Annotated in this window: 43 protein-coding genes and 1 pseudogene; 25 read left to right on the top strand and 19 right to left on the bottom strand. The window is 58.8% G+C overall.

Annotated features, from left to right (window positions below):
* Positions 1-352: 352 nt before the first annotated feature.
* Positions 353-1654, bottom strand: a complete 1302-nt coding sequence (locus BI292_RS16785) for an ATP-binding protein (RefSeq protein ID WP_101208525.1) — start codon at positions 1652-1654, stop codon at positions 353-355.
* 4 nt (positions 1655-1658) lie between these two features.
* A complete protein-coding gene (locus BI292_RS16780; protein ID WP_101208524.1) occupies positions 1659-2360 on the bottom strand; it encodes a response regulator transcription factor in 702 nt (233 codons plus the stop codon).
* A gap of 269 nt (positions 2361-2629) precedes the next feature.
* Between BI292_RS16780 and BI292_RS16775 the strand changes: the two genes are divergently transcribed.
* The 6 genes from BI292_RS16775 (at position 2630) to BI292_RS16750 (ending at position 10017) form a co-directional block, all read left to right on the top strand.
* Positions 2630-3787, top strand: coding sequence for an efflux RND transporter periplasmic adaptor subunit (locus BI292_RS16775; protein ID WP_101208523.1), 1158 nt, complete (start codon positions 2630-2632; stop codon positions 3785-3787).
* 15 nt (positions 3788-3802) lie between these two features.
* Positions 3803-6901 (top strand): efflux RND transporter permease subunit, encoded by a 3099-nt coding sequence (locus BI292_RS16770; RefSeq protein ID WP_101208522.1) that lies wholly within the window; start codon positions 3803-3805, stop codon positions 6899-6901.
* 183 nt (positions 6902-7084) lie between these two features.
* On the top strand, positions 7085-7726 hold the full coding sequence (locus tag BI292_RS16765; RefSeq protein WP_101208521.1) for a DUF1345 domain-containing protein: 642 nt from the start codon (positions 7085-7087) through the stop codon (positions 7724-7726).
* Between the two features lie 77 nt (positions 7727-7803).
* Positions 7804-8643 (top strand): AraC family transcriptional regulator, encoded by an 840-nt coding sequence (locus BI292_RS16760; RefSeq protein ID WP_101208520.1) that lies wholly within the window; start codon positions 7804-7806, stop codon positions 8641-8643.
* 51 nt (positions 8644-8694) lie between these two features.
* On the top strand, positions 8695-9300 hold the full coding sequence (locus BI292_RS16755; RefSeq protein WP_101208519.1) for a LysE family translocator: 606 nt from the start codon (positions 8695-8697) through the stop codon (positions 9298-9300).
* A gap of 198 nt (positions 9301-9498) precedes the next feature.
* On the top strand, positions 9499-10017 hold the full coding sequence (locus BI292_RS16750) for a hypothetical protein (protein ID WP_092281332.1): 519 nt from the start codon (positions 9499-9501) through the stop codon (positions 10015-10017).
* A 97-nt stretch (positions 10018-10114) separates the two neighbouring features.
* Here the strand turns inward: BI292_RS16750 and BI292_RS16745 are convergent, their stop codons facing one another.
* The 3 genes from BI292_RS16745 to BI292_RS16735 form a co-directional block, all read right to left on the bottom strand.
* Positions 10115-12559: an autotransporter outer membrane beta-barrel domain-containing protein gene (locus BI292_RS16745; RefSeq protein ID WP_101208518.1), complete on the bottom strand. Its 2445-nt coding sequence runs from the start codon at positions 12557-12559 to the stop codon at positions 10115-10117.
* A 244-nt stretch (positions 12560-12803) separates the two neighbouring features.
* A complete protein-coding gene (locus tag BI292_RS16740; RefSeq protein ID WP_101208517.1) occupies positions 12804-14915 on the bottom strand; it encodes a hypothetical protein in 2112 nt (703 codons plus the stop codon).
* Between the two features lie 212 nt (positions 14916-15127).
* Complete coding sequence (locus BI292_RS16735) at positions 15128-15988, bottom strand: hypothetical protein (protein WP_101208516.1); 861 nt, start codon at positions 15986-15988, stop codon at positions 15128-15130.
* 251 nt (positions 15989-16239) lie between these two features.
* On the opposite strand from BI292_RS16735, the gene BI292_RS16730 reads away from it, so the two are divergent.
* The 5 genes from BI292_RS16730 to BI292_RS16710 all read left to right on the top strand — a co-directional run bounded on the left by BI292_RS16730 (position 16240) and on the right by BI292_RS16710 (position 21584).
* Positions 16240-17265, top strand: coding sequence for a LacI family DNA-binding transcriptional regulator (locus tag BI292_RS16730; protein WP_101208515.1), 1026 nt, complete (start codon positions 16240-16242; stop codon positions 17263-17265).
* Positions 17266-17411: 146 nt separating this feature from the next.
* Complete coding sequence (locus BI292_RS16725) at positions 17412-18194, top strand: sugar phosphate isomerase/epimerase (protein ID WP_092281342.1); 783 nt, start codon at positions 17412-17414, stop codon at positions 18192-18194.
* Positions 18187-19161: a sugar kinase gene (locus BI292_RS16720; RefSeq protein ID WP_101208514.1), complete on the top strand. Its 975-nt coding sequence runs from the start codon at positions 18187-18189 to the stop codon at positions 19159-19161. The genes BI292_RS16725 and BI292_RS16720 overlap by 8 nt, the downstream gene beginning before the upstream one ends.
* A gap of 107 nt (positions 19162-19268) precedes the next feature.
* The gene (locus BI292_RS16715; RefSeq protein ID WP_101208513.1) at positions 19269-20567 is read left to right on the top strand and encodes an MFS transporter; all 1299 of its coding nucleotides are present in this window, start codon (positions 19269-19271) and stop codon (positions 20565-20567) included.
* A gap of 39 nt (positions 20568-20606) precedes the next feature.
* Complete coding sequence (locus BI292_RS16710; RefSeq protein ID WP_101208526.1) at positions 20607-21584, top strand: D-glycerate dehydrogenase; 978 nt, start codon at positions 20607-20609, stop codon at positions 21582-21584.
* Positions 21585-21691: 107 nt separating this feature from the next.
* Here the strand turns inward: BI292_RS16710 and BI292_RS16705 are convergent, their stop codons facing one another.
* The 5 genes and pseudogenes from BI292_RS16705 to BI292_RS16690 all read right to left on the bottom strand — a co-directional run bounded on the left by BI292_RS16705 (position 21692) and on the right by BI292_RS16690 (position 27339).
* Complete coding sequence (locus tag BI292_RS16705) at positions 21692-22879, bottom strand: pyridoxal phosphate-dependent aminotransferase (RefSeq protein ID WP_101208512.1); 1188 nt, start codon at positions 22877-22879, stop codon at positions 21692-21694.
* 40 nt (positions 22880-22919) lie between these two features.
* Positions 22920-23783 (bottom strand): methyl-accepting chemotaxis protein, encoded by an 864-nt coding sequence (locus BI292_RS29500; protein ID WP_371918736.1) that lies wholly within the window; start codon positions 23781-23783, stop codon positions 22920-22922.
* Positions 23778-24545, bottom strand: a pseudogene (locus tag BI292_RS29495) (MCP four helix bundle domain-containing protein); the annotation flags it as partial. The gene BI292_RS29500 and the pseudogene BI292_RS29495, both read right to left, overlap by 6 nt.
* Positions 24546-24833: 288 nt before the next feature.
* Positions 24834-25973 carry a glycerate kinase gene (locus tag BI292_RS16695; RefSeq protein ID WP_092281352.1) on the bottom strand — a complete coding sequence of 380 codons (1140 nt, stop codon included), beginning with the start codon at positions 25971-25973 and terminating at the stop codon, positions 24834-24836.
* 253 nt (positions 25974-26226) lie between these two features.
* Positions 26227-27339, bottom strand: a complete 1113-nt coding sequence (locus BI292_RS16690; RefSeq protein WP_101208510.1) for a sugar diacid recognition domain-containing protein — start codon at positions 27337-27339, stop codon at positions 26227-26229.
* Between the two features lie 170 nt (positions 27340-27509).
* On the opposite strand from BI292_RS16690, the gene BI292_RS16685 reads away from it, so the two are divergent.
* The 3 genes from BI292_RS16685 (at position 27510) to rarD (ending at position 31063) form a co-directional block, all read left to right on the top strand.
* A complete protein-coding gene (locus BI292_RS16685; RefSeq protein ID WP_101208509.1) occupies positions 27510-28820 on the top strand; it encodes an MFS transporter in 1311 nt (436 codons plus the stop codon).
* A gap of 188 nt (positions 28821-29008) precedes the next feature.
* Complete coding sequence (locus BI292_RS16680; protein WP_101208508.1) at positions 29009-30022, top strand: aldo/keto reductase; 1014 nt, start codon at positions 29009-29011, stop codon at positions 30020-30022.
* Positions 30023-30175: 153 nt separating this feature from the next.
* Positions 30176-31063: an EamA family transporter RarD gene (gene rarD, locus BI292_RS16675; protein ID WP_092281360.1), complete on the top strand. Its 888-nt coding sequence runs from the start codon at positions 30176-30178 to the stop codon at positions 31061-31063.
* A gap of 151 nt (positions 31064-31214) precedes the next feature.
* Here rarD and hppD read toward each other — a convergent pair whose 3' ends face one another.
* Positions 31215-32291 (bottom strand): 4-hydroxyphenylpyruvate dioxygenase, encoded by a 1077-nt coding sequence (hppD, locus tag BI292_RS16670; protein WP_092281362.1) that lies wholly within the window; start codon positions 32289-32291, stop codon positions 31215-31217.
* 363 nt (positions 32292-32654) lie between these two features.
* Here hppD and BI292_RS16665 point away from each other — a divergent pair, with 363 nt between their 5' ends.
* Together BI292_RS16665 and BI292_RS16660 are read left to right on the top strand one after the other, a co-directional pair.
* Positions 32655-34190, top strand: coding sequence for an EAL domain-containing protein (locus BI292_RS16665; RefSeq protein WP_101208507.1), 1536 nt, complete (start codon positions 32655-32657; stop codon positions 34188-34190).
* A 223-nt stretch (positions 34191-34413) separates the two neighbouring features.
* Positions 34414-34779 (top strand): histone-like nucleoid-structuring protein, MvaT/MvaU family, encoded by a 366-nt coding sequence (locus BI292_RS16660; RefSeq protein WP_092281366.1) that lies wholly within the window; start codon positions 34414-34416, stop codon positions 34777-34779.
* Between the two features lie 204 nt (positions 34780-34983).
* On the opposite strand, the gene BI292_RS16655 is transcribed toward BI292_RS16660, so the two are convergent.
* Positions 34984-35508: a DUF4946 domain-containing protein gene (locus tag BI292_RS16655; protein ID WP_101208506.1), complete on the bottom strand. Its 525-nt coding sequence runs from the start codon at positions 35506-35508 to the stop codon at positions 34984-34986.
* Between the two features lie 145 nt (positions 35509-35653).
* Here BI292_RS16655 and gloA point away from each other — a divergent pair, with 145 nt between their 5' ends.
* Entirely contained in the window at positions 35654-36175 is a 522-nt protein-coding gene (gene gloA / locus BI292_RS16650; RefSeq protein WP_101208505.1) for a lactoylglutathione lyase, read from the top strand.
* Between the two features lie 103 nt (positions 36176-36278).
* On the opposite strand, the gene ahpF is transcribed toward gloA, so the two are convergent.
* The 3 genes from ahpF to BI292_RS16635 form a co-directional block, all read right to left on the bottom strand.
* The gene (gene ahpF, locus BI292_RS16645) at positions 36279-37844 is read right to left on the bottom strand and encodes an alkyl hydroperoxide reductase subunit F (protein ID WP_092281372.1); all 1566 of its coding nucleotides are present in this window, start codon (positions 37842-37844) and stop codon (positions 36279-36281) included.
* Positions 37845-37975: 131 nt separating this feature from the next.
* Positions 37976-38539: an alkyl hydroperoxide reductase subunit C gene (gene ahpC / locus BI292_RS16640; RefSeq protein WP_092281374.1), complete on the bottom strand. Its 564-nt coding sequence runs from the start codon at positions 38537-38539 to the stop codon at positions 37976-37978.
* 145 nt (positions 38540-38684) lie between these two features.
* A complete protein-coding gene (locus tag BI292_RS16635) occupies positions 38685-39629 on the bottom strand; it encodes a site-specific integrase (protein WP_101208504.1) in 945 nt (314 codons plus the stop codon).
* Between the two features lie 178 nt (positions 39630-39807).
* Between BI292_RS16635 and BI292_RS16630 the strand changes: the two genes are divergently transcribed.
* Entirely contained in the window at positions 39808-40824 is a 1017-nt protein-coding gene (locus tag BI292_RS16630) for a DNA-binding protein (RefSeq protein WP_101208503.1), read from the top strand.
* Here BI292_RS16630 and gorA read toward each other — a convergent pair.
* Together gorA and galU are read right to left on the bottom strand one after the other, a co-directional pair.
* Positions 40821-42179, bottom strand: coding sequence for a glutathione-disulfide reductase (gene gorA / locus BI292_RS16625; RefSeq protein WP_101208502.1), 1359 nt, complete (start codon positions 42177-42179; stop codon positions 40821-40823). The genes BI292_RS16630 and gorA overlap by 4 nt on opposite strands.
* Before the next feature lie 129 nt (positions 42180-42308).
* The gene (gene galU, locus BI292_RS16620) at positions 42309-43148 is read right to left on the bottom strand and encodes a UTP--glucose-1-phosphate uridylyltransferase GalU (protein ID WP_092281382.1); all 840 of its coding nucleotides are present in this window, start codon (positions 43146-43148) and stop codon (positions 42309-42311) included.
* A gap of 280 nt (positions 43149-43428) precedes the next feature.
* Here galU and BI292_RS16615 point away from each other — a divergent pair, with 280 nt between their 5' ends.
* Both BI292_RS16615 and BI292_RS16610 read left to right on the top strand, forming a co-directional pair.
* Positions 43429-43617: a hypothetical protein gene (locus BI292_RS16615; protein WP_054050563.1), complete on the top strand. Its 189-nt coding sequence runs from the start codon at positions 43429-43431 to the stop codon at positions 43615-43617.
* 140 nt (positions 43618-43757) lie between these two features.
* A complete protein-coding gene (locus BI292_RS16610; protein WP_092281384.1) occupies positions 43758-44039 on the top strand; it encodes a hypothetical protein in 282 nt (93 codons plus the stop codon).
* Positions 44040-44087: 48 nt separating this feature from the next.
* Here BI292_RS16610 and BI292_RS16605 read toward each other — a convergent pair whose 3' ends face one another.
* Together BI292_RS16605 and BI292_RS16600 are read right to left on the bottom strand one after the other, a co-directional pair.
* Positions 44088-44318, bottom strand: a complete 231-nt coding sequence (locus BI292_RS16605; protein ID WP_101208501.1) for a hypothetical protein — start codon at positions 44316-44318, stop codon at positions 44088-44090.
* 101 nt (positions 44319-44419) lie between these two features.
* Positions 44420-44776 carry a hypothetical protein gene (locus BI292_RS16600; RefSeq protein WP_092281388.1) on the bottom strand — a complete coding sequence of 119 codons (357 nt, stop codon included), beginning with the start codon at positions 44774-44776 and terminating at the stop codon, positions 44420-44422.
* A 211-nt stretch (positions 44777-44987) separates the two neighbouring features.
* Between BI292_RS16600 and BI292_RS16595 the strand changes: the two genes are divergently transcribed.
* The 5 genes from BI292_RS16595 to ada all read left to right on the top strand — a co-directional run bounded on the left by BI292_RS16595 (position 44988) and on the right by ada (position 48245).
* Positions 44988-45293: a DUF1883 domain-containing protein gene (locus BI292_RS16595; protein ID WP_101208500.1), complete on the top strand. Its 306-nt coding sequence runs from the start codon at positions 44988-44990 to the stop codon at positions 45291-45293.
* A 34-nt stretch (positions 45294-45327) separates the two neighbouring features.
* Complete coding sequence (locus BI292_RS28945; RefSeq protein ID WP_092269052.1) at positions 45328-45504, top strand: hypothetical protein; 177 nt, start codon at positions 45328-45330, stop codon at positions 45502-45504.
* Positions 45505-45773: 269 nt separating this feature from the next.
* Positions 45774-46475: a 2OG-Fe(II) oxygenase gene (locus tag BI292_RS16585; RefSeq protein ID WP_101208498.1), complete on the top strand. Its 702-nt coding sequence runs from the start codon at positions 45774-45776 to the stop codon at positions 46473-46475.
* Complete coding sequence (gene alkB / locus BI292_RS16580) at positions 46465-47145, top strand: DNA oxidative demethylase AlkB (protein ID WP_092269058.1); 681 nt, start codon at positions 46465-46467, stop codon at positions 47143-47145. The genes BI292_RS16585 and alkB overlap by 11 nt, the downstream gene beginning before the upstream one ends.
* A gap of 86 nt (positions 47146-47231) precedes the next feature.
* Positions 47232-48245 carry a bifunctional DNA-binding transcriptional regulator/O6-methylguanine-DNA methyltransferase Ada gene (gene ada / locus BI292_RS16575; protein WP_101208497.1) on the top strand — a complete coding sequence of 338 codons (1014 nt, stop codon included), beginning with the start codon at positions 47232-47234 and terminating at the stop codon, positions 48243-48245.
* The last annotated feature ends 44 nt before the right edge of the window (positions 48246-48289 follow it).

Genomic DNA, 48289 nt, shown 5'->3' with positions numbered 1-48289 from the left:
GCCGAACGGGGGCAAGCCCCCTCGCCACGGGACTGGTGTGAGGCTGGCGGGTGTTTTCGCACCGCATCGGAATGGCATGCATCGGTCCCACCAATTTCGCACCCAACACAAACCCCTTGTGGCGAGGGGGCTCGCCCCCGTTGGGCTGCGCAGCGGCCCCCAGCCTTCTTCAGCCACGCAGCATCAGCAGGTTTGACGACTGCTGCGCAGCCGAACGGGGGCAAGCCCCCTCGCCACGGGGTGTGAGGCTGGCGGGTGTTTTCGCACCGTATCGGAACGACATGCATCGGCCCCACCAATTTCGCGCCCAACACAAACCCCTCGCCACAGGGTTGGTGGGAGCTTTTGGTGATTAAGTCGGGGTTGGCAGCCACAAGCGGAATCGGGCGCCGCCCAGTGGGGAGTTTTCGACGGTGAGTGTGCCGCCCTGGGCTTCGAGGGCGCGGCGGCTGATGGCCAGGCCGAGGCCGAAGCCGCCGGTGGCGCGGTCGCGGCTGCGGTCGAGGCGGTAGAACGGTTCGAAGATGCGCTCGCGTTCATCGTCGGGAATGCCGATGCCGTCGTCATCAACCCAGATTTCACAGCCCTTCGGGCACACCTGAACGCCAATCTGAATGCGTTTTTCGCAGTAGCGCATCGCGTTGCGCAGCAGATTTTGCAGGGCCCGCGCGGTCAGACGTGGGTCAAGCGTGAAGCGCTCAAGCTGCCCATGCAGCAACACATCAATGACAATGTTCGGCGATTCCAGCTCCTCATCGACGCTGCCCAAAATGCTGTCGATAAACTCATCCAGCGACACTTCCACCCGTTCCGGCAACCGCGCCGGGTTCTGCAAACGGCTGTACGACAGCAATTCCAACACCAGCTCATCCAATTCACGAATATGCGCGACCAACCCTTGCAGACGTTCGCGACTGGCCGCCGGCAAGTCATCCGACAGTGCCAGCGCCAGGCCAAAATCCAGCCGAGTCAGCGGCGTGCGCAGCTCGTGGGACACCGCGTTGAGCAAGTCGCGTTGCTGATTCAACAAGTTCTCGATATCACCGGCCATGGTGTCGAACACATTGGCCAGACTGCCGATGTTCGAGCTCTGGGAGATTTGCGTGCGCTCGCTTAAATGGCCTTTGCCGAAACGCTCGGCGGTGCCTTTCAATCTCTCCAGATCGCGCCAGTGCGGGCGCAGCCACAGCAACAGACACGCAAGCATGGTCGCGCCGATCAGCACGTTCATGCTCCAGTACAACAAATTCACGTCCAAGGGATCGGGCGGCACCACCATTTGCACCACCGACTGCCCGTTCAACGGCGCCGCCGCCAAAGTGCGCCAACCCCAGTCGCCAATGCGCACGATGTAATCGCCGCGGCGCAGTTGCTCACGTTCCTGCGCGGTCAGGTCAGGGTCATCAAGAGGGCTGAGGACGATGTGCAGCGGTTGAAAATCCTTGTCCAGTTGCGTCGCCAGCGCCGGCCATTGCGCTTCGGGAACAGCGTGAAACTGACGGACGATCAGGCTTTGCAAACCGCGCGAATAATCGAGGTTGTAACTGACGAAGCGTTCATGGAACAGCTTGATCACCACGTCCGGCACCAGGTAGATCGCCGCGCTGTACGAAACGATGGTCACCAGATACAGACGAAAAAGGATTCTGAACATTAGCTCAGCATTCCCACTCGGAGCGGCTGAACAGGTAACCCTTGCCCCAAACCGTCTTGATCTTGCGCGCCTCGCCAGCGTGGTCGTCGAACTTGCGCCGCAGCTTGGAAATCGCCACGTCCACCGAGCGGTCAGTGCCGTTGAACTCGATGCCGCGCAGACGCTGCAGAATCTGGTCGCGGCTCAGCACTTCGCCAGCATGGCGGGCCAGCACCACCAGCAAGTTGTACTCGCCGCTGGACAGCTCGACCAGTTGTTCGCGCCAAGTCACCGTGCGCTCGGACAGGTCGATGCACAGGTTGCCCATGAGGATGCGGTCGTTGGCGGTTTGCGGTTCGCCGAGGCTGCTGCGGCGCAGCAACGTGCGCACGCGGGCGAGCAATACGCGTGGTTCGCAGGGTTTGGTGACGTAATCGTCGGCGCCCATTTCCAGGCCCAGCACCTGATCGTGGCTGTCGTCGCGGGCGGTCAGCATAAGGATCGGCAGCGTCGCCGAATCCGACCGCAGCAAACGGCAGACTTGCAGCCCGTCGAGCCCCGGCAGCATCAGATCGAGAATCACCAGATCCGGCGGACTGAGCCGCGCGCGTTCGCGCACATGATCGCCACGGCTGATCACGCTGACGCTGTAGCCGTTGCGTTCCAGGTAACTGGCGATCAGTTCCGAAAGCGCGGTGTCGTCTTCGACCAGGAGGATGTTGGGCATGGGGTGTTTCCAGAAAGTGCTGTGGCGACACAGCCGGCCTCTCGCGGGCAAGCCTCGCTCCTACAGATTTGTCGCATTCCCCTGTAGGAGCGAGGCTTGCCCGCGCAGGCTGCACAACCGTCGCAAAAAGTTTCAAGCGCCAAAGGATATACGCCCTCACACGTCTATGAGTAAAACCCTTACACAATTTCACACAGCACCTACAAAGCTTCACCGCTACTCTGCTCGGCTCCCCGTAGGATGCCGGGGGTCATTATTGGGGTACTCACATGTCAAAGAACCTGCTTGCCACGCTCAGCCTGATTGCATTGGCCTTGATGTTGAGCGCTTGTGACAAGTCCTCGACTGCCGCAGAAGCGCCACCGCTGGCCACTGTGCGCATCGAAACCATTACCTCCGGCCCGGTATCGATCAGCAGCGAACTCAGCGGGCGGATTGCCGCGCCGCGTATCGCCGAAGTGCGCGCACGGGTGGCTGGCGTGGTGTTGCAGCGGACTTTCCGCGAAGGCAGCGACGTCAAACAGGGCGACGTGCTGTTCCGCATCGATCCGGCGCCGTTCAAGGCTGACCTCGACAGCGCCGAGGCCGCGTTGCGCAAGGCTGAAGCCAATGCGTTCCAGGCCAAATTGCAGGAGCAGCGTTACGCGCAATTGATCGAAGGCAATGCAATCAGCGGCCAGGATTATGACAACGCCCGCGCCAGTGCCCGACAAACTGCCGCGGACGTCGCTGCCAACAAGGCGGCCGTGACCCGGGCCAGGCTGAACCTCGGTTACGCCACGGTCACCGCGCCGATTGCCGGCCGTGTCGGCCGCGCGTTGGTCACCGAAGGCGCGCTGGTCGGCCAGAACGAAACCACGCCGATGGCGCTGATTCAGCAGTTGAACCCGATCCACGCCGACCTCACCCAATCGACCCGCGAACTCAACGACCTGCGCCGCGCGTTCCGCTCCGGTCATTTGCAGCAAGTCGGTCAGGATCAAGCCAAAGCCACGCTGATTCAGGACGACGGCAGCCTGTATCCACTGCCGGGCAAACTGCTGTTTGCCGAGATCAGCGTCGATCCGGGCACCGGCCAGATCATCCTGCGCAGCGAGTTCCCCAACCCGGACCTCGATCTGCTGCCCGGCAGCTTCGTGCGTGTGCGCATCGAGCAAGCGGTCGACCAGCAAGGCATCAGCGTGCCGCAACGGGCGATTCAGCGCGACAGCGCCGGGATCGCGCAGGTAATGCTGCTCGACGCCGAGGAAAAAGTCGTGCTGCAACCGGTGCAACTGAGCGCGGTGCAGAACGATCGCTGGATCGTCACTGAAGGCCTCAAGGCCGGTGACCGGATTGTCACCGAAGGCCTGCAACACGCCAGACCCGGCGAAAAAGTCCAGATCGACAACACCCCTCTTCCACTTGCCCAGGCGACTGGTCAGTAAGCAGGACGCTTTTTTATGCCGCAGTTCTTTATCGACCGCCCGGTGTTTGCCTGGGTGGTCGCGCTGTTCATCCTGCTGGCCGGTGCGCTGGCCATTCCGCAATTGCCGGTGGCGCAATACCCCGACGTCGCGCCGCCGCAGATCGAGATTTATGCCGTTTACCCCGGCGCTTCGACGCAAACCATCGACGAAAGCGTTGTCAGCCTGATCGAGGAAGAACTCAACGGCGCCGACCATTTGCTGTATTTCGAATCGCAGAGCAGCCTCGGCAGCGCGACGATCAAAGCCACTTTTCAACCGGGCACCAACCCGGAAATGGCTCAGGTCGACGTGCAAAACCGCCTCAAGGTGATTGAGTCGCGCCTGCCGCAAGCGGTGAACCAGCAAGGTCTGCAAGTGGAAAAGGTCTCGTCGGGTTTCCTCCTGCTGATTACCCTCACGTCCAATGACGGCAAGCTCGACGACATCGCGCTCAGCGACTATCTGGCGCGCAACGTGATGAACGAGATCAAACGTCTCGACGGCGTCGGCAAGGCGCAACTGTACGGTGCCGAGCGCGCGATGCGCATCTGGATCGACCCGCAGAAGCTGATCGGTTTCAACCTGACCCCGGCCGACGTCAACGCCGCGATTGTGGCGCAAAACGCCCAGGTTTCGGCCGGCAGCATTGGCGACTTGCCGACCCGCAGCACTCAGGAAATCACCGCAACCATCGTCGTCAAAGGCCAATTGTCGACGCCGGAAGAATTCGCCGACATCGTGCTCAAGGCCAGTCCCGACGGGTCCACGGTACGCATTGGTGATGTGGCGCGGGTCGAGATCGGCAGTCAGGAATACCAGTTCGGCACGCGCCTGAACGGCAAACCGTCAACCGCCGTCGGCGTGCAACTGTCGCCGGGCGCCAACGCGCTGAACACCGCCACCGCAGTGCGGGCGAAAATGGATGAACTGGCGCGCTACTTCCCGGCCAACGTCGAATACAAAATCCCGTACGACACCTCCCCGTTCGTCAAAGTCTCGATCACCAAAGTGGTCTACACCCTGGGCGAAGCGATGTTGCTGGTGTTTGCGGTGATGTTCCTGTTCCTGCAGAACATCCGCTACACGCTGATCCCGACGCTGGTGGTGCCGGTGGCGTTGATGGGCACGTTTGCGACCATGCTCGCGCTGGGTTTCTCGATCAACGTGCTGACCATGTTCGGCATGGTCCTGGCCATCGGCATTCTGGTGGACGATGCCATCGTGGTCGTGGAAAACGTCGAGCGGATCATGGTCACCGAGGGCCTGTCGCCCAAGGACGCCACGCGCAAAGCGATGAAGCAGATCACTGGCGCGATCATCGGCATCACGCTGGTGCTGGTCGCAGTGTTTATTCCGATGGCGTTCATGCAGGGTTCGGTCGGGGTGATTTACCAGCAGTTCTCGCTGTCGATGGCGACCTCGATTCTGTTCTCGGCGTTCCTTGCACTGACCTTGACTCCAGCGCTGTGCGCGACGCTGCTCAAGCCGATCGCCAAAGGCGAGCATCACGAGAAGCGTGGATTTTTTGGCTGGTTCAACCGCCGTTTCGAACGACTGACCGAGCGTTATCAAGGTTGGGTCGCGTATGCGTTGAAACGCACCGGGCGCTACCTGCTGATCTACGGCGTGCTGCTGGTTGGTCTGGTGTTTTGTTTCAGTCGCCTGCCCTCCTCGTTCCTGCCAGTCGAGGACCAGGGTTACACCATTACCGACATTCAGTTGCCACCGGGCGCGAGCAAGAACCGCACGATCAAGGTGGTCGAGCAGATCGAAGCGCACAACGCCACCGAACCCGGCGTCGGCGACAGCACGGTGATTCTCGGTTTCAGCTTCTCCGGCAGCGGCCAGAACGCGGCGCTGGCGTTTACCACGTTGAAGGACTGGTCCGACCGCAGCAGCGATGACTCGGCCAGCGCGATTGCTGATCGGGCCAACGGCGCGTTGAGCCAGATCCGCGATGCCGTGGCGTTTGCGGTGTTGCCGCCACCGGTGGACGGCCTCGGCACCTCCAGCGGTTTCGAGTTCCGCTTGCAGGATCGCGGCGGTCTCGGGCATGCAACGTTGATGGAGGCGCGCACCCAGTTGCTGGAAGCCGCCGAGAAAAGTCCGATCCTGATGAACGTGCGTGAAAGCGCACTGGCCGAAGCGCCGCAGGTGCAGCTTGAAGTCGACCGCAAACAGGCGAATGCCTTGGGCGTGTCGTTTGCCGACGTCGGCAGCGTGCTGTCCACGGCGGTCGGTTCTTCGTACATCAACGACTTCCCCAATCAGGGACGCATGCAACGCGTGGTGGTCCAGGCCGAAGGTGATCAGCGCAGTCAGGTCGAGGACCTGCTGAAGATCAACGTGCGCAACAACAATGGAAAAATGGTCCCGCTGTCGGCGTTTGTCGAAGCCAAATGGACCCAAGGCCCGACGCAATTGACTCGCTATAACGGCTACCCGGCGATCAGCATTTCCGGCGAACCGGCGGCGGGCCACAGCACCGGTGAGGCCATGGCGGAAATCGAACGTCTGGTCGCCCAAGGCCCGGCAGGTCTGGGGCAGGAATGGACCGGGTTGTCGTTGCAGGAACGCTTGTCCGGCAGTCAGGCGCCGATTCTGCTCGGGTTGTCGCTGCTGATCGTGTTCCTGTGTCTGGCGGCGCTGTATGAAAGTTGGTCGATTCCGACCTCGGTGCTGCTGGTGGTGCCGCTCGGCGTGCTCGGTGCGGTGCTTGCGGTAACGTTGCGCGGAATGCCGAATGACGTGTTCTTCAAGGTTGGCCTGATTACCATCATCGGTCTGTCGGCGAAGAACGCGATCCTGATCATCGAATTCGCCAAGAGCCTCTACGACGAGGGCCACGATTTGATCGACGCCACGCTGCAAGCCGCGCGCTTGCGGTTGCGGCCAATCGTGATGACCTCGCTGGCGTTCATTCTCGGTGTGGTGCCGCTGGCGATTGCCACGGGCGCCAGTTCGGCGAGCCAGCAAGCGATCGGCACCGGCGTTATCGGCGGGATGATCACCGCAACCTTGGCGGTGCTGTTCGTTCCGGTGTTCTTTGTGGTGGTGATGAAACTGGTGCGCAAACGCCACAAAGACAAGTAACTCACCGAAGACCCTGTAGGAGCGAGGCTTGCCCGCGAAGGCAATGTGTCAGCCACATCAACGTCGACTGACACGACGCCTTCGCGGGCAAGCCTCGCTCCTGCAATTCCTCAGGTCAGTGTTGTAGTCACAATGCGTTTCACTGGGCTAATGTGTTGCAACATCCCGACACATCGAGCCTCCATGCCCCTCCTCGCCCGCACTCATCCGCGCTTGTCCGCCGCCGCCACACTCGGCATCGCGGCCGGCATTCTGGCGCCCGCCGACTCGATCATCAGCAAAATCCTCATCGGCTGGAACGCCGGGGTCTGGACCTACCTGATCCTGATGATTTGGCTGGCCAAGCGCGCCAAGGCGCCGGACGTCAAGCGAATTGCCGAGATCGAGGACGAAAACGCCGGGCTGGTGCTGCTGGTGGTGTGCATCGCTGCGATTGCCAGTCTGGCGACCATTACCTTCGAACTGGCCGGCAGCAAGGATTTGCAAGCCTCCAGCAAGCTGCTGCATTACGGCTTCACTGCCGCGACGGTGATTGGTTCATGGTTGTTGATCGGGGTGATCTTCAGCGTGCATTACGCGCGGCTGTTTTATACCTGGGACGGCAAAGAGCCCGCGCTGCGCTTCGCCGAAGGCCTGACCACCCCCAATTACTGGGACTTCCTGTACTTTTCCTTCACCATCGGCGTCGCCGTACAGACGGCCGATGTCGGGGTGGCCACGCGCGGCATTCGCAAGATCGTCCTGGCGCAATCGCTGATCGGCTTTGTGTTCAACACGGCGATTCTCGGTTTTTCGATCAACATTGCCGCCGGGCTGTTCAACTGAGCGCTGCACAAACGTTCTAGGCATCAGCCGCGTCGCCGGTGTTCACTCAGCCGGCCATCCGTCTCACAGGTGCAGCCATGACCTCGCATAACTGGATCGACCTGGCGCAGGACGCCGACACCGGCATCGAAACCCTGCGCGCGCATTTCCAGGGCCACGCCTACGACCCGCACTGGCATGACAGTTATCTGGTGGGCGTGACCGAGCAAGGCGTGCAGCAATTCAATTGTCGGCGGGCGCGGCATCAAAGCACGCCGGGCAAGGTGTTTCTGCTCGAACCGGGCGACATTCACGACGGCGATGCGCCCACCGAAGACGGTTTCACCTACCGCATGCTCTACCTCGATCCGCAATGGCTTGAGCGCGAACTCGCCGCGCTGTTCGACAACGCCCCGCTCAACAGCCGACTGAGCTTCGCCAACACCCTGACCGCCGATCCGCGACTGGCGCAGGCAACCAGCCAGGCGTTTCAGACCTTGCACGGTGGCGAGCTGAAAATCGTCCGGCAGACGGCCCTCGACGGCTTGCTCGAACGCCTGACCAGCCACTTGCATTGGCGCACCCGTTACAGCGAAGACCCACGCCTGCCGCTGGTCGCGCAAAAGGCCCGCGAATACCTGCACGCCAATGCGCATCTGGACATTGGCCTCGATCAACTGGCCATGGTCACCGGTGTCGATCGCTTTCGTCTGACCCGCGCGTTCAAGGCCGCTTACGGTTTGGCGCCGCACGCTTATCTGGTGCAACTGCGCTTGTCCAAGGCCCGGCGTTTGCTTGCGAGCGGCGCGCAACCGGCGGCAGTGGCGATGGAATTGGGCTTCGCCGATCAAAGTCATATGGGCCGCTGGTTCGTCCGCGCTTATGGACTGACCCCGGCGATGTACCGCAAGCGCTGCTCAAATCTTCCAGACGCGTGACCCTTGGCTGGTGAAGATCGGCTATCGATCATTCACTGGAGCTACACGGCCATGCTTTCAACCTTCCCTACCCTGCTGCCGTTTTTGCTGTTCGCGTTCGTCGCGTCGATCACGCCGGGGCCGACCAATATTCTGGTGTTGAGTAACAGTGCGCGTTTTGGTTTCAGGGCGGCGCTGCCGATTGTTTTTGCTGCTTGCGCCAGTGCAGCCGTGCTCGTATTACTGGTCGGCAGCGGGTTCGGCCAGACCTTCGATCAATACCCGGTGTTGCATCGGGCGATGCAGTGGATTGGCGCACTGTGGCTGAGTTATCTGTCTTGGCAGATATACAAAGCGCCGGCACAGCTGTTTGATCATCTGCAGCCGCAGAGAAGGCTCAGTATCTGGGGCGCGGCTGCGCTGCAGTGGGTCAATCCCAAAACGTGGATGATGGCGATTGCAGTGGTCAGCGTGTTTGCCGGCAATGGCAATGACCGTCAAATCCAAGTGGTCGTGTTGTCGGGGATTTTTTTCGCTGTCTCGCTGCCGTGTCTGACAAGTTGGGCGATATTGGGCTCAGGCACTCAGCGATACTTCGGATCGTCGAAACTGCAACGCCGTTTCAATCACTTTATGGCATTACTGTTACTGGCGTCCGCCTGGCTGAGTTTTTATTGATAGTTGAATGACGATGTTATGCACTTACGGAATAAAAAGCCATTATCGGCGCTTGATAAAAAACACAGAAAACAGCGACTGTAAACTGTCAACTCTGTCAGTTTACAAGCTTGCGGCATTTAAGCTTCCATGAGCCATCCAGGATTAGGATTAATAGTCTTTGGATACCTTATGCTCACTAAGTCTGGAGATCAAACCATGAGTTCGGCAGCGAATAAGTCAACTGTGACATCGTATCAGGCCCCGGCAACTCCGTTTTTCAGTGCATACGTCAATTTAGACAACAAACTGCGCAACCCCACCAGCAAAATTCCTGCGCCGTTTACTTTCAATGCCACGATGAGACCGCTCATTGAAGTGCTGGACTATCCGACACAGAAAATCTGGCGCATCAAAGCCGATCATACCGAGGCCGGCGTGACCCACTCGCTGGAAGTCATCTTCTTCAGCAAACCCGTCAGCGGCACGTTTCAGATTGGTGGGCACGAAGAAGAAGAGGACGGCGAAGTGACAGTTACTTACTACCCGAATCGTATGAGTGGTAATGCTCACCGCTCGGAACAAGGCTCGCTCGTCATCGAGAGCATCGATGAAACCTCCATCAAGGGCTATTTCAACGGGCAATTCGGCTCCGGCGGTGAAAATGGCAACGACCCTTTCCCTATCAGTGGCAGCTTCATTGCCGAAGGTAATGTGATCGTGCGCAGGGTTAGCTGAAAATCGCGGGTGACGAATACAAAAAAGGAAGCTTAAAAGCTTCCTTTTTTTATACCCCGATTTAATTGATAGATACGTTAACTCACGATGGCTTTTCTCAGAAGTTGAAACTGACGCCCAGGTTCCCGCCTATTTCCTGGTCCACTGTAGTGCCCCTGCTTGTCCCCACTTCTGCATAGATCTGCCAGTTGCCGGCGGCAGGTGCGTAGTTGAGTCCGCCGGTCAGTGCAACGTTAGTACTCGATAGATCGTTTTTGAAATCGCTGCCATTGGCGCTGATTCGGTTGTTGTTAATAAACTCGTGAGTCACAGCAGCGCGCAGGCGTGGCTGAAGTTTACTCCCGTCGTCCAAAACAATTTCCCGCCCTACCGCCAGCCCGACGTTACCCAGCAATGAACGGGTCTCATCGCTGGTTATTTCAAGGCCGTTATCCAGTGCATAGTCCTTGCCCTCGACAATTGCCGCACCCACTTGTACCGAAGGCTCAATGAAATAACCTCGGTTGAACACGATGTGTTTGCCGACTTCAACAGAAGCACTGACGCCGATGTTGTCGAAATCAGCCTTGGTTTGTGTTCCATCACTCATGCTGACTTTGACGTCGTTATTGAAGCGATTGATCTTGGCTACCGTATCAACGTAGTAACCCGTTTGCTGATCGAACCAGGTCAAGTAACTGCCCAGGTAGACGCTGTCAATCGAGCCCGCGCTGCCGCGCTTCAGGTTCAAGTCGGTCTTGCTGTAACCACCGAAAGCGCCGATCAGCCATTGGCCATCGCCGATCGGCAACGGTGCATCCACGCCGATGGAAACGCCCGTCTGGTTTTGCTTGTAGCCATCGCCATACGAGTTTTTGACGTTGTAGCTATTGCCGTAAGTCCGCATCCACAGGCCATAGGAGGATTTTTTGCCATCAGCATCGAGGGCGTCAAACGATTGCGCGGTGGGTTGGTTGCCCGTCATGCGGCGATCGCCGAGACGCGTGTTGAGGGTGGTCATTTCCGCATAGATAACGGTGGGCGCCGTGCCCGCGATAGCCAAAGCCGATTGCGTACCGGTGCTTGGGGTTTCCTTGTCCGGCTGCAGGAAAAGCCCTTCACCTTCTCTCATCAATTTGTAGGCATAAGCACCCACGTCGACCTGGCCATTTTGCAGGGTGAATACTGCATCACCTGCAGCAATGTTACCGATCATCACCGGCGCCCCTGTCACCGGTTCGCTTCCGGTGGCTGCGACAAGCAACTGATGACTGCCGGTGGCGGATTCCGTTACGTTCAAAAAGTCGGTCTGGCCGGTCGCCAGGTCAGTGTCCATCAGAAATTGACCATTGCCGGAAAGACGGGCGACATCAAGTCGATTGAACGCCTCACTGGAACCAAAGCGCACACTGCCTGCGTCCATGTTGAGCGAGGTCAAGGCATTGCTGCCGACCATGTTCCATTGGGCGCCACGGTTTACCGACATATCGCTCACACCGCTCACAGCCCCTTGGAAGACCGCGCCTTGATCCAGTGCGATCACCCCGGCGCCCGTGCCTTGCACGTTGCCGGTCAGCAGGCTTTTTGAATCGACTGTGACCGAATCGACATTGATCAGGTTACCGACAAGGTTCGCGCTATTTCGCAGTTGCACACTGGCAGAGCCACCGGCGGCAACATCGATATCACCCGCGAGCTTGCTGTTGTCGACCTGTAATCGAGCGGCTGCGCCATCAACAACTTCCAGCAAATGGCCATTGCCACCGATGAGCGAGGAGCCGTTGAGCACGTCGATCAATACGGCTTGACCCGCAGGCGTAGCGAAATCCACTCTGATCGCGGCGCCCGTCCGTCCTTGCACGCTGGAGTTGTCCAACGTCAAGTGGCTTTGCGCGGTTAACTCAGTCGGCGCGAACATCGAGTCTTCCTGGAACTCCACGCCATGAATGCTGCCGACGATTTGACTGGCAGCGCTGACGTTTGCGTGACCACCGGCCAATTCCAGGCCGTTGGCCAAGGTACCGGTGCCTTCCAATCGGCTACCGATCAGATTCAAAGAACTAAAAGAAGTGACAGCCCCGCCGCCGAGTTCTCCGGTCAGCGTGCTATTGGTAATCGTCGCAGAAGAGCCGATGGAGACAGGTCGAAGGTCTCGCGCCAGGGTCAGCGCATATCCTTGGCTGTTCAAGCTGCTTGTTGTAATCGTAGCGCGGCTGTCCAGCAAACTCAGAGCCGCGTTGGTTGTTGTATTGACAACCGTAGAGTCGGTCAGGTTTACCGTTGCGCCTGAGAAAGCGTCTATTTGCGCGGTCGTGGCGCTCTGAGCATTAAGCGTGCCTCTACCCACTTCAATTTCCAGCGCATCAGCGCTATTTAAATTAAGTACTGCTGCGGGGGGGATGTACCAGGCTTCGGGTGCAGAGCCGGGCGTAACTGTTTCTGTTTCGCCTGGATCGAGTGATCTCGCACAAACGTTTCCTGTCGTCAGGATTAATAGAGACAGACACGACGCCATGCTGACGGGTTTGTAAAACCTTGAAGGATTTTTAATTTCATTATTCATGGTAACTACTCAGAATATTCCCTGTTGCAGGGAAGAAATGAAAACAACAGATGGTTCATCCGTCAGCGCAGAGTCATAAACGGAGCGGAAGGTTACCTAGAACTTCATGCTTGCTATGTAGGACAAATCCTTTTTTTTCGGCGATTTTCATCCAATTTGATTCGGAAAGAATACTGATAGAGCCAAGAGTGCAAGGGGGATAGAAAACCTTTCCCCCTTGCATTCAGTTAATTTACTTCACATGTCAAGGCGCTACAGGCATCCAGCCAGCTTCCGTCTCACAATAGAGATAGGCACCGTTGACTAGATTGATACGGTAGTCGGCATGAAGAGAGCTACCTCCCGCCACGGAATACCAGACATCAAGATAACCGGTGTATTCCTCGTCAGCAGGTGGATTGGCGGGTGGCACCGGAGGGACATTTCGAACAACCGGATCATAGGGCCCGACATCGAAGGTCATACCAGTGGATACTTCTGCAGCAGTCACTCGGCGTATTTCGATGAATTCGGTATTAGCAGGGGACGGCAGTGTATGGCCGGGGCCCTGATAACCGCGCCATTGGAAGGTTACTTCAGTATTAATCGGAAGATCGACGCTGGCGGGAATATGGAATCTGGCAGCGCGTCTTGCAAGTTTGAACAGTGTTTCACAAACAATAAGATCATCACCCCTGTCATCGTTAGGGTCGCGAACCAACACTGGCGCAGGAAGATCGAGGACAACCGTATCGACGGTAATGTTGGTCTCGCCAGCCTTCTGTTTATTATTGCGGTTGGCGTTCTCCACTTCCCACCACATTTGTCTGGTACCCAAACCACCGTTGTCGACAATGTGCCAAGGCAACTCCAAATCGATCGTAGTATTTACATCGCTGACGTCCAGAACCTTTGAGTTCACCACCACTACACCGGCAGCGCCACGGTAGTAAACGGTGACTTGGTCGTTCGGCTCCGGGTCCGGCCAAGTGCCTGGGCTTACAGGCGTCAAGTCAATAAAAATGGTGGCGTCTTGATTGATGTCCTGCGGACCCAGCACATTGTCCGTTACCGGAGCCTGGCCGCGTACGATCAATGGCTTCAGCTCGGCATTGACATCGGCCGGTGGATTGATCAGGTCAATCGGGTAGGGAACACCAGGTACCGAGTAATCCGTATCAACGGTGACGAGCGCATTACTGACGGACGCCCCACCGCGCATCAAATGCGCCGTGACCGTCGTTGGGACCACCCAATCGGTACCACTCTGGTTAGCGGTATATTCCGCTGTCAGTTTCGACCATGGGATTGTAAACAGCAGTGAGGAGGCGCCGAGGAAATCGAGGTCTTCTGCGGCCTGGCCGCCCCAGGACAGACTGATGGTGTCTGTGCTGAGCGCGTTGGTCGGACGATTGACGCGCACCTGGATACCTTGCGGCTGGCGTACGTCATTCAGGTCGATCAGGTTGTCGACAGGCGTTGCGGCCAGCAGAACAATCGGTGCGGCCAAGACCGGCAGCGGCTGCAGGGAAACGTTGCGGTACTCGGCCAGATAGTTGCTGAAATTGCCCGCGACGTCGGTCCATCGCATCCACATATGCAACCTGCCGGTGGAAGTCGCAGCCCGGATGACATCCAGCGGAACCAGCACCCGGCCATTGGCCGGCAGCGGACCGTCATGAATCGGTGCTACGGCGGGAGGATCTGTGCGGTTGCTCGCTGCATACAACGTGAGCCGGTCAGTGTCCTGGCGATTGGCATAGCCGATATCCGGCATCTGGATCAACCCATCCACGCTGTTTGGGAGCGCCATCCACGTGTTATCGATGGTCACACCGGGTTGGGAGTTTGGCGATGTTGAAACAGGATTCCCTTTGACCCCGGGCACAGTACCGGGAATTGCGCCGCCGCGTGTCGGCTTCGCCTGGAAAGGCGCAGTGCGGTCAATGAAAACTCTGACGACCGGAGACGATAATGCGTTCTGGTTCTTGCGATACATAACGCAGCGAACCCACAGCGGCGTCGGTCCCTCGGGGGTCAGATCTTCGCCCAACAAGTTCGCGGGAACGATGAAATCCCTTACGGCAGGACGGTCAACCAAGGGGCCTAGTTCATAACGCGTTGAACGATAGAGGAAGTCGGTGTTTTCCGGATTTGGCGGTGGCAGGGTTCTTGAGGCCTGAACAACGAACGTATCCGCATCATTTGGATTGGGCCAGGTGGTTGTCGAGATCTCAAGTATGAGATCCCTGCCTGGGGCAATCGTAGCCACTGGAATGATGTCGGCATCAGGCCCACGGCCATCCCGCAACCTCGGCACGGGTGCATCAAGTGATGCAGTCGGGTGCATTTCAAATTCACTTTCGATAACAGTCATCTTCCCTTCTCCAACGCGGTGGCAAATTAATGAAAACAACAAGCGTTTCTTTTACGGTGTACCTAAACGTCTGCAGGCGATGCTTTTAAAACAACAGTTTCCAAATAATCCGTGCAGCCGAGCGATCCAGCGACAGCAGATTTAAATCATCCAGAAAACTTCGCGACTATTAGTCTTGGCTGTTGCGTCCGAGCGACTTCCTATTTACAAAGTTACTTCATCCAACTTGAATTTTCGCAGAATCCGGACTCGCCGGGAATTTTACGATCCAGCCTTACCAACCCAGTCCTGGATTTGAAAATTGCAACACCCCTGCGCAGCAAAGTGTAAGTTGCCGATGCGGAATGATTAGCCGTCATCGGTTTGATCCAAGTTACAAATGGCTGAATAACAATGCGCAAACTGTTTCTGTCGCGAATATCTGCCGCAGTGACTGTTACCGTAAACGACGCTGGAACTGTCAGTGCGGGAGGTGCAATGTTCAGAGTTGCCCATCCTTGCCAGACCAATGTGACGACATCGTTTTCTTGAAACCGCGTATCGAACGGGATAAATATCCGAATGCCTTCCCAGATAAACAGCGATTCCGGATCTGACGGCTTATTTTTCCGGCAGATGATGTAACCGTACAAACTGGCATCCGGAAATACCGGTTCTTTCAGCACTGTCGGTGGCTCAGCAACTTTGAACGTGAGGCGGCGTGGCGGTGAGGTTGTCGGATTTGGCGTTCGAACGATGTAGATAATTTCAAAGGACGGACGATTGGGTAGTGCCAGCGCCGCCACCGGGATAAAAAATTCAGCTGCATCATCGACGATGCTGTAAGCACGACGGGCGACTGAAACTGCGCTTCCCACAATATAAATATTTACGGTGTGTTCAACACCCGGGACACCCGGGAACGCTGGCCAGCGCGGTACTTTCACTACTAGCCCGTTTGTAGGGGCATCAATTGGCAGTGTGCCAGAGGCGTCACCTGGATCGACGCCCTCTACGCCTGGGGCGTTCAGCAGAATACCGATATCCAATGCACTCGCGGCAACGGCTGATTTTCGGCTCTTGGATCCCGGCATCTGGAACTTCCCTTGTTGATAAGCATGCAAGTCGCCTGAGGGAAATTAAGCACTCGTATGGCAAAGCTGCCTACTGTCAGATCTGACAGGTTAATTAACCGTCTGTCGGGAAAGGTCAGTTGCTGGCGCGACAGCGCGATAAACCGCGGTTGACGGCGATGGTAGTTATGGGTTTTCCTGAAACCGGTTTCAGCCACGTCACGTCTGACTCCCCGCACTGATAACAAGCACTAATAACAAGGTCTGCCACCGTGAACGATTTCTCCGCCGCCCAGCGCAGCCGCGTGACCATGCTTGATGTTGCCGAGCACGCCGGCGTGTCCAAGGCCAGTGTCTCGCGCTTCATCGGCGACGACCGCGCCCTGCTTTCCGATGCCATTGCCCAGCGCATCGAGCATTCGATCAGCGCCTTGGGCTATCGCCCGAATCAGATGGCCCGTGGTTTGAAACGTGGGCGCACGCGGTTGATCGGCATGCTGGTGGCCGATATCCGCAACCCTTATTCGATTGCCGTGATGCATGGCGTGGAAACCGCTTGCCGGCGCCACGGCTACAGCCTGGTGGTGTGCAACACCGATCGCGATGACGAGCAGGAACGTCAGCACCTGGCGTTGCTGCGCTCGTACAACATCGAAGGCCTGATCGTGAACACCCTGGGCCATCACCGCGACGAACTGCGCGAATTGCATCGCGAGATGCCGCTGGTATTGGTCGATCGCAAAGTCGAGCAACTGGACAGCGACCTGGTCGGACTGGACAACCCGGCAGCGGTCGCAATGGCCCTCGTCCACTTGGAAGAGCGCGGCTATCGCGACGTGCTGATGGTGACTGAACCGTTCGACGGCACCAGTTCGCGGATCGAGCGCGTCAGCAGTTTCAAGTCGCAGATCGAGCAGCGTCCGGCGCTGCGCGGGGCCGTTGTCGAAACCGCCAGCGACCTGACCTCGCGTTTGAAAACCTTCCTCGATACCGCCGGCCATGGGCCGAAAGCGCTGTTCTGTGCGAACGGGATTGCGGCGCTGGCCTGCACTCACGCGTTGCGCGAATTGGGCTGCGATTTGTTCGGCGATGTTGGCCTGATTGCACTGGATGATCTGGATTGGTACCCGTTGGTGGGCAGCGGCATTACTGCGCTGGCGCAACCGACGGCGCAGATTGGCGCGAGTGCGTTCGAGTGCCTGCTCAAACGGCTGCGCGGTGATGTCGGGCCGGCGCGGACCCTGGATTTTGCAGCGCAGTTGATTGTGCGCGGCTCGACGCGGGGGGATTTGCAGTGAATGGGCTGACGCCATCGCGAGCAAGCTCGCTCCCAGAGGGGTACGCAGTCCAAATGTGGGAGCGAGCTTGCTCGCGATAAGGCCATAAGCCTCACCCCAACCTTTTTTTTGAACAAAAATGAAACCGGTTTCAGAGGCAGATAACAATGAATAAACCCGCCGTTTCCATCAGCCTGTCCAGCTACGGTGCCGACCTTGTGCGCCAACGCGGCCAAGGCAGTTTCGTCGATGTATTGGCCACTGCCGGCGCGTCGCGCATCGAATGGCGCGAAGAGCTGCTGACCGACGAAGACCCCGCGCAACTGGCCGCCGACACTCAGGCTCAGGCACTGGAAAGTGTCTATTCCTCGCCGATCGAACTGTGGCTGGCCGGCCATTCAAAACCCAATCCGCAACTGCTGACGACGCTGCAACGCGCCAAGGGTTTCGGCGCCAAATGGCTGAAAGTCTCGTTGGGCTATTTCACCGACAACAATGACCTGCAAGCCCTCGCCCGCCTGTTGAGCCAAAGCCCGGTGCAGCTGCTGGTGGAGAACGACCAGACCTTGCACGGTGGGCGCATCGAGCCGTTTCAGCGGTTTTTCGATGAGGTCGAACAGCACAATCTGCCGATCAAAATGACTTTCGATATTGGCAACTGGCAATGGCAGGATCAGTCCGCCGCCAGCGCTGCGCGATTGCTGGGTCGGCATGTCGGTTACGTGCATTGCAAAGCGGTCGCGCGCCGCGCTGACGGCAAGCTGGTTGCCATCCCGCCGAGCGCCGCTGACCTGCACCTGTGGGAACAATTGCTGCGGCACATGGCCCACGGCGTGATGCGTGCGGCGGAGTATCCGTTGCAGGGCGATGACCTGGTGCAACTGACCCGCGAACACGTGGCGATCCTCGCCGGCCTCGGTCAATCACGCCTGGAGAACGCGCATGTCTGAGATCGATATCCTCTCGTTTGGCGAAACCATGGCCATGTTTGTTGCCGAGCAAAATGGCGATCTGGCTGCGGTTGGCCACTTTCACAAACGCATTGCCGGCGCCGACAGTAATGTCGCCATTGGCCTGTCGCGGCTGGGTTTCAATGTCGCGTGGCTGAGCCGCGTGGGCGACGATTCCCTCGGGCGGTTTGTCATCGACACACTGGAGAAAGAAGGCCTCGACTGTCGGCATGTGGCGGTGGACTTCGCTCACCCGACCGGTTTTCAGCTCAAGTCGCGCGCCGACGATGGCAGCGATCCGCGGGTCGAGTATTTCCGTCGCGGTTCGGCGGCGAGTCATATGTCGGTGCAGTCGATCAACTCTGAACTGCTTAACGCCCGGCACTTGCACGCCACCGGCATTCCTCCGGCGCTTTCAGCCAGCGCCCGCGAGATGTCGCTGGAACTGATGACGCGCATGCGCGACGCCGGGCGCAGCGTGTCGTTCGACCCCAATCTGCGCCCGAGCCTGTGGGCCACCGAGCAACAGATGATTACCGAAATCAACCGTCTCGCCGCCCTCGCCCACTGGGTGTTGCCGGGGTTGAGCGAAGGCCGTTTGCTGACGGGTTTTGACGACCCGGCCGACATCGCCGCGTTTTACCTCGACCAAGGGGCCGAGGCAGTGGCGATCAAACTCGGGCCGCACGGTGCTTATTACCGCACGCAACTGGATCAGGGTTTTGTCGCCGGTGTGCCGGTGCAAACCGTGGTCGACACCGTCGGTGCCGGCGATGGATTTGCCGTCGGCATGATTAGCGCCCTGCTGGAAAACCACAGCTTCGCCGAAGCCGTGCAACGCGCCAACTGGGTTGGCAGCCGCGCGGTGCAGAGCCGTGGGGATATGGAAGGGTTGCCTACGAGGATTGAGATGTCTGCTGAATTCTCCACCGCCGATCGCGAGCAAGCTTTGCTCCTACAGGGTTAGCGCAATTCCTGTAGGAGCGAGGCTTGCCCGCGAAGGGGCCGGTACATTTACTGAAGATCTGACCCGTTACCTGCTGCGACAAAAACAACAAGCTCAGGAGCACCATCATGAAAACTGCAACACTCGCCGCCCGCCGCTGGTGGTACATCATGCCCATCGTGTTCATCACCTACAGCCTGGCGTATCTGGACCGCGCCAACTATGGGTTCGCCGCCGCCTCCGGGATGGCCGAAGACTTGATGATCACGCCGGGACTGTCGTCGATGCTCGGCGCGCTGTTTTTCCTCGGTTACTTTTTCTTCCAGGTGCCGGGCGCGATCTACGCGCAGAAACACAGCGTCAAGAAGCTGATCTTCGTCAGCCTGATCCTCTGGGGCGGCCTCGCCACCCTCACCGGCATCGTCTCCAACGCCTACTGGCTGATCGTCATCCGCTTCATGCTCGGTGTGGTCGAAGCCGCAGTGATGCCGGCGATGCTGGTTTACCTGTGCCACTGGTTCACCCGCGCCGAACGCTCACGCGCCAACACCTTCCTGATCCTCGGCAACCCGGTGACCATGCTCTGGATGTCGGTGGTTTCGGGTTACCTGGTGCAGCATTTCAGCTGGCGCTGGATGTTCATCATCGAAGGCTTGCCGGCAGTGCTTTGGGCGTTTATCTGGTGGCGTCTGGCGGATGACCGTCCGGCGCAAGCCAAATGGCTCAGCGACGAGGAAAAGCAGGATCTGGAAAGCGCCCTGGCCGCCGAACAGGTCGGCATCAAAGCGGTGAAAAACTACGCCGAAGCCTTCCGCTCGCCGAAAGTCATCGTGCTGGCCTTGCAGTTTTTCTGCTGGAGCATTGGCGTCTATGGCTTCGTGCTGTGGTTGCCGTCGATCCTCAAATCCGGTTTGCAGATGGACATGGTCGAAGCCGGTTGGCTGTCGGCGCTGCCGTATCTGGCGGCGGTGATTGGCATGCTCGTGGTGTCGTGGGGCTCGGACAAGTTGCAGAAGCGCAAACGGTTTGTCTGGCCGCCGCTGCTGATCGCCTCGATTGCGTTCTACGGCTCCTACGCGTTGGGCGCCGAGCATTTCTGGTGGTCCTACACCTTGCTGGTGATTGCCGGCGCCTGCATGTACGCGCCTTACGGACCGTTTTTTGCGATCGTCCCGGAGATTCTCCCGGCCAACGTCGCCGGGGGCGCCATGGCGCTGATCAACAGCATGGGCGCGCTCGGGTCGTTTGGCGGTTCGTATCTGGTCGGTTACCTCAACAGCACCACCGGTTCGCCCGGCGCTTCATACCTGTTGATGAGCGGCGCACTGATGCTTTCGGTAGTGCTGACGATTTTCCTCAAGCCCGGCGCGAGTGACCGCACCGTTGCCAAGACTGCCGCGAAAAGCCCGGTGGCGGCGCATTCCTGAATTGAACTGAATTGATTGCATTGAGTGAGAAACATGACGATGAAAAAGCAGGTCGTGCTGTACAAGAAACTCTCGCCGTTGCTGATGGCTCGCCTGCATGAGCAGACCGACGTCACGCTGATCGACAACCTCAACGCCGATGGCCTCGCGCAGTTGCGTGACGCCCTGCCCCGCGCCCACGGACTGCTCGGCGCCAGCCTCAAGCTCGACGCGCAACTGCTGGATCTGGCGCCCGATCTGCAAGCGATCGCCAGTGTTTCGGTGGGCGTCGACAACTACGACATCGAGTACCTGACCGAGCGCCGAATCCTCCTCAGCAACACCCCGGACGTGCTCACCGAAACCACTGCCGACACCGGTTTTGCGCTGATCCTCGCGAGCGCCCGGCGTGTAGTCGAGCTGGCAAACATGGTTCGCGCCGGCGAATGGAAGCGCAACGTCGGCCCGGCGCAGTTCGGCACTGATGTGCACGGCAAGACGCTTGGCATTATCGGCATGGGGCGGATCGGTGAAGCGTTGGCGCAGCGCGGGCATTTCGGTTTTGGCATGCCGGTGATCTATCACAGCCACTCGCCGAAACCGGCAGTGGAACAGCGTTTCAGCGCGCAATACCGCAGCTTGCCGGAGTTGCTGCAACAGGCCGATTTTGTTTGCCTGACATTGCCGCTGACTGCCGAAACCGAGGGCTTGATCGGCAAGCAACAGTTTGCGTTGATGCGCCCGGAAACCATTTTCATCAATATTTCCCGAGGCAAAGTCGTGGACGAAGCGGCACTGGTCGAAGCGCTGCGTTCCGGGCAGATTCGCGCGGCGGGGTTGGACGTGTTTGAGCGTGAACCGCTGAATGCTGACTCGCCGCTGATGCAAATGAACAACGTGGTCGCGACGCCGCATATCGGCTCGGCGACCCACGAAACGCGCGAAGCGATGGCCACCTGTGCGGTGGACAATCTGCTGATGGCGTTGGCCGGTGAACGCCCGGCGAACCTGGTGAATACCGGGGCGTGGAAGGCTTGAGTAATCTGCTGCCTGTCAGGCAGCTATCGCGAGCAAGCTCGCTCCCACAGCGAATTTGTGTACGCCGCAGATTCAATGTGGGAGCGAGCTTGCTCGCGATGAGGCCCTCAAGCCCGCCGCGCTTCCAGCAAGTCCGCCGCACACAGGGCTATCCGCCGACACGCATCCGCCAACTTCACCTGATCCACCACCAAGCCAATCCGGATATGCCCGGCCGCGCTCGGCCCAAACGCCTCGCCGGCCAGCACCGACACACCATAACCATCAAGCAAGCGCTCGGCGAAGCCTTGCGCACACAACCCGGTCTGGCGGATATCGACCATCACAAACATCCCGCCATCGGGTTTGATCGGCCGAATCCCCAGACAATTACCCAGCCGCGCGCACACCAGATCGCGGCGCTGACGATATTCTTCGCGCATCATCGCCACTTCCGGCAAGTCGCCGTCCAGTGCTACTTGCGCGGCTTTCTGGACGAAATCCGGAATGCCGAAGAGCATGCACAACGACAAATGCATCAAGTGCTCGGCCAACAGTTTCGGGCCAATCACCCAACCGACGCGCCAGCCACTCATGGCGTGGGATTTCGACAGGCTGTTGATGGTTGCGGTGCGCTCGGCCATGCCCGGCAGATGCGCCGGGCTGATGTGCTCGCCTTCGTACAGCAAGTCGCTGTAGACCTCGTCGCTGATCAGCCACAAATCGTGGCGAATGCACAGCGCCGCCAACGCCTGCCAGATCGGCAACGACAGGCTGGCGCCGGAAGGATTGTTCGGACTGTTCATGAGAATGACGCGGGTTCTGGCGGTGATCAGCGCCGCGACGTCGGCCGGATCGACGCGAAAACCGTTCTCCGGGCGCACCGCCACCGGCAGCACTTTCGCCCCGCAGGCGCCAAAGACCGCCTCATACGTCACGTACATCGGTTCGGCGACGATCACCTCGTCGCCCGGATTGAGCAGGCACTGCGCCACCGCGTATACCGCACATTGCGCGCCGGGCAACACGATCACATGCTCAGCCTCGACCGCTTGCCCGCTGCGCCGACGGTGGCGGCTGGCGATGCTGGCGCGCAAGGCGCGAGTGCCGCGCGCGTCTGAGTAATGCGTGTCGCCGGCCAACAGACTGTCGATGGCCGCCTGGACGATCGGTTTCGGCGTGTCGAAATCCGGATCGCCGACCGACAGCAGCAACACATCAATGCCCTGCTCGCGCATCTCCAGCGCTCGATCATGAATCTTCCAGGCCGCCGCTCCGTCTCCGGCGATGCGTTGGGTCAGGGCTGAATAGCGCATGTAACTCTCCTGTCGCGCGTGTTCCTGACACAACCCTATCTCAAATTACAAAACGCGCCACCATCGCATTCAAATCCATCGCCAGGCGCGACAATTCGTGGGTTGCGGCGCTGGTCTGGTTGGCGCCGGCAGCGGACTGAGTGGCGAGGTCGCGGATGTTCACCAGGTTGCGGTCAACTTCGCGCGAGACTTGCGCCTGCTCTTCCGAAGCACTGGCGATCACCAGGTTGCGCTCGTTGATCAAATGGATCGATTGGGTGATCTGCTCCAGCGCGACGCCGGCAGCGCGAGCCATCTCCAGCGTGCTTTGGGTGCGCTGGTTGCTTTGTTGCATCGAGGAGACCGCTTCGCCAGTGCCGTTCTGAATCCCGGCGACCATTTTTTCGATTTCCTGGGTCGATTGCGCGGTGCGATGGGCCAACGCGCGAACCTCGTCCGCCACCACCGCAAACCCGCGCCCGGCTTCACCGGCACGCGCCGCTTCAATCGCCGCGTTGAGCGCCAGCAGGTTGGTTTGTTCGGCGATGGCGCGAATCACGTCAAGCACTTTGCCAATGTCACGCCCCTGAGTCGCCAGGCCTTCGATCATCACCGAGGTGTTTTGCACGTCGTGGGTCATGACCTGAATCGCCTCGACAGTTTCGACCACGCGGTTGCGCCCTTCGCGAGCGGCCTGGGTGGACTGACTGGAAGCCTCGGAGGTCGACACCGCATTGCGTGCGACTTCTTCGACCGCTGCGGTCATCTCGTTGACGGCAGTGGCGGCTTGTTCGATTTCGTTGTTCTGCTGTTGCAGTCCGCGCGAGGCTTCCTCGGTAACCGTGCTCAGTTCTTCGGCGGCGGCGCCCAACTGAGTCGCGGACCCGGCGATCTGCTCGATGGTTTTGCGCAGGTTGGCCTGCATCGCCGCCAACGCTCCGAGCAAACGTGCCGGTTCGTCCTTGCCGTCGATTTCGATGGTTTTGGTCAGGTTGCCGCCGGCAATGGTTTCGGCTGCCTGCACCGCGCGGTTCAACGGCGTGACGATGCTGCGGGTCAGCAGCCATGCGAGCAACACGGTCATCAGCGCCGCCACCACCGAAACGATCACGATGCCGTTGACCGCCGTGTTGTAGTTATTCTCCGCAATTACCCCAGCCGCTTTCGCCCCTTCGAGGTTGAACGCCACCAGTTTGTTCAGCTGTTCGCCCATCAGGTCGGTGCCGTCCTTGATCCGCGTGTTGATCAACACACGCATTTCATCGACCTTGTTCTGCCGCGACAGGTCGAGCATTTCGCGCTGAGCCTGCATGTAGTTGTCGAGCGTGGTGCTGAAGGTCTGGTACAGCGCCTTCTCATCCTTGCCCGCCGGCAACTCGGCGTAACTGGCCTGGGCCTTGCGCGCCTTGTCGTTGAGCACGCCGATACGGGCTTCGGCCTCCTGCAGGCTCGCCGGCTCGCGGTTGACCAGAATCCGGAAGGACAGAATGCGCATGCGCAGGATGTTTTCGGTGACGTTGCCGAGGTAGCTGACGCTCGGCAGTTGCGTGCTGCCCATGTCGACGGAGGACTGGCGGATGATCGACATCCGGCTGACGGCAAACACACCCAGCACGATCACCAACAGGGCGATGAACGCGAAACCGAGGAAGGCTCGTGGCGCGATATTCAGATTACGCAAGGACATAGGATGACTCTCGGGTGGGTGAGCTTCGAGCATCCTTGCGATAGTCGCTGTATCGGGCAGGCAGGCGCCGGCCGCAAAAGCGTGGCGCCAGTGTTGTATTTGGTTTGTGTGCGCCTATGAGGGTTATCGGCGGGGCTTGAGGTTTTCTGCGGCGGGAATGCAAATATATTTCCCTGTGGCGAGGGAGCTGTGCGCGTCGGGTTGCAGCCAAACGGGAGCAAGCTCCCTCGCCACAGGAATTGCGTCGACCTTGATGGGCAATTCAGGCCGGTTTGCCGCAGTTCGTGCTCAGGCCTTGCGGGCGATGTTCCAGACGCGGGCGATGTCGGTGGCTCGTTCGCGCAGCAGTCGCGGCGCTTCGCTGCAGGCTTGTTCCAGAGTCATCGGCCCACTGGCGAGGGCGAACGCGGCGTCGATGCCGTGCGCATACAACGCCTGATAACCCTCGCCCAAGGTCCCGGCGAGGACAATGACCGGTACGCCGGCCTCGCGAGCGATTCGCGCCACGCCGAACGGGGTTTTGCCGCGCAAGGTCTGCGCGTCGAAACGACCTTCGCCAGTGATCAGCAGATCGGCGCCCTCGACGGCGTCAGCCAACCCGACCAACTCGGCAACCACCTCAACGCCGGCCTGGAATTGCGCGCCGAGGAAAGCTTTCGCGGCAAAACCCAAACCACCTGCCGCGCCGCTGCCCGGCTCGTCGCGCACGTCTTTGTCCAACGCCTGCGCACACAAATCGGCGAAGTGCCCAAGCGCTTTATCCAGTTGCTCGACCTGACTCGGCGAAGCGCCTTTCTGCGGACCGAAGATGGCCGAAGCACCGTGAGGCCCGCACAGCGGATTGTTGACGTCGGCGGCGATGTCGAAACGCACCGCGCTCAAGCGTTGATCGATGTCACTGAGGTCGATGCGCGCCAGTTGCGCCAACGCCAGTCCGCCGGGCGCGAGAATTTGCCCTTGCGCGTCGAACAGCTTTACGCCGAGCGCCTGCATTGCCCCGGCACCGGCATCATTGGTGGCGCTGCCGCCAATGGCGAGGATCACCCGTTGCGCGCCGGCATCCAGCGCCGCGCGGATCAGCTCACCGGTGCCGAACGTGCTGCTGACGCACGCATCGCGCTGGCCCGGCGCAACCAGTTGCAAGCCGCTGGCTTCGGCCATTTCGATGATCGCGGTGTGGTTGTGCGGTAACCAGCCCCACGCCGCTTCGACGCTGATGCCCAGCGGGCCGCGCACCTGAGTGCGGCGCAGTTCGCCTTCGCACGCCGCCAGCACCGATTCGACCGTGCCTTCACCGCCGTCGGCCATCGGGCATTTGATCAACTGCGCGTCGGGCCAGACCTCGGCCAGACCTAGCGCAATGGCATCGGCCACGCCCTGCGCACTCAAACTATCCTTGAACGAATCGGGGGCGATGACGATTTTCATGAGCATTCTCCAGTTCTTGTGCCTCCATGCTGCCAGTTGCTCGCAGCGCTGGCCCCTGTCCGGTGCACAAGTTGGGGTGGTGTTTATTGTTCATTTATACAAAGTTGCGCGATGGCAGGGCTGGCCCCATCGCGAGCAAGCTCGCTCCCACAAGAGCGCCGCGTTCCCTGTGGGAGCAAACTCGCTCGCACATTTGCAATGCATCCCCTGTGGGAGCGAGCTTGCTCGCGATGGCGTCCTTGAAATCACTCGTTTAATCCGTCTGCGGCAGCAGTTGCACCCCGAGGTACAACGCCAGCATCCCGTCCAGCCTTAACGGATCGACCCCGCTCAACTCGGCGATCCGCTCCATGCGATAACGCAAACTGTTGCGATGAATCCCCAGCGCATCGGCGCAGGCCTGGCTTTGCCCGTCGTGATCACACCAACTGCGCAGGGTCGCGAGCAATTGGCCGTTGTTGTCCTTGGCGATGACTTTGCGCAATGGCTTGAGCAATTCGTCCAGCGCATCGTCGTTGCGATGCCGCCACAGCATCACCGGCAATCGATAACGGTTCAGCGTCAGCAACCGCGAGCGGGGCAGCACGTCGCGGCCATACGCCAACAAATCGGCAACGCGCCGATAGCAGCGGCGCAACCCCGGCAAGCCATCGGCCTGGCCACCGACGGCAATGCGCAGGATGTTCCAACCGAGGCCATCGAGTTTTTCCAGCAAGCGTTCGTGCTCGACCGGCTGATTCCCCGGCCGGCACCACAGCAGCGAAGATTTCGCCGAACTGACGCACCAACTGTCCGGATAACGGCTGATCAACCACGCGCTGAGCGCTTCGACGGTCTGCCCCGGCCCGTGCTCCAGGCCCAATTCGAACAGATACGGCACCCGCGTCAATTGTGGTTTGAGCCCCAGTTGCTGCGCTTCATCGACCAAGCGCGGCGAGTCGCCGGCATCGGTCAGCAGCAACGCCAGCAGGTCATCGCAACGTTGCCGGCGCCATTGCTGCTCGGCTTGCTGATTGCGCTGGCCGACGAGCATTTCCGCGGTCATGCGCACCAGCTCGGCGTAGGTGCGCAATTGCTCGGGTTCGCCGGTGATGCCGAGCACGCCTATCAGGCGCTGATCAAGCAACAGCGGCAGGTTGATCCCCGGTTGCACGCCTTTGAGGTGTATCGCGGTTTGCGCGTCGATCTCGACCACCCGCCCGTTGGCCAGGACCAATTGCGCGCCTTCGTGGCGCGTGTTGATCCGCTCCGGTTCGCCGCTGCCCAGAATCAGCCCCTGACTGTCCATGACATTGACGTTGTAAGGGAGGATGGCCATGGCCCGGTCGACGATGTCCTGGGCCAGGTCGTGATCGAGTTCAAACATTGCGCAGATCCTTGAAAACGAGGGGGGACGGGTTGTTCACCCGCACAGGCTTGTCCGGCAAACGCTGTGCTCAGGCACAAAGACAATCACCCAAGCGGTGGCCGAGACTCACGGGGCGATCAACGTTACCCTTTGCATCGCAAAAAATCATAATAAAGAGAGAGCCCGCCATGTCACAGAGCGCAGCCGCTACCCAGACCAATGCTGACGAAAAAAGCGCCGTTTACAAGCGCATCACCTTACGTTTGATCCCCTTCATTTTCATCTGCTACTTGTTCAACTACCTCGACCGGGTGAACGTTGGATTCGCCAAGTTGCAGATGCTCGACGCGCTGAAATTCAGCGAGACCGTGTACGGCCTCGGCGCCGGGATCTTCTTTATCGGCTACGTCTTGTGTGGCGTGCCGAGCAACCTGGCGCTGAGCAAATTCGGCCCACGGCGCTGGATCGCGCTGATGATGATCGTCTGGGGCACGCTCTCGACGTGCCTGCTGTTCGTCACTACGCCGACCGAGTTCTACACTTTGCGCCTGTTCACTGGCGCGGCCGAAGCCGGGTTTTTCCCGGGTGTGGTGCTGTATCTCTCGCAGTGGTTCCCGACGTTCCGCCGTGGCCGGATCATGGCGCTGTTCATGTCGGCGATTCCTGTTTCCGGTCTGCTCGGCAGCCCGTTTTCCGGTTGGATTCTCAACCACTTCGCCGCTGGCCAAGGTGGCTTGGCCGGTTGGCAGTGGATGTTTTTGCTGCAAGGGATTCCGACGGTGATTCTCGGCGCCCTCGCCTATTTCCTGCTCAGCGACAGTTATGCGAATGCCAAGTGGCTGACGCCGTTCGAGCGTTCGGTGCTGGAAGCCGACCACGCAGAAGACCTGGCGAACAAACCGAAAACCACCACCGACTCGTTGGCGGCGGTGTTCAAGAACCCGGCGATCTGGGCATTCGGGCTGATTTATTTCTGCATTCAGAGCGGCGTTTACGCGATCAACTTCTGGTTGCCATCGATCATCAAGAACCTCGGTTTCAGCGATAACCTGGTGATTGGCTGGTTGAGTGCGATTCCTTATCTGCTGGCGGCGGTGTTCATGTTGCTGGTCGGTCGTTCGGCGGATCTGCGCAAGGAGCGGCGCTGGCATTTGGTGGTGCCGATGCTGATGGGCGCGGTCGGTTTGCTGATCGCAGTCAACTTCGCGACGACGCCGGCGATTGCGATTCTCGGCCTGACCATCGCCACCATGGGCGCCCTCACCGGCCTGCCGATGTTCTGGCCGGTGCCGACGGCGCTGCTCAGCGCGGGTGCGGCGGCCGGTGGTTTGGCGCTGATCAACTCGATGGGGCAGATGGCCGGGTTCTTGAGCCCTTATCTGGTTGGCTGGGTCAAGGACAGCACCGGCTCGACGGATGCGGCGTTGTATCTGCTGGCGGGCGTGATTGTCTGCGGCAGTGTGTTGGCGTTGCGGATGACGCGAACGCTGCGCGTCTGATCTGCCTTTTGTGGGAGCGAGCTTGCTTGCGATGGTGGCTGCACAGTCAAGATTGATGGTGTCTGTGCTACCGCTATCGCGAGCAAGCTCGGCTCCCACAGGGATTCGCGTCGATATTCCGGTTGCTCCGGGCAACCATTCTGGTATTTGATTGAAGCCTTTTCCGCACCGACAAAAGGACTTCGTTCATGAGCTATCGCACCCTCGGCCATTCCGGATTGCAGGTGTCCACGCTGACCCTCGGCACCATGATGTTCGGCGAACAGACCAGCACCGAAGACTCGCTGCGGATCATCGACAAGGCCTGGGATCAGGGCATCAACTTCATCGACACCGCCGACGTCTACACCAACGGCCGTTCCGAGGAGATCGTCGGTGAAGCCGTCGCCGGTAATCGGCATGAATGGGTGATCGCGACCAAAGTCGGTTTCGGCCCGGTGGACGGCGTGCCGAACCGCAGCGGTTTGAGCCGCAAACACCTTTTCAACGGCATCGATGCGAGCCTGACACGGCTCGACACCGATTATGTCGACATCTATTACCTGCACCGCGAAGACCACAACACGCCGCTGGAAGTGACGGTTTCGGCCATCGGCGACCTGATTCGCCAAGGCAAGATCCGCTATTGGGGTCTGTCCAACTACCGTGGCTGGCGCATCGCCGAAGTGATTCGCGTCGCCGACAAACTCGGCGTTGACCGCCCGGTGATCAGTCAGCCGCTGTACAACATCGTCAACCGCCAGGCCGAATCGGAACAAATCACCGCCGCTCACGCTTATGGCCTCGGCGTCGTGCCTTACAGCCCGTTGGCGCGCGGCGTGCTCAGCGGCAAATACGCGCCAGACGTCACTCCGGATGTGAACAGCCGCGCCGGCCGGCAGGACAAGCGCATACTCGAAACCGAATGGCGCGTCGAGTCGTTGCGCATCGCCCAGCAAATCCAGCAATACACCGAGGGCCGTGGTGTCGGCATCGTCGAATTCGCGATCGCTTGGGTGCTGAACAACAGCGCCGTGACCTCGGCCATCGTCGGCCCGCGCACCGAAGAACAGTGGGACGCCTACACCAAGGCTCAAGCGGTGAAGATCAGCGCCGAGGATGAGGCGTTTATCAATTCGCTGGTGACGCCGGGGCATTCCTCGACGCCGGGCTTCAACGACATCAGCCACTTCGTTTCCGGCCGCAACCCCCGCAATAACTGACCCGGACTGACCCGTAACTGGCTAGCACTGATTGTTCCCACGCTCCGCGTAGGAACAATCACCTGTGAGCACGGTTGATCAATCGAACAGTGTTCTAAGCTAAAACCACGTATCCTCCGCCCCCCGTTTCACGTTCAACCTCGCGAGGACAGTTTGTCTAAAGGTATCGCTTTATCGGTCACAGCCTCGGTGCTGTTTGCCGTCATGTATTACTACACCTCGTTGCTCACCCCGTTGAGCGGCGTAGAAATCTTCGGCTGGCGGATGCTCCTGACCTTGCCCTGCATGACCGTGTTCATGCTGGTGTCCGGCGAATGGCGGCGCGCCGTCGCCATCGTCAAATTGGTGATCGGCAAGCCCAAGCTGCTCATCGGCCTGGTCGCCTCGGCGATTTTGCTTGGGTTGCAGTTGTGGCTGTTCATGTGGGCGCCGCTCAACGGTTACAGCCTCGACGTGTCGCTGGGGTATTTCCTGTTGCCGCTGGCGATGGTGCTGACCGGGCGCATCGCTTATGGCGAGCGTTTGTCCTATCTGCAGAAAGTCGCGGTGTTTTTCGCCTCGCTTGGCGTGCTCAACGAGCTGTATCAGGTCGGCGGTTTTTCCTGGGCAACGTTGCTGGTGGTCGTCGGTTACCCAACCTACTTCGTGCTGCGCAAATGGCTGGCGACCGACAACCTCGGCGGGTTGTGGATGGACATGACCCTGATGCTGCCGGTGGCGTGCTGGTTTGTCTGGGGCGGCGAACAGGGTTTCGCCGTGTTCGACCAGTATCCGTGGCTGTCGCTGCTGATCCCGTTGCTCGGTCTGATCAGTGCATCGGCGCTGGTGGTCTACATCATCGCCAGCCGCCTGCTGCCGTTCAGCCTGTTCGGGTTGCTGAGTTATGTCGAACCAGTGTTGTTGCTTGGCGTGGCGTTGCTGCTTGGGGAAAGCATCAAGCCCGGGGAATGGCTGACCTACATCCCGATCTGGATGGCGGTAGTGGTGCTGGTGTTTGAAGGGTTCAAGCATCTGGTCCGGCAGCGCCGCAAGCCTATGTAAATAATGTAGGAGCGAGGCTTGCCCGCGAAGGCGTCCTTGAAGGCGCCAAAAAGCTTCGCGGGCAAGCCTCGCTCCTACAGGGGGATGTATCAGCCAAAGAAAAGCCCGGTCAGCAGTAATACTGGCCGGGCTTTTCTATATGTGTTGCGGCTTACTCGGTGGACAGTACGCCACGACGAACCTGATCGCGCTCGATCGATTCGAACAGCGCCTTGAAGTTGCCTTCGCCGAACCCATCATCGCCCTTGCGCTGGATGAACTCGAAGAACACCGGCCCCATCAGGGTTTCCGAGAAGATCTGCAGCAGCAGGCGCTTGTCGCCCGACTCCGACGAACCATCCAGCAGAATCCCGCGCGATTGCAGTTGATCGACCGGCTCGCCGTGGTTCGGCAAACGGCCTTCAAGCATTTCGTAATAAGTTTCCGGTGGCGCGGTCATGAAGCGCATGCCGATTTTTTTCAGGCGATCCCAGGTATCGATCAGGTTGTCGCTGAGGAACGCGACGTGCTGAATGCCTTCGCCGTTGAACTGCATCAGGAATTCTTCGATCTGCCCGGCGCCCTTCGACGATTCTTCGTTCAACGGGATGCGGATCATGCCATCCGGCGCGGTCATCGCTTTGGAGGTCAGGCCGGTGTACTCGCCTTTGATGTCGAAGTAACGGATTTCGCGGAAGTTGAACAGCTTCTCGTAGAAGTTCGCCCAGTAAGCCATGCGCCCGCGATACACGTTGTGCGTCAGGTGGTCGATGATCTTCAGGCCGGCGCCGACCGGGTTGCGATCCACGCCTTCGATGAACACGAAGTCGATGTCATAGATCGAGCTGCCTTCGCCAAAACGGTCGATCAGGTACAGCGGCGCGCCGCCAATGCCTTTGATCGCCGGCAGGTTCAGTTCCATCGGGCCGGTTTCGATGTGAATCGGCTGCGCGCCGAGTTCCAGAGCACGGGCGAACGCCTGCTGGGCATTTTTGACCCGGAACGCCATGCCGCACACCGACGGGCCGTGCTCGGCGGCGAAGTACGAGGCCACACTGTTTGGTTCGTTGTTGAGGATCAGGTTGATCTGGCCCTGGCGATACAGGTGCACGTCTTTGGAGCGGTGGGTCGCGACTTTGGTGAAGCCCATGATCTCGAAGATCGGCTCCAGCGTATTGGGGATCGGCGATGCGAACTCGATGAATTCAAAGCCCATCAGGCCCATTGGGTTTTCGTATAAATCTGCCATGGTTGGCGCCTCATCATCATTCTTAGAATTAACGGATCGTTAGTTGCTAGCAATGCTGAGAATGGCGGGTGGCGCACAGGAGATGCCCCGCACGCTGCGGGCGAGAAAGTCACCGTAGATCAGTTGGAACCCAAAACTCTTCATTGTCGACCCAAGGCTCTTGCGGGCGAGGCTTCTAGTATCAGAAGTCATTTATTATTGTATGCGTAACCGGATTCTACACAGCGTAATAGGGGTTGTCTGCCTTCTGTATCAAATCGCCTTTCACGCTCCCGGCGCAAGCGCTTTGTTGCACGGGCAAATCTGCCGACACAAGCTACATCCGCCATCTATGATGCTTATTCATCCGCTCAGGTTTTGCCCATGCCGCTCACCGTCAAGTCCCGCCGCAAACGCAGCACCCGCATTGCTGTGACCATTTTGAGCGGCGCGCTGCCGATACTGCTGGGATGCGCCATCCTTTATATGCAAGCCGGACGCGCGCTGGAACAAAACGCCGAGCGAACCGCCGACGAAGCGCTGCGCCAATTCAACTTGATGCTCGACAACACCGCCGAAGCGGCGCGGGTATTGCTGCCCCTGGCCGGCAACCGCTGCGAAGACGCGAAACTGGCATTGCGCGAACAAGTCACGCGCCGCCCGTTTGTGCGCTCGACCAATCTGGTGTGGGACAACAACCTATATTGCAGCTCGCTGTTCGGCGACTACCAGGAAGCGGTCAACGCCGGGGATTACACCCACGGCCAGTTGTGGTTGATGAATGGCAACCCAGTAACGCCGAACACTGCGCTACTGGTGTATCGCCTCAGCGACGGCAAAAAAGGCGCGTTGACCACACTCGACGGTTATCACCTGAGCAACGTCTTGCGCATGATCGGCCGGCAGACTTTGCTGTTACTGCAAGTCGGCAACAACTGGTTATCTGCTGATGGCAAAGTGCGTCAAGGTGCCCTGCCCGCGTTACCCGTAGCGCCAAGCACGCGGGTCTCGGAGCGTTACGCGTTTACCGTGGAAGCCGGTTTCCCCGAAGGCGAAACCTGGCGCTATATAAGCAGCGAGTACCCGCCGCTGTTCAGTTTGCTGATGTTCTTCGGTGTGGTTGCAGGTTCGATTGGCCACGTGTTGCAGAAGCGTGCTTCATCGCCCAGCGTTGAATTGCAGCGCGCGTTAGAGGCCGGCGAGTTCATCCCCTACTTCCAGCCGCTGGTGTACGGCGACACTAAGAAGTGGAGCGGCACCGAAGTGTTGATGCGCTGGAATCATCCGAAAGAGGGTTTGGTACGGCCCGATCTGTTTATCCCGTTCGCCGAACACTCGGGGCTGATCGTGCCGATGACCCGTGCATTGATGCAGCAGACTGCTGCGCTGCTCGCGCCGGTCTCCGCGACATTCGACGGGCCGTTTCATATCGGCATCAACATCACCGCCAGCCATTGCCAGGATCTGGAACTGGTCGAGGATTGCCGAGTGTTTCTCGCAGCGTTCGCGCCGGGCAGCGTCATCCTCGTACTGGAACTCACCGAGCGCGAACTGATCGAACCGACGCCGCTGACTCATCAGTTGTTTGAGCAACTTCACGACTTGGGCGTGATGATCGCCATCGATGACTTCGGCACCGGGCATTCGAGCCTCGGCTACTTGCGCCAATTCAACGTGGACTTCCTGAAAATCGATCGAAGCTTCGTCGCGATGATCGGTGCCGATGCCCTTTCCCGGCATATTCTCGACAGCATCATCGAACTGTCGGCCAAGCTGGATCTTGGAATTGTTGCCGAAGGTGTAGAAACCGAGGAGCAAAGCGATTACCTGACAGCGCACAACGTGGACTTCCTGCAAGGCTACCTGTTCGGCCGGCCAATGCCTGGCGCGGACTTCATTAATGCATTAAGTGACCATTAACGCGCTGGGCAATTAAGCAAATCTCAAGCAAATCGAATCAAAAGACTGCTGTTGTTACATGAAGAAAAAGACATGATTTACTCTCGGCCAATTAACTACTACAATTTTTCTTGCCTGTGCAAGATTGGCAGGTGAGCCATTATCACCGAGTCGCTTCAAGGCTCTTGGCTTATAGCTTTGTTTGCGGTTGGTATCAGCCAAACACACTATTGGAGTAAAGATATTGTCCAGACTCGCTGAATTTCGTGCAGCCGAAAAGGCCCTTCAAGAACAGCTCAAGCAGCTGGAATCACTGAAGAACGATGCCGGGCTCAAGAAAGAAATCGAATTCGAAGAAAAGCTCCAGGGGCTGATGAAAACCTACGGCAAAAGCCTGCGCGACATCATCGCCATTCTCGATCCGAACCCGGCCAGAACGGGCCTGCAACAGACCGCAGCGCCTAAAACCCGCCGCGCTCGTGTGGTCAAGGTTTATCACAACCCCCACACCGGCGAATTGATTGAAACCAAGGGCGGCAACCACCGTGGCCTGAAAGCATGGAAGGAAGAATACGGCGCTTCTACCGTTGATTCCTGGTTGCGCGGCTAACCTTCGCGGCAACAAAAAAGCCTTGCTGATGCAGGGCTTTTTCATGGGCGATATCTAACAAATGCAACGATAGTCTGCGATCAAGTTGCAAACCAGCAGCCAACAGATATGGCAGTTCAGCGTTGAATACTTGTTTACTTACTTTGGCGTTAACTCGTTCAGGTATCTCAACAGTCGAGCGCCACTGACCACTCGAATGTTCAGCTAAAGTTTCAAGCTGTTACGAGCAGCCTGAATTTCGTCCTGACTTGCCTTATAAACGTCTGCCTGCCCGGCATAGGAAAGAACATAAGCCTTGCCGGTCGCCACGGCGGCAACCAGTGTTTGCGACAGCACATGTCGACCGTTTTGCGTCACCGTGCAAGTCGTTTCCAGCGCCTGCAGTTGACTCAATGTCGCCGAGTGAATCTTGTTGCAGACACTTTGATAACCGCTTTGGAAAAAGTCCTTTTGCACCGACTTGCGCATCTCCAGCAGCACGCCTTGCAAGTTGACCTCGTGGCCACTGTCGACTTCGGTCATCGTCAGTTCCATGACCATTACCTGATTGCCATCGGCGTCATTTTTGACCGCGCGCTGGCGTGACACTTGCGGCGTTGCCGGGCTGGGCTCAATCACTTCCGCCTCCCAGCCGCTCGGCCAGGTGATGCTCGGGGTGTCGGCGAGCGAGATTTCGGCAAATGCCAACAAACCGAGGCAAACCAACAGCGATGTGAACGGTCGGATCATTACGAGGCGCACTCAGGGAATGAGCGACGAAGTCTGAGCCTCGTCCGGCCGTCAGGCAATAGCTGGCCGTTTGGATTTGTTGATGCGCAAACGGTTGCGTATCATTGCGTCCATTCGCCAGCCCCACTTATTTTCCGGAGGGCCCATGAGCCTGCACGAATTGAACACCTTCCCCGGCGTCACCGCCCAACCCGATACCGCCACCCAGAAGTTCGTCTTCAACCACACCATGTTGCGGGTCAAGGACATCACCAAATCGCTGGATTTCTACACGCGCATTCTCGGCTTCTCGCTGGTGGAAAAACGCGACTTTCCGGAAGCCGAGTTCAGCCTGTACTTCCTGGCGCTGGTCGACAAAGACCAGATCCCGGCTGATGCCGCTGCGCGCACCGAGTGGATGAAATCGATCCCCGGCATTCTCGAACTGACGCACAACCACGGCACTGAAAACGATGCCGACTTCGCTTACCACAACGGCAACACCGACCCGCGCGGCTTTGGTCATATCTGCATTTCTGTGCCGGACATCCGCGCGGCGTGCGAGCGTTTCGAAGCGCTGGGTTGCGACTTCCAGAAGCGCCTGAACGATGGCCGCATGAAGAGCCTGGCGTTCATCAAGGACCCGGATGCTTACTGGGTAGAAATCATTCAGCCAACCGCAATGTAATCACTGCTGATCGTTCCCACGCTCGGCGTCGGAACGCTCAAAGGTGCAGCACAAAAAAACCCCATGATCACTCATGGGGTTTTTGTGTTTTCAGCCTCGGCGTTTAGGCCGGCGCGGAAGTGCGGATCAAGTGATCGAATGCGCTGAGGGATGCCTTGGCGCCCTCGCCCACCGCAATCACGATCTGCTTGTACGGCACGGTGGTCACGTCGCCGGCGGCAAACACGCCCGGCAATGAAGTCTCACCGCGAGCATCGACGATGATCTCGCCGCGCGGCGACAACTCGACAGTGCCTTTGAGCCAATCGGTGTTCGGCAACAAACCGATCTGGACAAAGATCCCTTCCAGCTCGACCGTGGTGAACTCGCCCGAATCGCGATCCTTGTAGACCAGACCGGTGACTTTCTGCCCGTCACCTTTCACTTCGCTGGTCAGCGCGCTGGTGATGACGTTGACGTTCGGCAGGCTGTACAACTTGCGCTGAAGCACCGCATCGGCGCGCAGTTTGCTGTCGAATTCCAGCAACGTCACGTGGCTGACGATCCCTGCCAAGTCGATAGCTGCCTCGACGCCGGAGTTACCGCCACCGATCACCGCGACACGCTTGCCTTTAAACAGCGGACCATCGCAGTGCGGGCAGAAACACACCCCTTTGGCTTTGTATTGCTGCTCGCCCGGCACACCCATCTCGCGCCAGCGGGCGCCAGTGGCAAGGATCAATGCCTTGGTTTTCAGGCTGGCACCACTTTCGAAACGGACTTCGTGCAAGTCGCCGGCATTCTTCGCCGGGATCAATGCAGTGGCGCGTTGCAGGTTCATGATGTCCACATCGTACTGCTTGACGTGTTCTTCCAAAGCGCTGGCCAGCTTCGGCCCTTCGGTTTCCTGCACCGAGATGAAGTTCTCGATGGCCATGGTGTCCAGCACCTGCCCACCAAAACGTTCAGCGGCGACGCCGGTGCGAATACCTTTACGAGCAGCGTAAATGGCCGCCGATGCGCCGGCCGGGCCACCGCCGACGATCAATACATCGAAGGCCTCTTTGGCGCTGATTTTCTCAGCCTGGCGCTCGGCACCGCTGGTGTCGATCTTGGCGAGAATTTCTTCCACGCCCATGCGGCCCTGGCCGAAGATTTCGCCGTTCAGGTAAACGCTTGGCACCGCCATGATCTGGCGCTGGTCAACTTCGGCCTGGAACAGTGCGCCGTCGATGGCGACGTGGCGGATGTTCGGGTTGAGCACGGCCATCAGGTTCAGCGCCTGGACCACGTCCGGGCAGTTCTGGCAGGACAGCGAGAAGTACGTCTCGAAGCTGAACTCGCCTTTGAGCGAACGGATTTGTTCGATCACTTCAACGCTGGCCTTCGAAGGGTGGCCGCCGACTTGCAGCAAGGCCAGCACCAGCGAAGTGAATTCATGGCCCATCGGGATGCCGGCGAAACGCAGGCTGATATCGGCACCGGGGCGATTGATCGAGAACGATGGCTTACGTGCGTCATCACCGTTGTCGAGCAAAGTAATCTGGGTGGAAAGACTGGCAACGTCTTTCAACAATTCGAGCATTTCCCGGGATTTCGCACCGTCGTCGAGGGAAGCAACGATCTCGATCGGTTGGGTGACCCGTTCCAGGTACGATTTCAACTGGGCTTTAAGATTGGCGTCCAACATACGGGCGATTTCCTTTACTTTATTTGAGGCGAAAAAAAACGCCCGAGCGAATCTCGCCCGGGCGTTTTTATTGGGCGGTTGCAGCTTACTAAGGTGCGGAAACCCGCCCTGGTGATGCTTTTGTCACAGACTTAGATCTTGCCGACCAGGTCCAGCGACGGCGCCAGAGTGGCCTCGCCTTCTTTCCACTTGGCTGGGCAAACTTCGCCTGGGTGAGCAGCAACGTACTGAGCAGCCTTGATTTTGCGCAGCAGCTCGGAAGCGTCACGACCAACACCGCCGTCGTTCAGCTCAACGATTTTGATCTGGCCTTCTGGGTTGATCACGAAGGTGCCACGGTCAGCCAGGCCAACGTCTTCGATCAGTACGTCGAAGTTGCGGGAGATGGCGTGGGTTGGGTCGCCGATCATGGTGTATTCGATTTTGCCGATGGCTGGCGAAGTGTTGTGCCAGGCAGCATGAGCAAAGTGGGTGTCAGTGGAAACGCTGTAGATTTCGACGCCCAGTTTCTGGAACGCGGCGTAGTTGTCAGCCAAGTCTTCCAGTTCGGTTGGGCAAACGAAGGTGAAGTCGGCTGGGTAGAAGAACACCACAGACCATTTGCCTTTCAGGTCTGCGTCCGACACTTGTACGAAGTCGCCATTTTTGAAAGCAGTTGCTTTAAACGGTTTTACTTGGCTGTTGATGATAGGCATCGGTGACTCTCCGTCAGGGTTGAAAAGTTGGGTTGAAAAGTTGATGGGGTGAACTCTACCCACTCGAACGCACGATGGCTCATTGGCAAACCTCATGCTGCTCATTGGTTTTCGCTATTAGCCGGTAGTATTAATAGACGAAAACTTACTTAGGCGCGTCGATGGATTTCTCCGCAAGGGCCGTCATCCCCAGAAAAGGGCTGGCTTCGACGTAGCGCATGGCGGATTTCATGTCCTTCCAACCGACGTAATTCATCAACGACTTCAAATCCCAACCGCTCTGATGCGCCCACGTCGCAAAGCCGCGCCGCAGCGAGTGACTGGTGTAGAGCTCGGCGGCAATGCCGGCGCGCTCCAGCGCCTGGCGCAGCAACGGAATCACGCTGTTGGCGTGCAGCCCCTCCTCGCTCAGATGGCCCCAACGATCAATGCCGCGAAACACCGGTCCACGAACCAGCGCTGCTTCGGTGATCCAGGCGATGTATGCCTGCACCGGACACAAACGCTGCAGGGCCGGCGTCTGGTAGGTCTTGCCGAGGTTTTCGCGATCGCTCTTGCTGCGCGGCAGATACAGCGTGATGCCTGACTGAGCCACAGCTTTCACGTGCTCGATTTGCAAACGGCACAACTCATCGCTACGGAAACCACGCCAGAAACCCAGCAGAATCAGCGCCGTGTCGCGCCGCGCCCTGAGCAATCCGGGCTGATCACCTTCAACCTTGGCGGTTTGCGCTTCCTGCTCCAACGAAGCCACCACTTGCTCCAGATGCTGCAGTTGCAATGGCTCGGCTTGTTTTTCCTGCGCCGGGTGCAAGGCGCGAATGCCCTTGAACACCTGGCGCACGACCGGCGCCTTGGTCGGGTCGGCGAAACCCTGGCTGTTGTGCCATTGCGCCAACGCCGACAGACGCAGCTTCAGCGTATTGATCGACAGCAACCCCGCATGCGCCACCAGGTAACGCGCAACGCTCTCGCTGGTCGCTGGCAAAAATCCGCCCCAACTGACTTCGAAGTGCTCAATGGCCGCGCGATAGCTGCGACGGGTGTTGTCGCGGGTGGCGGCCTGTAGATAGCGATCCAGATCAGTCATGGGCTCAACTCTTGAAAACGTACCGCTTTAGCGGGCGAAAACCGTGTCGAAAGCTCATCACACGGGGTAATACCAGTATATCCCGCGTCATATACATTCGGTATTTAACTTTTTATTTTGAATGGTACACTGTGTACTCTAGTGGTACGTACCACAGTACGAAATCGTAGGAGAACACATGGCTCGTGGCGGTGTAAACAAAGCAGTGGTGCAAACGGCCCGTCTGGCGATCCTCGCTCGCGGTGAAAACCCGAGCATCGACGCAGTACGGATCGAAATGGGCAATACCGGCTCGAAAACCACGATTCATCGCTATCTGAAGGAGCTCGACGGCGGCCTGCAGCGCACTGAAGAAGTCGCAGAGCCGATTGATGATGAACTGGCAGGATTGGTCTCACGCCTTGCGCAACGCCTCAAAGAACAGGCGCAAGAGCCGATCGATCAGGCCCGCGAAGCGTTCGAGCATCAGCGCAAAACCCTGGAAACGCAGCTTGATGAAGCGCGTGAAGCCAACACCGAATTGCAGCAGCAGTACGAGATTCAAAGCCTGGCGCTGACGCAGGAATCCGACGCGTTGCTGCAAACCCGCTCGATGCTGCAGACCGAGCAAACCCGCAACGCCGGGCTCAATCAGGCGCTGGCGGATTTCGAATTACGCCTGAAGGACAAGGACGAGCAGATCCACTCGCTGGAAGACAAACATCTGCACGCCCGCGACGCGCTGGAGCACTATCGCAACGCCGTCAAAGAGCAGCGCGAGCAAGAGCAGCGTCGGCACGAAGGTCAGGTGCAGCAGATTCAGATGGAATTACGTCAGGCCCAGCAAAGCGCCCTCGTCCGCCAGGATGAGATCACGCAATTGCATCGCGATAACGAACGCGTGCTGACCGAAAGTCGCGGCACGCTGCGCGAGCTGAGTCTGTTGCAGGAACATCTCAAACAGGCCAACAACCGCCAGGACCAATTGCTCGAACATGCCAGCCGCGCCGACAACGAACGCACCCTCCTCCAGGAACGCTTGCGCATCGCGCTACTGGAAAGTCAGGCGCTGAAACAGAGCGTTGATGAACAAGCGCAGATCAATCAATCATTGGAAATTGAGTTGGCGAAGACCCAGGCCAGCCTGCACGAAAGCGAAAGCATGCGTCTGGCGGCCGTCGTTGCGTCAGCGCCAGACGCAGCGAAGGACGATTAACCGGCGACGGGCGTGCGCATGGTCACGAACTCTTCGGCGGCAGTTGGATGCACGCCGATGGTTTCATCGAAGTCCCGCTTGGTGGCGCCGGCCTTCAGCGCAATCGCCAGGCCCTGGACGATTTCCCCTGCATCGGGGCCGACCATGTGGCAACCCAAGACCTTGTCGGACTTGCCATCGACCACCAGTTTCATCAGCGTGCGTTCCTGACATTCGGTCAGGGTCAGCTTCATCGGCCGGAAACGGCTTTCGTAGATCACCACTTCGTGTCCGGCCTCGCGGGCCTCCTCCTCGGTCAAACCGACGGTGCCGATGTTCGGCAAGCTGAACACCGCCGTCGGGATCATTTTGTAATCCACCGGACGATACTGCTCAGGCTTGAACAAACGCCGCGCCACCGCCATGCCTTCGGCCAGCGCCACCGGCGTCAATTGCACGCGACCAATTACATCGCCCAGGGCCAGGATCGACGGCTCGGCGGTCTGATACTGCTCATCGATTTCAACAAAGCCTTTCTTGTCGAGTTTGACCCCAGTGTTTTCCAAGCCGAGGTTGTCGAGCATCGGACGTCGGCCAGTCGCATAGAAAATGCAATCTGCTTGCAGTTGGCGGCCATCCTTGAGCGTCGCTTTCAGGCTGCCATCGGCGAGTTTCTCGATACGCTCGATGTCTGCGTTGAACTGCAAGTCCATACCGCGCTTGGTCAGCTCTTCCTGCAAATGCTTGCGCACCGCACCATCAAAGCCACGCAGGAACAGATCGCCGCGGTACAGCAGCGTCGTTTCGGCACCGAGGCCGTGGAAAATCCCGGCGAACTCGACGGCAATGTAGCCACCACCGACCACCAGAACGCGCTTCGGTAGGTCTTTGAGGAAGAACGCCTGATTGGAGCTGATCGCGTGCTCGTGGCCCGGAATCTCCGGAATCTGCGGCCAGCCGCCGGTGGCGATGAGGATGTTCTTGGCGGTGAATTGCTCGCCGTTGATCTCGACGGTGTGCGGGTCGACAATCGTGGCGTGGCCCTCATGCAAGGTCACGCCGCTGTTGACCAGCAAGTTGCGATAAATGCCGTTGAGGCGATTGATCTCGCGATCCTTGTTGGCAATCAGCGTCGCCCAATCGAACTTGGCCTCACCCAGCGTCCAGCCGAAACCGGAGGATTGCTCGAAGTCTTCGGCGAAGTGCGCGCCGTAGACCAGCAGCTTCTTCGGCACGCAGCCAACGTTCACGCACGTGCCGCCCAGGTAACGGCTCTCCGCCACGGCGACTTTCGCGCCAAAACCCGTCGCAAATCGCGCAGCCCGCACACCGCCGGAACCGGCGCCAATTACATAAAGGTCAAAATCAAAGGCCATTTCTATCTCCTCGGCAGGCCATCAGCATACCTGCAGACAATCATTGGGCAAACGCTGCGAACAATATGCGGGCGGAAAACGAAAAAACCACCCGAAGGTGGTTTTCTCAATACAAGTGGTGCGGCGCTATCAGTAAGCCTTGCCAGTCTTGTAGAAGTTCTCGAAACAGAAGTTGGTTGCTTCGATGTAGCCTTCAGCGCCACCGCAGTCGAAACGCTTGCCTTTGAATTTGTAGGCAATCACGCAACCGTTTTGCGCCTGTTTCATCAGGGCGTCGGTGATCTGGATTTCGCCACCCTTGCCTGGATCGGTTTGCTGGATCAGGTCAAAGATGTCCGGCGTGAGGATGTAACGACCGATGATCGCGAGGTTCGACGGTGCATCTTCCGGCGCTGGTTTTTCAACCATGTTGCGCACGCGGTACAGGTCGTCGCCGATCAAGTCACCGGCGATAACGCCGTACTTGTTGGTTTCCATCGGATCAACTTCCTGGATCGCGATGATCGAGCAGCGGTACTGTTTGTACAGCTTGACCATTTGCGTCAGGACGCCGTCGCCGCCGAGGTTGACGCACAAGTCATCCGCCAGCACCACGGCGAAAGGTTCGTCGCCGATCAGCGGACGGCCCGTCAGGATTGCGTGGCCGAGGCCTTTCATTTCGGTCTGGCGAGTGTAGGAGAAAGAGCACTCGTCGAGCAGCTTACGGATGCCGACCAGGTATTTTTCCTTGTCAGTGCCCTTGATCTGGTTTTCCAACTCGTAGCTGATGTCGAAGTGGTCTTCGAGTGCGCGTTTGCCGCGGCCAGTCACGATGGAGATTTCGGTCAACCCAGCGTCCAGTGCTTCTTCGACGCCGTACTGGATCAGTGGCTTGTTTACCACCGGCAGCATTTCTTTGGGCATGGCTTTAGTCGCTGGCAGGAAGCGAGTACCGTAACCGGCTGCTGGGAACAAGCATTTCTTGATCATATAAGTCCTTGAAAAGGCTGTGTGTTCGGGTTTCGGCGCAGTCTAATCAGGCTGCAGGCACCTTACAATGCCCCGCACTGGCTAACCGATGCCATCATAGAGAAATATTCTCGCGGATAGTTCCCATAAGCTTTTATTGATAGCACAGAGCGCGGGTATAGATAGCACAAGCGTGGCTTGCGCGCAGACCGGCAATCGCACCACCATACGCCGATCCGCACCGGTCAAGGGCATTTGGCGCTATCATGGCGCGATTGAACACAGTCAACGAGGCAGATAGATGTCGGTAGCAAAGAGTGTCAACGGGTACCTGATCAATCAGGCGAAAGACGGCCAATGGTGGGTAGACAGCGTTGCTGGCGAGAATATCGCCGGACCTTTCCCTACCGAAGCGCTGGCGATCGAGGTGGCATCGGTGTTGCAGGATCAACCTGCAGGCCCGAAACGTCGCGGCAAGGACAAGTCCTGATAAGCAGCTGATTCGAGCAGCCCTGCCATCGAGCAGGGCTTTTTTATGGATGTCTGCAACAAAGTGGCCATTCGCTATAACCTTTTCATTCGGCTGCTGTCACAGGCTTAGCCCCATCATCTGACGACGAAAAAAACGACATGAACAAATTTCTGGCACTGATTGCAGTACTGGCGCTCACCGGTTGCGCCACCTCCGAACGAACCTACCTGAACAACGGCGAACAGGGTCTAACCATCGACTGCTCCGGCGAAGCCAATTCCTGGGCCACCTGCTACGAAAAGGCCGATGACTCCTGCGCGGGCACCGGCTACCGGATCGTCGGCACTGACGGAACGCCCTCGACCAAGGAAAGCGACAAAACCCTTGGCGTCGATGTCGGCAACTTCAAAAACCGCAGCGTAGTGGTGGTCTGCAAATAAGGCGCGCTGCGTCTACGTGCAGAACTGCATTGGCAACGACCAGCAGAACTACATGTGAATTTCGGCAAATTTGATCCCGAGGCCGCGCACGGTCTCGATCAACTCGTCGAGGCTGGCGAATGATTCGACTTCATCGTTTTCGTCCACCAGGAAGTAACTGCGCCCAGCGCTCTTCTTGAAAAACACGATCCATTCCCCCGAATTCGCCGGGTTCTGAATCACGTGGGTGGCAGAGATATGGCCCTCTGCATGACGTTCCCGTATCTGCTCTCGCTTCATGCGCAACTCCAGAAATGACGATGCCGCCAAAGCAGGGCTTTGGCGGCATCAGGCTAGCGGTCGACATTCTATCAGCCAGCGCTCGATCAACCGGCGTTCTGTTAACCAGAGATGCAAGCCGTAGCGGCGCGCTGGATATCTTTTGGCCGGACCGGCACGTTGGACATCCGCTCGTGGAGCTTGATACCACTGCCGCCGGAGCGGTCTTCGATATCAAACACGGCGGCCGGGCCGGAGGCCAACTTGCCTGGAACGATGACTTGCACGCCTTCCTTGTGCGGCTCGATCTGCAGGGCACCACGGCTGCTGGCGAGTTTCTCGACCAAGCATTGCGCGTACTCGTGAGGCTTTTTACCTGAGATCACGTTCATGGTCGGCAGCGTCTCGTTGATTTCTGCGACATTTGCACAACCACTCACCGCCAAGGCAAGCGGCAGAACCAGGACACCCCATTTCATATAAAACCTCCGATAAAGACCCTCCGACAGCGTAAAGACTGTTTTTCTCCGGGGCTCGTTGCATTTATCGCTCATAGAATTCCGAATAAGCGTTTTTAATTGTCAAACACGGCGCTGACAGCGGGATAATAACCCGTTCGGGCTGATAAACTCTGCCAATTGTCCTGCTATCGTTTTGATTTTGTAGAAAAAGCCCTTCTGGAGGCGCCTCATGAAATTTATCCACCAGCGCGAGCACCTCAACGAGGACGACATTGTCGTCATTCAATGCTCGCAAACCTGCAACATTCGCTTGATGAACGACGCCAATTTCCGCAGCTTCAAAAATGGCGGCCGCCACACCTATCACGGCGGCGCTTTCGATACGTTCCCGGCCCGCATCACCGCGCCCAGCACCGGTTTCTGGAACATCACCATCGACATGGTCAACAGTCGCAAGGCCATCAGCGTGACCCGCAAACCGACCTTGACTCACTCAATCAAGATCGTCCGCCGCTCCAGCACCAAATTGAGCTGAGCCGCACCCACACACGCAAACAGGCAGACCTGACATGACCGTGGCCCAAACGACCAAGTACGTCATCAAATACAAACTTAACGGTGAGCGCCGCTTCGAATTTGCCCAACTTGTAGACGGCACCGAAGAAGAAGCCAAAGCCGCGCTGGACGCTATTCATGGCCAGAGCGACGACGTGATCAGCGAAATCGCTGTCAGCAAAGCGCTGTAACACTCGCAACTCTCGTGCTTGATGAAGACTCTTTGTGGGAGCGAGCTTGCTCGCGATTGCAATGGGTCGGGCGGCATTGATGTCGACTGACACGCCCTCATCGCGAGCAACCTCGCTCCCACAGGGTTCGTGGCAGCAGAACATTGCCGGGAGCGACAACCTGGACGTCCGCGCGCCCCGCCGCAAAATTCGAGCGCAAGCGCCGGAGTGTTCGCTCAGCGCACACATCCTAGTCTGGCCACCTCAACCTACGGTTCAGGAGTCACGACATGCCCACTTGCGTGGAATCGACGGATTGGCCGGCGCTTGAACAGCAACTCGATCAGGAAGGCTGCGCGATTGTGCGCTCACTGTTAAGCCATCAGGCGTGCGACGAAATCAGCGCGCTGTACGCCCAACAGGAGCCCTTCCGTTCACAGGTCATGATGGCTCGCCACGGCTTCGGGCGCGGGCAATACAAGTATTTCAAATACCCGTTGCCCGACGTGGTGAGTCAGCTACGCGATACGCTGTACCCGCGCCTGGTGCCGATCGCCAATCGCTGGTACGAACACATGAGCTTGCCGACGCGTTTCCCCGAACGTCACGCGCAATTCATCGAGCGCTGCCACGCCGCTGGTCAGGAGCGCCCTACTCCGTTGTTGCTGCAATACGGTGCGCAGGACTACAACTGTTTGCATCAGGACCTGTACGGTGAACACGTTTTCCCACTGCAAGTAGCGATTCTTCTGTCAGAGCCGCAGCAAGACTTCAGCGGTGGCGAGTTTGTGTTGACCGAGCAACGTCCGCGCATGCAGTCCCGGCCTCAGGTCATTGGCCTGAGCAAAGGAGATGCGCTGATCTTTGCCGTCAGCCAGCGCCCGGTCAAAGGCCTTCGCGGTTATTACCGAGTGACGCTGCGCCACGGCGTCAGTCGCCTGCACAGCGGCAATCGCCATACCCTTGGAATCATTTTTCACGATGCGTTATGAAACCATGAGCCCGACCACCCTCGACCTGTTCGCTGATGACGAGCCACAGCAAACGCCACGGCGCGAGCAGATCGGCGAACAGTCCTACGTGCTGCGCGGCTTTGCCCTGCCTCTGCTTGACCGATTGCTGCCAGCGCTGGAAGCCGTGCTGTCGGCCGCGCCGTTTCGGCAAATGGTCACGCCGGGCGGTTTTACCATGTCGGTGGCGCTGAGCAGTTGCGGTGCGCTGGGCTGGACCACCGACCGCAGCGGTTACCGTTACACGCGTCACGATCCGCAAACCGGACAACCGTGGCCAGCCATGCCACCGGCGTTTTTCGAACTGGCGCAAGCCGCGGCGCAGGAAGCAGGATTTGCTGACTTTGTGCCGGACTCCTGCCTGATCAATCGTTATATCCCTGGGGCGAAGATGTCTTTGCATCAGGATAAAAACGAAGGTTCCTACGCCGCGCCTATCGTCTCCGTGTCACTGGGCTTGCCGGCGATGTTTCAGTTTGGTGGTTTCGAGCGCAGCGACAAAACCCAGCGCGTGCCGTTGTTCCACGGCGACGTGGTGGTCTGGGGCGGCGTTGATCGCTTGCGTTACCACGGCGTTTTGCCGATCAAGGACGGCCAGCATCCGCAACTGGGCGAACAACGGATCAACTTCACTTTTCGGCTCGCCGGATGAGTTTGCGAGTTTGACCGCAAGACCCGGAGTGCTGCTTTACTGTCGGCTGATTAACCTGAGCGAAACCAGTCCACGGACCTGAAGCCATGAGCACCTCCATCAGCAAAACCACGCCCTCCACCGAAAACGACCCACGCTGGGCTGCGGTGGTCGCGCGCGATCCCAAGGCTGACGCGCAGTTTGTCTACGCGGTGAAAACCACCGGCATCTATTGCCGCCCGAGCAGCCTCGCGCGCTTGCCGAAACCGCAGAACGTGGAATTCTTCGACACCGCCGAGCAAGCCCAGGCCGCCGGTTACCGCCCGAGCAAACGCGCAGCGAAGGACCAAAGCGAGGTCGCCGCGCAACATGCCGCCACGGTCGCGGCGGCGTGTCGGCAGATCGAAACGGCGGAAAATTTGCCTGCGCTAAGCCAACTGGCGGATGCCGCTGGGTTAAGCAGTTTCCACTTTCATCGCGTATTCAAAGCCGTCACCGGTCTGACGCCCAAGGGTTACGCCAGCGCCCACCGCTCACGCCGGGTTCGTGAACGCTTGAGCGACGGTGGCTCGGTAACCGACGCGCTGTACGACGCAGGTTTCAATTCCAATAGCCGGTTCTACGAATCCGCCGATCACCTGCTGGGGATGAAACCGGGTGATTACCGCGCCGAGGGCCAGAACAACGACATTCGTTTTGCGGTCGGGCAATGCTCGCTGGGAGCAATTCTGGTGGCGCAAAGCGCACGCGGGATCTGCGCGATTTTGCTTGGCGACGATCCACATCAGTTGGTCTGTGACCTGCAGGACAAATTCCGCCGCGCCAACCTGATCGGCGCTGATCACGAGTTTGAGCAGTTGATCGCTCAGGTCGTGGGGTTTATCGAAGCACCGGCAATTGGCCTCGACTTGCCACTGGACGTGCGCGGCACGGCGTTTCAGGAACGGGTCTGGCAGGCACTGCGTGAAATCCCGGTCGGCAGCACCGCCAGTTACGCCGACATCGCCCTGCGTATCGGCTCGCCGAAAGCCGTGCGCGCCGTGGCCCAGGCCTGCGGCGCGAACAGTCTGGCGGTGCTGCCGACCGGGATTTCACGCAGTGCCTGCCAGACCCGTTCCTGAAACGCCGTGCCGCGCACGTCCAGTGGCAAGTCGAGGCCAATTGC

It is taken from the genome of Pseudomonas sp. 43NM1 (assembly GCF_002836905.1).
Lineage (GTDB): Bacteria > Pseudomonadota > Gammaproteobacteria > Pseudomonadales > Pseudomonadaceae > Aquipseudomonas > Aquipseudomonas prosekii.
This window is presented reverse-complemented; position numbering and strand designations above follow the sequence as displayed.

Bases quoted from the DNA above. Each gene is read 5' to 3' on its own strand.
- BI292_RS16605 (WP_101208501.1), bottom strand. From the start codon at position 44,318: ATGAAGCGAGAGCAGATACGGGAACGTCATGCAGAGGGCCATATCTCT.
- gloA (WP_101208505.1), top strand. From the start codon at position 35,654: ATGAGCCTGCACGAATTGAACACCTTCCCCGGCGTCACCGCCCAACCC.
- BI292_RS16725 (WP_092281342.1), top strand. From the start codon at position 17,412: ATGAATAAACCCGCCGTTTCCATCAGCCTGTCCAGCTACGGTGCCGAC.
- BI292_RS16715 (WP_101208513.1), top strand. From the start codon at position 19,269: ATGAAAACTGCAACACTCGCCGCCCGCCGCTGGTGGTACATCATGCCC.
- BI292_RS16610 (WP_092281384.1), top strand. From the start codon at position 43,758: ATGAACAAATTTCTGGCACTGATTGCAGTACTGGCGCTCACCGGTTGC.
- BI292_RS16760 (WP_101208520.1), top strand. From the start codon at position 7,804: ATGACCTCGCATAACTGGATCGACCTGGCGCAGGACGCCGACACCGGC.
- BI292_RS16615 (WP_054050563.1), top strand. From the start codon at position 43,429: ATGTCGGTAGCAAAGAGTGTCAACGGGTACCTGATCAATCAGGCGAAA.
- galU (WP_092281382.1), bottom strand. From the start codon at position 43,148: ATGATCAAGAAATGCTTGTTCCCAGCAGCCGGTTACGGTACTCGCTTC.
- hppD (WP_092281362.1), bottom strand. From the start codon at position 32,291: ATGGCAGATTTATACGAAAACCCAATGGGCCTGATGGGCTTTGAATTC.
- BI292_RS16705 (WP_101208512.1), bottom strand. From the start codon at position 22,879: ATGCGCTATTCAGCCCTGACCCAACGCATCGCCGGAGACGGAGCGGCG.
- BI292_RS16745 (WP_101208518.1), bottom strand. From the start codon at position 12,559: ATGAATAATGAAATTAAAAATCCTTCAAGGTTTTACAAACCCGTCAGC.
- BI292_RS16775 (WP_101208523.1), top strand. From the start codon at position 2,630: ATGTCAAAGAACCTGCTTGCCACGCTCAGCCTGATTGCATTGGCCTTG.
- BI292_RS16630 (WP_101208503.1), top strand. From the start codon at position 39,808: ATGGCTCGTGGCGGTGTAAACAAAGCAGTGGTGCAAACGGCCCGTCTG.
- gorA (WP_101208502.1), bottom strand. From the start codon at position 42,179: ATGGCCTTTGATTTTGACCTTTATGTAATTGGCGCCGGTTCCGGCGGT.
- BI292_RS16665 (WP_101208507.1), top strand. From the start codon at position 32,655: ATGCCGCTCACCGTCAAGTCCCGCCGCAAACGCAGCACCCGCATTGCT.
- BI292_RS16720 (WP_101208514.1), top strand. From the start codon at position 18,187: ATGTCTGAGATCGATATCCTCTCGTTTGGCGAAACCATGGCCATGTTT.
- BI292_RS16780 (WP_101208524.1), bottom strand. From the start codon at position 2,360: ATGCCCAACATCCTCCTGGTCGAAGACGACACCGCGCTTTCGGAACTG.
- BI292_RS16685 (WP_101208509.1), top strand. From the start codon at position 27,510: ATGTCACAGAGCGCAGCCGCTACCCAGACCAATGCTGACGAAAAAAGC.
- BI292_RS16750 (WP_092281332.1), top strand. From the start codon at position 9,499: ATGAGTTCGGCAGCGAATAAGTCAACTGTGACATCGTATCAGGCCCCG.
- BI292_RS16755 (WP_101208519.1), top strand. From the start codon at position 8,695: ATGCTTTCAACCTTCCCTACCCTGCTGCCGTTTTTGCTGTTCGCGTTC.
- BI292_RS29500 (WP_371918736.1), bottom strand. From the start codon at position 23,783: ATGCAGGCCAACCTGCGCAAAACCATCGAGCAGATCGCCGGGTCCGCG.
- alkB (WP_092269058.1), top strand. From the start codon at position 46,465: ATGCGTTATGAAACCATGAGCCCGACCACCCTCGACCTGTTCGCTGAT.
- BI292_RS16770 (WP_101208522.1), top strand. From the start codon at position 3,803: ATGCCGCAGTTCTTTATCGACCGCCCGGTGTTTGCCTGGGTGGTCGCG.
- ada (WP_101208497.1), top strand. From the start codon at position 47,232: ATGAGCACCTCCATCAGCAAAACCACGCCCTCCACCGAAAACGACCCA.
- BI292_RS16695 (WP_092281352.1), bottom strand. From the start codon at position 25,973: ATGAAAATCGTCATCGCCCCCGATTCGTTCAAGGATAGTTTGAGTGCG.
- BI292_RS16655 (WP_101208506.1), bottom strand. From the start codon at position 35,508: ATGATCCGACCGTTCACATCGCTGTTGGTTTGCCTCGGTTTGTTGGCA.
- ahpF (WP_092281372.1), bottom strand. From the start codon at position 37,844: ATGTTGGACGCCAATCTTAAAGCCCAGTTGAAATCGTACCTGGAACGG.
- BI292_RS16735 (WP_101208516.1), bottom strand. From the start codon at position 15,988: ATGCCGGGATCCAAGAGCCGAAAATCAGCCGTTGCCGCGAGTGCATTG.
- BI292_RS16680 (WP_101208508.1), top strand. From the start codon at position 29,009: ATGAGCTATCGCACCCTCGGCCATTCCGGATTGCAGGTGTCCACGCTG.
- BI292_RS16600 (WP_092281388.1), bottom strand. From the start codon at position 44,776: ATGAAATGGGGTGTCCTGGTTCTGCCGCTTGCCTTGGCGGTGAGTGGT.
- BI292_RS28945 (WP_092269052.1), top strand. From the start codon at position 45,328: ATGACCGTGGCCCAAACGACCAAGTACGTCATCAAATACAAACTTAAC.
- BI292_RS16785 (WP_101208525.1), bottom strand. From the start codon at position 1,654: ATGTTCAGAATCCTTTTTCGTCTGTATCTGGTGACCATCGTTTCGTAC.
- BI292_RS16595 (WP_101208500.1), top strand. From the start codon at position 44,988: ATGAAATTTATCCACCAGCGCGAGCACCTCAACGAGGACGACATTGTC.
- BI292_RS16635 (WP_101208504.1), bottom strand. From the start codon at position 39,629: ATGACTGATCTGGATCGCTATCTACAGGCCGCCACCCGCGACAACACC.
- BI292_RS16690 (WP_101208510.1), bottom strand. From the start codon at position 27,339: ATGTTTGAACTCGATCACGACCTGGCCCAGGACATCGTCGACCGGGCC.
- ahpC (WP_092281374.1), bottom strand. From the start codon at position 38,539: ATGCCTATCATCAACAGCCAAGTAAAACCGTTTAAAGCAACTGCTTTC.
- BI292_RS16710 (WP_101208526.1), top strand. From the start codon at position 20,607: ATGAAAAAGCAGGTCGTGCTGTACAAGAAACTCTCGCCGTTGCTGATG.
- BI292_RS16765 (WP_101208521.1), top strand. From the start codon at position 7,085: ATGCCCCTCCTCGCCCGCACTCATCCGCGCTTGTCCGCCGCCGCCACA.
- BI292_RS16585 (WP_101208498.1), top strand. From the start codon at position 45,774: ATGCCCACTTGCGTGGAATCGACGGATTGGCCGGCGCTTGAACAGCAA.
- BI292_RS16740 (WP_101208517.1), bottom strand. From the start codon at position 14,915: ATGACTGTTATCGAAAGTGAATTTGAAATGCACCCGACTGCATCACTT.